This is a genomic window from Rhodovulum sp. FJ3, assembly GCF_032918305.1.
Lineage (GTDB): Bacteria > Pseudomonadota > Alphaproteobacteria > Rhodobacterales > Rhodobacteraceae > SAT37.
Window position 1 is genome coordinate 529,668 of the sequence record NZ_JAWJUU010000003.1, and the last position, 56,847, is coordinate 586,514.

Sequence of the window (56,847 nt, forward strand, 5' to 3'; positions counted from 1 at the left end):
GATTAGTCGACGACTTTGGATACGACGCCGGAGCCTACGGTGCGGCCACCTTCGCGGATCGCGAAGCGCAGACCTTCTTCCATGGCGATCGGTGCGATCAGCTCAACAACGAACTTCAGGTTGTCGCCGGGCATAACCATCTCGGTGCCAGCAGGCAGTTCAACGGTGCCGGTCACGTCAGTCGTACGGAAGTAGAACTGCGGACGGTAGTTCGCGAAGAACGGCGTGTGACGGCCACCTTCTTCTTTGGTCAGGATGTAGACCTCAGCTTCGAACTTGGTGTGCGGCGTAACCGAACCCGGCTTACACAGAACCTGACCACGCTCAACAGCTTCACGGTCGATACCACGCAGCAGAGCACCGATGTTGTCGCCAGCTTCACCACGGTCCAGCAGCTTGCGGAACATTTCAACGCCGGTACAGGTCGTCTTCTGGGTGTCTTTGATGCCGATGATTTCCAGTTCGTCGCCGACGTTGATCACGCCACGCTCAACACGACCGGTCACAACGGTACCACGACCCGAGATCGAGAACACGTCTTCGATCGGCATCAGGAACGGCATGTCGATCGCACGCTCGGGCTCGGGGATGTACGAATCCACAGCAGCCATCAGCTCTTTGATCTTCTCTTCGCCGATTTCCGGGTTGTTGCCTTCCATAGCGGCCAGAGCCGAACCAGCGATGATCGGAATATCGTCGCCCGGGAAGTCGTATTCGCTCAGCAGTTCGCGAACTTCCATCTCAACCAGTTCCAGCAGCTCTTCGTCGTCAACCTGGTCAACTTTGTTCAGGAAAACAACCAGAGCCGGAACGCCAACCTGACGGGCCAGCAGGATGTGCTCACGCGTCTGCGGCATGGGGCCGTCAGCAGCGTTCACAACCAGGATACCGCCGTCCATCTGCGCAGCACCGGTGATCATGTTCTTAACATAGTCAGCGTGGCCGGGGCAGTCGACGTGCGCATAGTGACGACCTTCGGTCTCGTACTCAACGTGAGCGGTCGAGATCGTGATGCCACGTGCTTTCTCTTCCGGCGCGCCGTCGATCTGGTCGTACGCTTTGAAGTCACCAAAGTATTTGGTGATCGCGGCCGTCAGAGTCGTCTTGCCGTGGTCAACGTGACCAATCGTGCCGATGTTTACGTGCGGTTTGCTACGCTCAAACTTTTCCTTTGCCATAATCCAGGCGCCTCGTCGTGTTCAGGGGCCACCATGGCCCAGTTCAACATCGCGGGCTAATTATTGGTTGAGCGCGAGAAAATCAAGCATGTCTTGCGCAAATGCGCATTCCGATTTCACCCCTGTGTCATCAGGTCCCATCGGCGGGGGCTGAAACCGGTTCACCTTCGGTAATCTCAGGACCTTCGCCCGGGCTCAACAGGCCGCTGATATCCTTGAGCGGCGGCAGGCCTTCGGGGGTGAACGGCCCCTCGGTGAACCATGTGTCGGCGTTGGATTTCAGGTAATCTTCCAAGGCCTTAGCCGCATTGAACACCAGATTGTCCAACTGTTCTTCGCGGGTCTGGGTATAGCCGGTTCCGATGACGCTTTCACCCGACAGGGTCTCGACCACGGTCAGACGCTTGGGTTCGGGAGTCAGTTTGATGTTTTTGCTGTCGTCCCAGACGTTCACCGACAAAACCACCGCCGATTTCGGCGCCAGCACCACGGGCACCCCCGGCACGGCCAAGGCAAAGCCATCGACGCTGACCCCAATGTGGTAATATTTGCCACCCTGATACCGGCCCAGACGTTCGTCGATTTCGGCGGTCAGCAGGGCCTCCCATTCCTCGGGCGTCGCATCGCGCGAGGGTGGGATTTTCTGGGCGTTGTCCGCGATCACCACGTTATAGCCGAGGTGAAAGTCACCCAGTTCAACGGGGGCTTCGATGAACTGCTCGGGCGCGGCACACCCCGCCACCACCAGCACACCCGCAATGGCAAGCGCATAGAGTTTTGTCATCGGTCAGCCCTCATTCGATCCGGCGATCAGTTGAATTTATTGTCCCGCGGAAAGCCGCGCGGCGCCATACGTCCGGTTCCTGCCCGCTTGCCCGTCCATTCGGCAAGCTCGGTCTCGGTCCGCGTTCGACCCGCCGGATCTTTCCAGCTGAGCCCGTCGGCGAGGTTGAACGTCGTCGCATCGGACAGGCCCCCGTCCTTGTATTTCTGCAGGCGGACACCCTTGCCACGGCCCATTTCGGGCAGTTCTTCAATCGGGAACACCAGAACCTTGCGGTTCTCGCCGACACAGGCCACGTGATCGCCCGCAACCGGTTTGCACACCTGCAGAACCACGTCGCCCTTGACGTTCAAAACCTGTTTGCCGGTCCGCGTCTGCGCCATCACGTCATCGGAGGCGACGATGAACCCGTCACCGGCGGACGAGGCCACCAGCAATTTCACGTCGGGACGGAAGATTTGCAGGTCCACGATGTCGGCCTCGTTCGGCAGGTCGACCATCAGACGCACGGGTTCGCCCATCCCACGACCGCCCGGCAATTGCGAGGACATCAGCGTGTAGAATCGCCCGTTGGTTCCGATCAAAACCAGACGGTCCGTGGTTTCCGCATGGAACACGAACCGGCCCTCATCGCCGTCCTTGAACTTCATCGCGCTATCAAGGGCGACATGCCCCTTCATCGCGCGAATCCAGCCCATTTTCGAACAGACAACCGTGATCGGTTCGCGTTCGATCATCGCCTCCAACGGGACCTCTTCGATCTCGGTCGCCTCGGCAAATTGGGTGCGGCGCTCGCCCCCGACGGATTTCTTGCCGAACTTGGCGCGGGTATCGCGAAGCTGTTCGGAAATTTTGGTCCACTGGATGTCTTCATCGCCCAACAGCGCAGTCAATTCTGCGCGCTCAGCCATCAGCGCATCGCGCTCTTGAACCAGTTCGATTTCCTCAAGACGGCGCAAGCTGCGCAGACGCATGTTCAGGATCGCTTCGGCCTGAACCTCGGTCAACTCACCCGCACCGGCGGGCGGCGAGACATAATCGTCCTCATCCCGCGCACGCGGTGTTTTGCGCGACCAATCCTCGCGCATCAACGCGGCCTTGGGGTCGTCGTCATAGCGGATGATGTCGATCACGCGATCAAGGTTCAAAAACGCGATGATCAGACCGCCCAGAACCTCTAGCCGGTGGTCGATCTTGTCGACGCGGTGTTGGGTCCGGCGCAACAGGACGTCACGGGCGTGGTCCAGAAACGCGCGCAGCACCTCTTTGAGGCTACAGACCTTGGGCACGCGCCCGTCGATCAACACGTTCAGGTTCAGACTGAACCGGATTTCCAGATCGGACTGACGGAACAGCGTCCCCATCAGAACCTCGGGGTCCACGTTTTTGGACTTGGGCTCGATGATCAGACGTACGTCATCCGCCGATTCGTCACGCACATCGCCAAGGATCGGGATTTTCTTGGTCTGGATCAGGTCGGCGATCTTTTCGATCAGACGCGATTTCTGCACCTGATAGGGGATTTCGGTGACGACGATCTGCCACTGACCACGGCCCAGATCCTCAACCTCATATTTCGCGCGCAAGCGGAACGCGCCGCGCCCCGTGCGATAGGCCTCGGCGATGTTCTCGCGCGGCTCGACAATCGTGCCACCGGTCGGGAAATCCGGACCGGGGATATAGTTCAACAACGTCTCGTCGCGCGCATCGGGCGTCTTGATCAGATGCAGGCAGGCACCGATCAGTTCGTCGATGTTGTGGGGCGGGATGTTGGTCGCCATGCCCACCGCGATCCCGCTGGACCCGTTGGCCAAAAGATGCGGAAACGCCGCCGGTAGAACCACAGGCTCCTCAAGCGTCGCGTCATAGTTCGGGCGGAAATCGACCGCGTTTTCGGTCAACCCCTCCATCAGGGATTCGGCAATCGCGGTCAGGCGCGCCTCGGTATATCGGCTGGCGGCGGGGTTATCGCCGTCGATGTTGCCAAAGTTCCCCTGCCCGTCCACCAACGGATAGCGGACGTTGAAATCCTGTGCCAGACGCGCCATCGCGTCGTAAATCGCGGCCTCGCCATGGGGGTGAAAGTTACCCATGACGTCGCCACTGATCTTGGCGGATTTACGGAAACCACTGGTCGCCGACAGACGCAATTCGCGCATCGCGTACAGGATTCGGCGGTGCACAGGTTTCAGCCCGTCCCGCGCATCCGGCAGCGCACGGTCGATAATCGTCGACAAAGCATAGGTCAGATACCGTTCGCCAATCGCACGGCGCAGCGGTTCAGACAGATCAGGGTCGCCCATTTGGGGGTCGTCGGTCACATCGTTCATAGGGGTTGTGATAGCCGCGCGTCACAGACACGACAAGCATTCTGGTTCCATTCCCCGTTTTTTTCCCCGCGAGGGGGAACCGATCGCTCGCTAAAGGGTTGTCTTAACAACTAAGCGACCAAATTCTGCCACTTGGGGAAGTGATATGTTCCGTTACGTGTTCGGCCTGTGTGCCGGCCTCTATATAGTCATGGCTGCGGCCGAGTCTCCGGATGCGACGGCTGCCACCGCCCGCGCCGAATTTTCGCCCGCTACTGCTCCGCTGACCGGTGCTGCTGCTGGGGATGAAATCGACAACGATTGGTTCGCATTCTCGTGGTCCGATCTGTTCCCCGAGGGTCCGAAACCCGTGGCGTTTTTCCCTGAAACCACCAAGGCACCGACCGCACCCGCCACCGTGCCCGTGCGCATCGTCAGCTTTGGCGATGACGCGCCAACCCTGATGACGGTCAAAAAGCCCGATGCGCCCAAGGGATATGCGCTGGCCGTCGCGCCGAAACCCGCCGACACACCCGTCGTGTCCACCAAATCCGCCGAACCCACCGTCGGCACGGCCATGGTTGTCACCGCCAGCGCCGTGAACATGCGCAGCGGTCCGGGCACGTCCTATCAGGTGCTCGACACCCTGATCGGCGGCACAAATGTCCAGGCCGTGGGTGAGGTCGACAATGGCTGGGTCGAACTGATCGTGACTGACTCGGGCACGCGCGGGTTCATGTCGGGCCGCTATTTGCGCCCCGCGTCCTAAGCTTCACAAAAACTGCATTTGCTCCGGATTTCTCTGGCCCGTAAAGTGCCGGAAAAATTCGGGGCAGTTTGTTTTGGTACAGAAATCCATTTTGATCACCGGATGCTCGTCGGGCATCGGATATGACGCGGCACACGGCCTAAAGGCCAAGGGATGGCGTGTCTTTGCCACCTGCCGCAAGGAACGCGATGTTCAGCGCCTGATCGACGAGGGGTTGGAGAGCTTTGTGCTCGACTATGCCGATGAGGCCTCGATCGAGGCCGCGCTGGCCGAATGCCTGCGCCGGACCGGGGGCACACTGGATGCGCTGTTCAACAATGGGGCATTTGCCTGTCCCGGCGCGGTTGAGGACCTGCCGCGCGGCGCGTTGCGGTCTATTTTCGAGACGAACGTTTTTGGATGGCACGACCTGACCGCGCGGGTGATCCCCGTGATGCGCGCCCAAGGGCACGGGCGGATCGTCAACAATTCCTCGGTTCTGGGTCTGGTGCCGCTGAAATGGCGCGGGGCCTATGTGTCGACCAAATTCGCGTTGGAAGGTCTGACCGATACCCTGCGGCTTGAGATGCGGGACACGGACATCAAGGTGATCCTGATCGAGCCCGGCCCCGTCACATCCCGTATCCGTGTGAACGCGATCCCGCATTTCACCAAATGGATCGACTGGCGCAATTCGGCGCGCAAGGATCAATACGAAACCCAATTGCTGAAACGTCTGTATGAAGACGGCGGGCCGGACCGGTTTGAATTGCCTGCCTCGGCGGTGACGGAAAAGCTGTTGCACGCCGTGGCCTCCCCCCGCCCCAAACCGCGCTATTATGTGACGACGCCAACCTATCTGATGGGGTTTGCCCGCCGCATTCTACCGACCCGCCTGCTGGACTGGCTGATCGCCAAAGGGTGACGCGACAATTTTTTCGTTCGCTTTTTGAATGCGGCCCGCTATGTCCCCAGAGACTGTGAAAGGACAAGCGATGTTGTTAGATGACCCCCTGTTTCTCGTGGTCGCGGTGGCCTGTTTGGCTGTCGTGTTTATTTTGCTGTTGGGGATCGGCGGCTTTGCCAAGGGCGGTGACTTCAACCGCAAGCACGGCAACCGCCTGATGCGCTATCGGATTTACGGGCAGGCGGTCGCGATTGCCCTGATCCTGATCTTTGTCCTGCTGCGCCGCTAATTCGACGAGGGTTCTATGGTCGTCCTGAACAAGATTTACACACGGACCGGCGACGCCGGTGAAACCGCACTGGGCAACGGGTCGCGCGTTGCGAAATACGCCCCGCGGGTTGAGGCATACGGCACCGTGGACGAAACCAACGCCACCTTGGGCATGGCCCGCCTACATGCCGAGGGCGACATGGACGCCGCCCTGTCGCGCATCCAGAACGACCTGTTCGACCTTGGCGCGGACCTCTGCCGCCCCGACCGCGATCAGGACGATCAGGCGGGATACCCCGTCCTTCGCATGGTTGAGGCGCAGGTGAAACGGCTTGAGGCCGAAATCGACGCGATGAACGCGAATTTGGAGCCCTTGCGTAGTTTTATCCTGCCCGGCGGCACCGCCCTGTCCGCGCATCTGCATCTGTGCCGCACCGTCAGCCGCCGCGCCGAGCGTCTGTCGGTGGAACTGGCCGCCGTTGATGACGTGAACCCGCACGCAGTGAAATACCTGAATCGCCTGTCGGACTGGTTTTTCGTCGCGGCCCGCGTGGCCAATAACAACGGCGCGGACGATGTTTTGTGGGTGCCGGGCGCAAACCGCGACTGATCCACACCGAAAAATTGCCGCACCCGCAAAGTGATTCCCTGCCGCGCCTGACAATTTGCCTTACGCTGCGGAAGTTATTTGGAAATTTCCGCACCGCCCCTCACGCCGCGTTAGCGCAATCACGCCAGATAAACTATCAGAACGCGGCGTCCAAAGGTTGTAGGATGTCGATTTTGGCCTGTTTTCCATTTTGCGGACACGGTACTAACCAACCCAATGCTGTTGAATGACCAAGGGAGTTACGCGCCGATGAAGGTACTTGTGCCTGTGAAGCGGGTGATCGATTACAACGTCAAGGTTCGTGTTAAGGCGGACGNCCGTTTTCATTTTGGAAACGGGCGCCGGTCAGGTCGCGCGCTTGAACGATGTGCCTGCCTCGGTGGCAATGTAATCGCTGATGTCGAACAGGTTCGCCTCAGGACCTAGTGTATTGGACGCGGCCTGCAACATCCCGCGCGCCAGTTGACCAAACTGCAACGGCACACCGGTTTCGGTGCCCAGAGCGGCGGCAAGATTGAGATCCTTCAGCATCAGCTGCAACAGGAAAAAGCTATCCGGCACGCCCTCGACGATCGCGGGCAACATGTTCTCGCTGGCCTTACTGCGTGCCCCGCCTGCGTTCAGGACATCACACATCACCGACAGGTCCAGACCGTTGCGTTGCCCCATAGTGACGCCTTCCAGCATCGCCAGACGGTTACAGGTGCTGACCATATTGTTAATCAGTTTCATCACCTGTCCCGCACCGATATCCCCGCATTCAAAGATGTTCGGGCTGGTCTGTTCAAAGATCGGACGCAGTTCGGCGACGGTGTCTTTGGCACCACCGACCATGATTGCGATGGTGCCGGCCTTTGCCCCTGCGGCCCCGCCGGACACGGGCGCATCGACCATGCGAATGTCCATCGCGGCCAGTTCGGCGGCCATTTTGCGGGTCTCGTTCGGATCACCCGAGGTCTGATCGACGATGATCGTGCCAGGCCGCAGGCCGCCCGCCAATCCGTTGTCTCCGAAAATCACCGCCCGCACATCGCGCGACCGTGGCAGGCACAAAAAGATCACGTCACAGTCCTGCGCCAGCCCCGCCGCCGAGGGGGCAGTGGTTGCGCCCGCTTGTGTCAGACGCTGGACCGCGGCCTCATTCAGGTCGAACACCTTGACGGGTCGTGACACCAACAAACGCTCTGCAAGGGCGCCGCCCATGACCCCCAACCCGATATACCCAACCTGCATTTTGACCCTCTCTTGGTTTTTTGATATTACTCGTCGTCTTTCATCGACGACGGCATCCCATCGGAAAAACCCTCGGCCTTAGCGGCGGCGGCGTAATCCGGTTTGCGTTTCTCGACCAGCGCGGCAAGACCCTCGCCGAACTCGGGACCCGATTGCGCCATCACCTGCGCGTAATCCTCATAGTCCATGATCTCGGCGATGCTGCTCTCAAAGGATTTCAGCATGATCGTCTTGGCCAGCCCCATCACCTCGGCGGGGCCAGAGGCGTATTTATGCGCAAGTGCGATGCCTTCGGCGTCGACGTCATCGTCGGCAACGACCTTGGACACGACCCCGTTGGCAAGCGCCTCTTGGGCGCCCCACGTGGTGTTCGAATAAAAGAAATCGCGCGCCTTGGCCAAACCGACCAAACGCGGCAGCGTGAACAGGGTCAGGCAATCCGGCACCACCCCAAGACGGAAAAAGCCCGCCATGAACTTGGCGCTGTCACCGGCGACAATCGTGTCCGCCATCAAGGCAAGACCCATCCCGCCCCCGATCGCAACACCGCGCACACCACAGACCACCGGACGATCCAGCGCCATCAGTTGCGGCATGAACGTGGCCGCGTGACGGAAACGGCGGTGCTTTTCAAAGACCGTTTTCTGTTCGGTCAACATCCGCAAATCACCGCCCGCGCAAAAGGTCGGACCCTTACCGGTCAGGTAAATCGCGCGGATCGAATAATCGTCCTGCACCTCGCGCGTGATGTCGCGCAGGGAATAGCGCATCTCACGGGTCAGGGAATTGCGCGCGGCCTCATTGTCCAGACGGATGATCAGGACATTGTCCTGACGTTCGGTTTCGACGTGGGGATAGCTCTTGATCATCTGGGACCTCATTTCGCAGGGGTGTTGACGATGGGACTTGCGCGGCCACGGTTGCGGCCCCCGTCCACCACCAGATCGGCACCGGCCACATAGGCACCGGCGTCCGAACACAGGAACACAGCCGCATTCGCGATATCAACGGTTTTCCCGAATTCACCCAGCGGGATCGACGACAGTTCGTTCGCCTTGCGGCCTGCGTCCTCGTAGATCCGCTTGACGCCTTCGGTGTCGCCAATCGCGCCCGGCGCGATCGTGTTGCACCGAATGCCGTCCTTGCCCCATTCGCCGGTCAATGTCCGGATCAGGGACATGATGCCCGCCTTGGCCGCACCCGCATGGGCACACCCCGGCCAACCCTCAAGCGCGCGGGTCGTCGAAATCGCAATAAAACGACCGCCGAATTTGCTGTCCTTCAGGGCGCCATGGGCGGCGCGCGCGCAATAAAACGTGCCGTTCAGGTCGATGTCGATCACCGTTTTCCACGCGTTGGGCGACATTTCCGCCGATGGAACAACAAAGTTCCCCGCCGCGTTCGCGATCATCACATCCAGCGCACCATAGGTGTCCAGTGTGGTTTTCACGATGCCTTCGACGTCGTCGTAGTTGCGCACGTCGGCCTGTACCGTGGTGACATCCCCGCCCATCGCGCGTAACTCGCTCGCGGCTGTATCAAGGCGCTCTTGGTTGCGGCTGGCGATCACCACTTTGGCGCCTGCGGCGACAAATGCCTTGGCGATACCAAAGCCGATACCGCCACCGCCGCCCGTAATGACGGCGACGCGACCGGCAAGTGCATCTGAGCTGAATGTCATGTGTCGTTTCCTTATTCCAAACGTCTGGCCCTAGGGCGATCCTGTGTCGGGAAAACAGGTTCGCAACTGGCGTGCCAAAGACGGGAATGCGGACGGATCAGCGGGGTTTGCGAAAGGCGCTATAGATGTTCACATAGCCATGCTCGACCCGTTTGGCGGCGTGGCTTTTGGCGACCTCGGGGTCCAACGGATTGAACCCGTGCCCCGCAACCAGACGGTGCATGAACGCCGCGCGCCCCGTAATTGCAATGGCGTCATGCAGGGCCTGTTCATCCCAACCGGCCGCAAACACCGCATCGACATCGGCCTGCGTGACCGCATTCGGATCAACGGCCAGCTTGCGCACGTAATGCAGCAGCGGTTTGAGCTTGTCGTCAATCGGCGCGCTGTCGATGTCCTCCAACAGCCGGTCCAGCGTGCCGCGCTCTACGCCCCATGCATAGGCGGCCTCACTATGCCCTGTCAGGACAAAGCCGCATCCCATCGCACCGGCAGCAAAGGCCAGAATGACCTCCCGCTCGCCGTTGCTGAGCGGGGAAGGGCCATTCATCAGGGCCTGACTCATCTCGGAATAGGGGCCGTAGATATCGGGGTATTGCTTGAATACGGCGGGCGGGCCGGCGTTTTCGGGCAGGCTTTTGATAAAGGGCATCGGGTGATCCTTGGCGGTTGTCGGGCACAGCTTAGGGCGGGCGCGGCACCGAAACCAGTGGCCCCGCGCCCTATAATCGCCCTAGGCCTCTGCCGCGATGCGCAGGCCCATCGACGCACGATAGCGCGGATCACCCGTCAGGTCGTGGATCGCATCCAGCGTAGACAGAACGCGGTTCAGACCCAGTTCCCGCGCCCATGCAATGGGGCCCTTGGGGTAGTTGACGCCAAACCGCATGGCCGCATCGACGCCTGCCTCATCGGCGACGCCCTGCATCACGGCCTCAAACGCCTCATTGGCCAACATTGCAACGGTGCGCATCACGATCAGGCCGGGCCAGTCGGGCAAATGCGTCATCGCAATGCCCCGCGCGGACAGCGTCGCGACCAGCCGGTCCACCACGGCGGCGGGCACATCGGGCGAGGTTGCGATGCCCAGATGCGTGCCCGTGTCCGCGATATGGTCATAGACCACGGTCGGGGTGCCCGTGGCGCGGGCAATCGCGGCGGCACGGCGGCCATCGGTCGGCTGGACCGTCACCCCGTCCACGGTGATCGAGGTCCCAAACGCGAAATCGTCAATGACATCGGTGTCTGTACTTGCGCGGACAGTCGCGGCCGTCGGCACCTCCGCCCCATCGGCATAGTCAAAGAACCCCCGCCCCGTTTTGCGGCCCAGACGACCGGCGTTGACCATCTCAAGCTGAACAATCGAAGGGCGGAAACGCGGTTCTTGATAATAGGCATCGAACACGGATTTACAGACCGTGTAATTCACGTCGTTCCCGATCAGATCCATCAGGGCAAACGCGCCCATGCGAAACCCGCCCCCCGCCGTCAGACAGGTGTCGATTGTGGCCGCATCGGCGACCTGTTCTTCCACCAGACGCAGGGCCTCGGCGTAATAGGGGCGCGCGACGCGGTTCACGATGAAACCGGGTGTCGATTTGGCATGGACCGCGATCTTGCCCCAGCTTTCGGCGGTTTCAAACACCGTCTTAGCCACCTCTGGCGATGTGGCCACGCCAGAAATCACCTCAACCAGTTTCATCACCGGCGCGGGGTTAAAGAAATGCATGCCGACAACCCGTTCGGGGTGGCGCAAGTCCCGCGCAATCGAGGTAATCGAAATGGACGAGGTATTCGTGCCCAGAATGGCGTCGGGGGCCAGAATGCCCTCAAGCGCGGCGAATAACTCGCGTTTCACGTCAAGGTTTTCAACGATGGCCTCAACCACCATGGCCGCATCGGCCATATCGTCCAGCGCAACGACAACCGTGATCCGTCCCATCAGGTTCGCCACATCCTCGGCGGTCATTTTGCCGCGCGTGACAAGCTTCTCCAGCCCCTTGGCGATGCGGGCCTTGCCGGTCTCTGCAGCGCCCTCAAATGCATCATAAAGCATCACGGGATGTCCCGCCGCCGCGGCCAGTTGCGCAATGCCCCCGCCCATGGTTCCCGCCCCCACAACGCCGATGGCGCGGTCCTTTGCGATTGCACTCATGTCTGCTCTCCCATTGTCAGGATGATCTTGCCGCTGGCCGTTCCCGTCGCCAGCGCCCGCAGCGCGACCGCAAAGTCGTCCAGCGGATAGGTTGCCGTGATTTTCGGGGCCAACGCCCCGTCCCGCCACAGATCGAACATATGGGCCTGTGCATCGCGCACGCGCTCAATCTGGCGGGCGCGATAGTCGGTCCACTGAATGCCAGAGACGGAAATGTTTTTGACCAACAGATAGTTGGCCGCGATTTTGGGAATTGATCCGGCGGCAAAGCCAACGACGACCAAACGTCCCGACCACGCCATCGCGCGCAGGGCCGCACCGGTCAGATCACCGCCCACGGGGTCGATGACCACATCCGCGCCGTGCCCATCCGTGGCGTCCATCACCGCGTCGCGCAAACCGTCGCGCAGGTTGTCCATTGCCGCATCCACGACCACATCCGCGCCCATTTCGCGCGCCAACGCGCCGCCGGTGGCCCCGCGGGTTGCGGCAATCACTGTGCCCGCACCTAGGGCCTTGGCCAGTTGGATCGCCGCCATGCCAATCCCCCCTGTCGCGCCAAGGACCAGTACACGATCCCCGCGCGTGATCTGGCCGCGCGCCGTCAGGGCGAAATAGGCGGTCTGATAGACCAACCCGAACGCCGCCGCCGTCGCGAAATCCATGTCATCGGGGATCGCAAAGCACCAGTTCGCAGGCGCCACGACCCGTTCCGCATGTGCCCCGTAAGAGGGCAACGTCAAAACGCGCGCCCCGATCATGGACGGATCAACGCCCTCTCCGAGCGCCATGATGATCCCTGCACCGGCCAGACCGGGGGAAAAGGGAAAGGGCGGCTTTTTCTGATACTTGCCCTCGATATACAGAATGTCGGGAAAATTCGTTTCCGAGGCGCGGATGTCCACAACGACCTCGCCCGGCCCCGGTGTGGGGTCGGGCAGATCGCCGACGACGGCCTGATCGAAATCCGTGAACGCGTTGACGATCAGGGCCTTCACGACGCACCTTGGCGGGCTTTGGCGACCACGGCGCGGCGGGCGGGATTGAACCCTGCCAGACCGGTCATGTCCTGAATGGCCTTGGACACGTCATAATGACGGGCCAGACCGCCCCGCGTCACCCGCGCAATCGGGCCATCGGGATAGCCCAGCCCCATGCAACAGGTTTTGTCCATATCGGCCGCCGTCGCCAGACCCTCGTCCAGAAAACGCAGGGCGTCATTGTATTTCGGGCGCACCAGACGATCGACGATGCGACCAGCAAGGTCCTTGCATACGACGGTGTCAAAACCGGCGACCTCGAACACGGCGCGGGCGGCGTTGATTGCGTCCTCGGTCGTGTTGGGCTGACGCACCAGTTCGATCAGGTTCGAGGGCGCATCATCCCCGTTGCGATAGCGGGCAAAACCGACGGCGTTGCTGCCCTCATCGCCCATGTCCTCACCGGTGTGCACCCCAAGGCATTCGGTGTCCAGCTCGACCAAAACGGCGGTTTTCGACGCATCGGCCACATAGCCACCACCCAGATGGATCGTCACGTCACCACCGGCAACCGCACCGTCAAACCCGTCGGGGAACGAGCGGCTATTGCCAGCCGAAACGATGCTGAACGACGGGGCCTCGGTCGCCTTTTCGCGGGTCAGACCGGTCAACAGACCCTGACCGGACTTATTGCCCAGCTTGCCCGCCGCAACCATCCGCCGACACAGCGGCGGCACCGCCGCGCGCGGGTCCAGAGTGATCGGGAAAAACGCCTCACCCAGCAGAACCTGCGTATCCAGACCGATCAGATCCAACAGGGTACAGGGCCCCATTTTGTAGCCCAGACCGGATTTGATCGCGGTGTCGATGTCCTCGGGCGTGGCAAGACCCGCCTCAATCGCGCGAATGACGTCGTTGTTAAACGGCACCAACAGCGCGTTCAGGATGAACCCTGGCTTGTCCTGCGTTTCGACGGAAATCTGTCCGGCGGCCTCGGTCCACGCCCATGCGGTGTTGAACGTTTCGTCCGAGGTATTGATGCCACGCGACATCTCGATCAGCTTCATCACCTGCGCGGGCAGACAGAAATGCATGCCGACCACGCGGTCCTCGCGGCCACAGCCGCCCGCAATCTGGGTGATCGACAGGGTCGAGGTGTTCGAGGCGAAAATCGTCTCGTCCTTGCAGATACCGTTCAGCTTGGCGAAGAGGTCCTTTTTGACGTCGAGGTTTTCGAAAATCGCCTCAATCACCATGTCGCAATCGGCCAGATCGTTCAGGTCCGTGGTGTCCACCAGATTGGCTATGGCGGCGTCGCGGGCCTCGGGTGTCATGCGGCCTTTTTCGACAGAGCGGTCAAAGAATTTTTGCGCCGCCTTACGCTGACGGGCCAAGGCATCCGCCGACAGATCAAAGCACAGGGTCTGATACCCGCCCCGCGCCGCGACCAGCGCAATCCCCGCACCCATGGTTCCGCCTGCGCCGCATACGGCGACCTTTTTGATTTGCGTGCTCACGTTGAAATCTCCTGTCTTGTCGGTACCTTAGGCGCCCGACGTCAAATCGTCATTGTCTTGACCCAAGCGCGGGGCACTGTCCGTCCCCGAAGGGTCGGCGGCCATCACGCGGGAAATCGGGGTCGGCAGGGCGGTGATTGTGTCGCCCTCGGCGTTGCTCAGTTGGCGATCAAACACGCCACGCACACTGAAATGGGGGTCCTGCATGGCCTCCTGCACGGTGCGCACGATCGAGCAACAGCAATCAGCGACCTCAAACACCTGATGCCAATGGGCCGATGGCTGTGTCTTGATGATCGCGGCGATGGCATCGCGCGTGGCCGCAGGATCGGCCGTGTCGTCGCGCAACCCGTCCTCCAAACCGATCGCGTCACAGAACATCGCCCAGAACTTGTCCTCAATCGGGGCGGCGGCCAGAACACGGTTATCGGCAGTCGCATAGAGCTGATATCGGGGTGAGCCGCCCGTGACCAAGGCATCGCCATTGCCGGGCCATGCGTTGGTGGCCTGACCTTCACCCATGGCCCAATAGAGGAACGGGAACAGGTTTTCGGCCATGGAGATATCCAGATGCGCGCCGCCCTTGCCTGCGTCGCGCGCCCGCAGCGCCAACAGGATATTCAACAGCGCGGGATAGGTCCCACCGGCAATGTCGGCAATCAACGCGGGCGGCAGAACCGCGCGCTCAGGATCGCCATGGGACAGGGCCAGCATCCCCGCATCCCCGATATAGTTCAGATCATGACCCGCGCGCAGGGCCTTGGGACCCGTCTGTCCGTACCCCGAGATCGAGCAATAGATCACATCGGGATTGATCGCGCGCACCTCGTCATAGCCCAGCCCCAGCCGCGCCATCACGCCCGGGCGGAACTGTTCGATCACCACATCCGCCTCCCGCAAGAGCGGGTCGAGAACCGTCCGTGCGTCAGGGTCCTTGAGGTTCAGGGCAAGGCTCTGCTTGCCACGGTTCAACATATGGAAATTCACGCTGTCGCTGCCCCATTTGGGGACATAGGCGCGCATGTCCTCGCCCGTCACGGGGCGTTCGACCTTGATCACCTGCGCCCCCGCATCGGCCAGAAACAGACTGGCCATGGGACCGGGCAAAAGGGTCGAGAAATCCAGAACCTTTAGGTCATCCAATGCGCCGGTCATGGTCAGCCCCGCTTTTTGTTGCGAAAGCTGCGCCCGATCAGTTGGCGGTGAATCTGGTTGGTGCCTTCCCAGATCTGACCGATCTTGGCGTCACGCATCAGGCGCTCGGCGCGGTATTCCTGAATGTAGCCATAGCCGCCATGGAACTGGACATTTTCTAGTGCCATCTTCATCGCCAGATCGGTGGCGCGCATTTTCGCGATCGAGGCTTCCATGCCAAAATCGGTACTGCCGCCATCGACCATATCGGCCACATAGTCGATCCAGCGCTCAACCATCAGCAGCTCAGACGCCAGATCGGCCAAGGTGAACTGGTTCCCCTGAAAGTCCAAGATCGCCTTGCCCGATTGCACGCGGTCATTGCCATAGGCGACCATGTCGCGGAAGGCAGCACGAGCGATCCCACGGGCGTGAGCGGCCACCGAGGGTCGCGATTTGTTCAGCGACGCCAGCAGGATGCGCAGACCATCGCCGGGGTTCCCCATCAGGTTCGCGCGCGGCATCCGCACGTTGTTAAAGCTAAGCGCACAGGTGGCCGAGCCGTTGTGGCCCATCTTTTTCTCGACCTTATCGACAACGAACCCGTCCGCCCCTTTTTCAAGGATGATGGCCGAGATCGACGCCTTGGGATCGTCGATGCCTTTCCATTTACCGAACAGCATATACAGGTCGGCCACGTTGCCGTTCGAGATGAACACCTTGGACCCGTTGATGATCACGTCATCGCCGTCCTCGGTGAACGTCGTGCGCATACCCGTCGCATCCGAACCCGCGTTCGGTTCCGTGATGGCCAGCGCGCCCAGACCGCCCTCGGCGATGCGGGGCAACAGGCGCGCGCGCTGTTCATCCGTGCCGAAATCGATCAACGGCTTCATCCCGTGATAGTTCGTGGCATAGATGATGCCCGTCGAGGCGCAGGCCTCGGAGATGATCGACACGATCTCGAGATACAGCTTGTAGGACATCGGCAGACCGCCGAATTCCTCGGGCACGAAAATCGCATTCAGGCCCAGTTCGTTGATCGCCTTGACGTTTTCCCACGGGAATTCATGCGTTTCGTCGATCTTGGCCGCGTTGGGCGCGATGACGTCATCGGTCATGCGCTGCACTTGATCCAGGATCATGCGTTCTTCGTCGTTCCAGTTGCGTGCGGCAATGACTTTGTCGAGCATATTCATCAGTGGTTCATCCCCTGTGCGCCATCGATGTAGATGGTTTCGCCGGTAAGAAAGTTGATGTTTTCATCCATGATCGATGAGACCAGCTTGGCCACGTCCGCCGAGGTGCCGGGCTGACCGACGGGAATGCGGCTGGCCATCCATGCCTTGACCTTTTCACGGGCAAGGAAATCACGGTTCAGGTCGGTTTCGATGTACCCGGGGGCGACGTTCATCACGCGGATGCCTTCGCGGGCCCATTCGACCGCCATGCACCGCGTCATCGCCGCAACCGCGGCCTTGGACGCGCAATAGGCAAGGTTGTCCGGCACGCCCAGCTTGTCGAAAAAGCTGCCGATGTTGACGATGATGCCGCCATTTTCGCGCAGATGCGGATAGACCTCGCGCGCTGCGATCATCACCGCAGTGGTGTTCAGGGCAAAGGTCTTGTTGAAATCCTCGGTCGAGAGCGTCGCGATGGACCCGAGGATGTGAACACCCGCGTTGTTGACCAGTCCGGCCACAGGGCCACGCGCCCCGATGTCGGCCATGGCCGCGCGCACCGCGTCCTCATCCGTCATGTCGCAGGCAATCGCGTGTCCCACGTCCGACGTGCCGCTGCGCGACAGGCACACAACGTCGTGCCCGCGTCGATCCAGTTCCGCCGCGATAGAAGCGCCGATCCCTTTGGATGCGCCGGTTACGATGATTTGTCCCTTAGCCATCCTTGAACTGTGCCTCGCGTTTTTCCTCAAAGGCGGCCATGCCCTCTTCGGCGTCATTGGTGCGGTAGGCGAGCGTCGACAGGTCCGCCTCCATCTCTAGGCCCTCATGCAGGGGCATGTCGGACGCGCGTTGAACCGCGCGCCGCGCCAGTTCCAGAACAGGCAGGCTGTATCGGGTGAACTTGGCGGCGAATGCGGTGCCGGCCTCCATCAGGTCGCCCTCGACCACGGCGTTGACCAGACCGATTTGTGCGGCCTCTTCGGCGCGGACGTTGCGGCCGGTCATGATGATCTCAAGCGCGCGGCCCTCTCCCACCAGCCGTGGCAGACGCTGGGTGCCGCCGTAACCGGGGATCAGGCCCAGTTTGATCTCGGGCAGGCCGAAAATCGCGTTGGGCGTGGCCAAACGGAACGTACAGGCCAGCGCCAGTTCCGATCCGCCGCCAAAGGCATAACCGTTCACCAGCGCGATGGACGCAACCGGCAGCCGGTCCAGTTTTGCGAACACCGCCTGTCCCAGTTCCGCGCCGCGTTTCTGATCGACCAAAGACCGGTTGCGCAGTTCCTTGATGTCGGCCCCGGCACAAAACGCCTTGTCACCGGCACCGGTAATCAACAGGGCGCGCACATCCATATCGGCCACACGATCAATTGCCTCGCCGATCTCTTTCAGGATGGCAAAGGACAGCGCATTTAGCGCCTTGGGACGGTTCAGGGTCAGGACCGCAAGGTCCCCCTGTTGTGTCAGTTCTACGGTCATCTCAGACTGCTTTCTTTTCGACATAGCGCACGCTCTCAGGGGCGAGATCGCCGCGCTTGACCATCTCGGTCAGTTCTCGTTTCAGGATTTTTCCGCTGGCCGTCAGGGGCAACTCGGCCAGCGCCGCGTACCATTCGGGCATGTCGAATTTCGACAGCCCCTCGGCCGCCAGATGCGCCAACATCTCGTCCGCAGGCAGATCGCCGATGATCGCCAGACAGACCCGTTCGCCCAGACGATCATCGGGCACACCAAAGGCCGCGACCTTTTCCACGGCGGGGTGGGTCAGGGCGAGGGATTCAATGCGGCTGGGGTAAATGTTATGGCCACCGCGAATGATCAGATCCTTGATCCGGCCCTCAATCCGCAGGTTCCCGTCCGCGTCCAGCGACCCCAGATCGCCCGACAACAGGTATCCGTGCCGGTTCATCGTCTTTTCGGTGGCCTCTTGGTTTGCGAAATAGCCCAGCATCATCGCCGCGCCGCGCCCGCCGATATTACCGGATTGGCCGCGCGGAACCTCTTGGTCGGGATTTTCGGGATCCCAGATTTTGACCTCATAGGCCGGACCACCGCGCCCGCAGGTTTCGATCCAGACCCGTTTGGGGTCCGACGGATGCGTGTATTGGTGCGACGAACATTCGGTCATGCCATAGATATTCTGGGGCGCGATCCCCTGATCGACAAAGGCCTCGGCGACCACCTCGGGGATGGGCGAGCCAGCCATGTAAAACGTTTCGACCTGTCCCAGACGTTCCAGACCCGCCTTTTTCTGTTCGGCCAGAATGTCCATCGCATGGGTCGGAACCCCCAGAACATAGGTAGCGCCGGTTTCCACGATCCATTGCATCGGCGTCACGCCCGCAGGCGGATCATTGGTGATGAACAGACCGCCCGACACCAGCCATTGCGCCACCGCCACCCACGCGATGTGATGGCTAAGCGGGCTGAGGGACAGGATTTTCGAACATTCCGTCAGCCCCCAATCGCGCACCAGATCACGCGCATTGGCCAGCAGGCTATTGGAGGAATGCATGACGCATTTCGGCTTGCCCGTGGTGCCCGAGGTAAAGGCCAGATAGACGATGCTATCGGGGTTGGTGTGGATCGTCTGCCCGTCGCCCATGATGTGCATGGGAAAGTTGTCCGGCGTGTAGAGGCGTTTCACAAAGGGCAGTTCATCCACCATCGCGCCGAAATCATGCGCCTTACGGTCCGCACCCCAGCCGTCTTCGGTCACGATGGCGCGGGCGTTCAACTCGGTCAGCAGGTCAACGATTTCGCCGCAGGTATAGCTGCGGTGCAGGGACGGGTTGCAGGCAATCCCCTGACGCGAACACGCCAGAAAAGTCACCACCGCCTCGGCACGGTTCGACATCCAGATCGAAATCCGGTCGCCCGCGTGAATACCCGCAGATTGCAGCGAGTCCGCCATCGCATCGACCCGCGCCTTTAACCCGCGCCAATCCAGAATGACCCGCCCGTCCCTAAGCGCCTTGGCGTCGGGACGTTCGGCGGCGTGACGCGCCATCAGGGTGTAGAACGTGTCGTCCTGCCAGAGGCCCTGATCGTAATAGGAACGGGCTGTGGCGGGATCGTGCAGGGTCAAAAACGGTTTCATGGGGGCCTCTTACTGACCGAATTTGGACGGATCGGGCGAACGGCGTTCGTTAAAGGCGGCGTTCACCTCTTTCTGTTCCTCTGTGCCCAGATATTGGGTCAGCAACAGGTCATGGGTAACGCGCGACAGACCGCCCACACCGCCATGACGGGCGTTGAAGGCGCCCTTGATCGCAGCAAGCGCGAACGGGCCACGATCCGCGATTTCCAAGGCGAATTCGCGGGTCTTTTCGGCCAGTTCCTCATCAGGGACGACGCGGTTGATCAGGCCGATTTCCTTGGCGTAATCGGCGGACATCTTGATGTTGGCGTACCAGATTTCCTTGGCCAGCTTTTTGCCCACCAGATCCTCAAGGTACCACGTGCCGTAACCCGCATCGAAGGAGCCCATCATCGGGCCAACCTGACGGAAGACCGCGCTTTGTTTGGCGATGGTGACGTCACAGACCATCTGCAGCACGTTACCGCCGCCGACGGCATAGCCGTTGACGCTTGCGATGACGGGTTTTTGCAGCTTGTCGATCGCCTCATACATCTCCAGCGTCGGCAAGGTCCCGGCATAGAGCTTGGTTTTTTCCATCCCGTCCTTTTCGCCACCGATGCAGAAAAACTTGTCACCCGCGCCGGTCAGGACAACCACACGGGTGCGGGTTTCGCGGCGGATCGCCTCGATGCAATCGCGGATTTCGTGGCACATGGTTTCGGTGAACATGTTGCCATTATCGGGACGGTTCAGGGTGATGGTCCCGACGGGGCCGTCTTCGGAATAGGTGATCTGGGTAAAGGTCATTTCGGTCATCTTTTCAAAGTTGGTCTTTGGTGCTGGGCAGGCCGGACAGAACCTCGGCCGTGTGTGCGCCCAGTAGCGGGGGGGCGGATCGGGCTGTGGCAACCTGATCGTTGATGCGGATGCCAAGACCGATCTGGGGCACCATCCGGTCGTCTTCGGCATAGGTGTAGAACAGGCCGCGATCCTGCAGGGGTTTATCACCTGCGACCTCATCAACGCGGTTGATCGGACCAGCGGGCACGCGGGCCTTGGCCATCAGGGACAGCCATTCGTCCCGCGTACGGGTCAGCAGGATCTCCTGAATGCGGGCCACGATTTCGGGGCGGCATTTGCGACGGTCGGCATTGGTCGCGAATTCGGGTCGCGCGGCATAGTCCGGATCGCCCACCGCATCCCAGAACCGCGCCCAGATGCCGTCGTTCCCAAGGCCAAGGTTCATGGGCAGATCGGCGGTGTCAAAGGGTTGATAGATCGCGATCACACTGTCGGTGCCACCAGTGCGCGCAGGCACCTCGCCCGCGCCCAGATAGGGCGAGATCCGGCAGGCAAGGAAACGCGTCATGCTTTCCACCAGACTGACGTCAATCAGGTGGCCCTTGCCGGTCTTATGACGTTCAAACAAGGCGGCCATAGCGGCCATCGCCGCGTCCTGACCGGCCAGCATATCGGCAGCGGGCGTACCGATTTTTTGCGGGCCACTGTCGGCTGCGCCGGTGATGTCCATGACGCCCGAATACCCTTCGGCAATGAGGTCATAACAGGTCAGATCGGCGCGCGCTCCCTCAAGGCCGAACCCCGTGATCGAGACAAAGACGATGTCCTCACGCAGGGCCTTGATCGAGGCGTAGTCCATCCCCAGTTTGCGCTGCACCGACGGGGGTTGGTTGGTGACAAAGACATCGGCACTGGCGATCAGGTCCAGCATCGCCGCCTTGCCCTCGGGCGTGCGGGCATCGATCACGACGCTTTTCTTATTGCGATTGACGGCGGTGAACCACAGCGCCTGTTGGTCCAGCCACGGCGGCCCCCACGCACGGGCGTCATCGCCATGCGGGCGCTCGACCTTGATCACCTCGGCCCCGAAATCCGACAAAAGCATCGTCGCATAAGGCCCCGCGACCGAGGTGGTCACATCCACCACCCGCAACCCGTCCAGCATGCCGAAGGTCTGACCGCCACGCACGACAGGCAGGTCATGATACGGGAGCGCGTCGTCCCTGATGTCCGTGTCGGCGGTCTGTCCAGTCATTGCGCGTTTCCTCTTATTTCTGGTGAAATCAGAGGACGCACTTCCTATGCCAAAAGCGAGAGCCAGAGCGGGCAGAGAAAACCGCAGCAGTGAGGCAGAAAATGTCGGGATTTCGGACAGGGCGCACTTACATCTGTCTGCGCCGCGGTCAGATGTGGAACCTAATGGAAAAGGGCGCCCATGGGCGCCCTTTGCTGTCTTAGTGGATTTGGCGCCTTATCCCGCCGCGCGACCCATTTGCCGCAGGCCGGTTTTACCGTGGTGGCGGTCGGCAACCTTATAGCCCAGCGCGTCTTCGGCGATCAGGACCTTTTGCACGTTTGCCGTGCCTTCGCCCGTGAACATCAGATCCGCATAACGGCGGTATTTCGCGATGCGGTATTCGCTGCTTAGGCCATAGCCGCCGAAAATCTGTTGCGCCTGATCGGTACAGAATTTCGCGGTGGTCGAGGCGTGGAATTTCGCAATGGACGCGATACGGTTGGTCGGCAGATCCATGTCCATCGCGCGGGCCGCTTGATAGACCAGAGCGCGGCTTGCCTCAATCGCGACAGCCATTTCGGCGATCTGGCTCTGGATCATCTGGTATTTGCCGATCGGCTGCCCCTTGATGATACGTTCGTTCGCGTATTGCACAGCGTCCTCATAGGCGCCAATCGCGATGCCAAGGGCCTTGGCCCCGATCACCGCGCGGCCACCTTGCAGGGCGCGCATGATGATTTTGAACCCCTCACCCTCTTTGCCCAGCATGTTTTCCGCAGGCACGGTGAAATCATCCAGATAGACCGCCGACACACGGAAGGAATTGGACAGACCGACGTCGATCGGCTGAGCCGTGTAGCCGGGGTATTTCTTGGGCTCGACAATAAAGGCCGACACGCCGCGCGCACCCGCATCCGGATCCGTTTTGGCAAGGACAATGCCCACATCGCATTCATCGCCCAAGGTCGCCCACATCTTGGAGCCGTTCAGTTTGTAAACGTCCCCCTCACGGCGCGCGGTCGTTTTCATCGCGCCAGCCGCATCCGAGCCGCCACCGGATTCCGTCAGGGCCATCATGCCGACCGTCTTACCGGCCAGCAGATCGGGCACGAACTTTTTAATCTGCTCTTCGGTGCCGCCCAGATAGATACAGGCGGGACAGTTGCCTCCATTCTGGTTGAACCCGCCATAGCGCACATCCATGCGCGCGATTTCTTCGATCAGGACAGCGGCGGCCAGATAGCCCATGTCACTGCCGCCGACCTCTTCGGGGAAGGTCGCGCCATAGTATCCGGCCTCGCCCGCCTTGCGGATCAGATCACGAGGCAGTTCGCCGCGCGCTTCATAGTCGTCCATTACGGGAATGACCTCGGTCTCCATGAAACGACGGATCGAGTCACGGATCGCGGGGATTTCTTCGGGCAACATTTCGTCCATACTGGGCAATCTCCGGTGCAATTGGTTGATCACGATAGCCCGACACGTGGCGTGAACCGACGATACGGGATTGGCGGCCAGAGAAGCAACGCCCGTGCCAAAACCGGCCCCTCGAAATTTTCGCCGCACCACACGGCCTTTGGCATACATTGTGCGGCCCACCCGCCCAACGCATGTGACCAGAGGGACAGGTTTATGACTCTACGAAATCGCGCGGTCATCGTTGGTGTCGGCGAGAGCGAAATCGGCAAGGTGCCGCATATGACGGGCCTTGGGCTGAACGCGCAGGCCGCGCGCCGCGCCATTGCGGACGCAGGGATCAAACACACCGATATCGACGGCCTGTTGACCGCCTATTCCTTTACCGAACCCTATTTCATGCTGGGTTCGGTTCTGGCGGAATACCTTGGGATTGCGCCGCGCTATTCGGCATCTGTGATCGCGGGGGGCGCGTCGCCGACGGTGATGTTGAACCACGCCGCACAGGCCGTGAACACGGGTCAGGCCGAGGTGGTTCTGGTCTGTGCCGGTGAAAACCGCGCCACGGGCATGTCGCGGGACGAAGCGGTGGGCGCCCTGACCGCCGTGGGCCACCCCTATTTCGAGGCCCCTTATGGCGTTGGTATTCCCTCGCTCTATGCGCTGGTGGCCAATGCCTATATGGAAAAATACGGCACCACGCGCGAACAGATGGCCTCGGTCTGTGTAAGTACGCGCGCGAACGCCCTGAAACATCCCAACGCCCATATGAAAAAGCCACTCAGCATCGATGACGTGCTGAACGCGAAACCGATTTCGGACCCGTTCAACCTGTTTGATTGTGCCCTGATTTCGGATGCGGGCGGGGCGTTCATTGTGACGACACCTGAACGCGCGGCGGACATGTCGGGCACGCCTGTCTATCTGGCGGGCATCGGCGAGGCACATACCCATGAGCACCTGATCGCCGCGCCCAGCCTGACCGATTTCGGCGCCGAACACTCGGGTCAGCGCGCCTATAGCATGGCGGGTCTGGGGCCGGACGATATTGACGTGGCGATGCTCTATGACTGTTTCTCGATCGTGCCGATCATCGAGATGGAGGAACTGGGCCTTGCACCGCGTGGTGAGGGCGGCGCGGTCTTTGCGGCAGGCGACACACAGATTGGCGGGCGCCGGCCGGTGAACACGCATGGCGGGATGCTGTCGCATGCGCATGCGGGCGCGGTCGGTGGCCTGATGGGCGTGATCGAGGCCGTGCGCCAGTTGCGCGGCGACGCGGGCGAGCGTCAGACGCCGAACGCGACCACCGCCCTTGTCCATGGCGAAGGCGGCATCCTGTCGTCGCATTGTACAGCGGTTCTGACATCCGAACCGCGCTGAATTACCTGACGGAGATTGATTATGACGACCGAACCCCGTGGCATGTATTTCGAGGATTTCGAGATCGGCCAAGTCATCGAGACCCCGCGCCGCACTGTCACGTCGACGGACATTGTGAATTTCGCCTGCCTGTCGGGGGATTTCAACGAGGTGCACACCAACTTCGAATATTGCAAGGACACGCCCTTTGGCGAACCGATCGCGCACGGGCCTTTGGTCTATGCGATCATGGGCGGTCTGCAATACGCATCCGGCGTGAATGACGGCACGCTGCTGGCGCTGTTGGGGATCGACGAATGGCGCATGCATTTGCCGGTGAAACACGGTGACACCTTGCACATGCGCGCGATTGTCGAGACCAAGAAAGAAACGTCCAAGCCCGATCGCGGTGTGGTCACGTTCAAGCGGGAATTCGTCAACCAGCGCGATGAGGTAATCCAGAGCATGAAGGCGACGATCATGTACAAACGCCGCGCGGAGGGCTGATCCATGTCAGATGAACTGCTGTTTGAGGTCGAAAACGGGGTGGCGACGATCACGCTGAACCGACCGGACAAGCGCAATTCCTTTCACGACGACATGGTGCGTCAGTGGGTGGCGTGGCTGGAAGAGTGCAAGACCCGCGACGACGTCAAGGTGATCGTCTTTACCGGCACCGAGAAATCCTTTTCCGCAGGCGGCGACACGTCCAAGTTCAAGGACAAGGCCGAACAGACCCCGTTGCAGGCCAAGGCGGGCATGATGGCCAACACCCAATCCTTGGCGCGCAAGGTGGCCGAGATCGACAAACCGATCATCGCCGCGATCAACGGCATGGCTGTTGGCGGGGGACTGGACGTTGCGTTGATGTGCGATGTGCGTCTGATGGCCGATGATGCGCGGGTGGCCGAGACATACGCGAAAATGGGTCTGATCCCCGGCGTTGGCGGGGCGTGGTTCCTGCCGCGGATTATTGGCAAGTCGGCGGCGCTGGACCTGTTCTGGACCTCGCGCTGGGTGGATGCGGATGAGGCGCTGTCGCTGGGCCTTGTGAACCGTGTCTTTCCCGCGGACACGTTCCGCGATGAGGTGCGCGCCTATGCCCAACAGATCGCCGATGCCGCCCCCCTGTCGGTGCGGTTTATCAAACGTCTGGTTCTGGGCGCAGAGGACACCGACCTGCACAGCCACCTTGATACGCTCAGTTCCCACATCGCCCTTGTGCGGACCAGCGACGACCACAAAGAGGCCGTCGCCGCATTTAAGGAAAAGCGCAAACCGAATTTCAAAGGGGCCTGAGGCACATCGTCCGCCCCGAGCCGAAAGAGATAACGATGAAAGAATACAATCAGTTTTACATCGATGGCGCATGGGTTGATCCCCTGTCCTCTACCCCGTTCGAATTGGTGAACCCCGCCACCGAAGAGGTGTTCGGCACGGTCGCCTTGGGCAGTGTTGCCGACGTCGAGGCCGCCGTCGCCGCCGCCAAGCGCGCCCTGCCCGCCTTTGCCGCCCAGACCAAGGACGACCGCATCGCCCTGCTGGAACGCATTATCGACGCTTACGTCGCCCGTCAGGACGATCTGATGGCGGCGTTGACACTGGAAATGGGGGCGCCTGCGCGTTTAACCCAACAAACCGGTGCCGGTCTGGCCGCGCTGAAACAGGCGGTCGAAACCCTGCGCGATTATGACTTCGAAGAGGACATGGGCACCTATATCCTGCAACGTGAGGCGATCGGCATTGCCGGTCTGATCACGCCGTGGAACTGGCCGGTGCAACTGATCTGTAACAAGCTGGCCTCGGCCTTTGCCGCCGGTTGTCCCGTGGTTCTAAAACCATCGGAGTTCACGCCGGTCAGCGCGCTGGTCTTTGCCGAGATCATCGATGCCGCCGATGTACCCAAGGGCGCGTTCAACCTTGTGAACGGGGACGGCCCCACGGTCGGAAACGCGATTTCGTCGCATCATGACATCGGGGTCGTGTCGTTCACCGGTTCGACCCGTGCGGGCATTCTGGTGGCCGAGGCCGCCGCGCCGTCGGTGAAACGCGTCACACAAGAACTGGGCGGGAAATCCGCGAACCTGATCCTGCCCGACGGGGATGTTGCAGCTGCGGCCAACTATAACGTCACGCGCGGCTATTCAAACTCGGGGCAATCGTGCCATTCGCCGACCCGCATTCTGGTGCCCGAGGACAAGCTTGAGGAACTGGTCACCCACCTGCAATCCAGCGTCGCCGCGCATATCCGCGTGGGCGATCCGACCGATCCCGAAACGACCCACGGCCCCGTGGTGAACCGCGCCCAGTTCGACCGCATTCAGGCCTATATCCAATCCGCCATTGATGAGGGCGCGCGCCTGATCACTGGCGGCCCCGGTCGCCCTGATGGCCTAAACCGCGGGTTCTTTATTCAGCCGACGATCTTTGTGGTGACGCCGGATATGACTATCGCCCGCGAAGAAATCTTCGGCATGGTGACCTCGGTCATGACCTACAAAACCGTGGAAGAGGCAATCGCGCTGGCCAATGACACCGAATACGGGCTGGGCGCCTATGTGTTCGGCGAAGACCGCGAAACGGCCCTGAACGTCTGCCGCCAGATGCAGGCAGGTCGCGTGTTCTACAACGGCTGCGCGGCCAGCACTGTCGCCCCGATGGGCGGCTACAAGAAATCCGGCAACGGGCGCGAAATGGGCGTCTATGGCATGGAAGAATATTTGGAAACCAAGGCGATCCTTGGTTTCTAGATTACCGCATCACGGGTTGTCGGAGAGCGCCTTGCGCAGGAACTCCGGCAACTCGGTCGCGCGGCGCGTGGTCATATCCACCGCCACAAGTCCCTGATCCGAAACCGCAACAGGTGTGCCGTCGGCGGCGAAAAACCGGTGGCGCAGCGTGATGTTTTTGCGACCGGTTTCGGCGACCTGCACCGTGCTGCACAAGCGCGTGCCCACGGGAACGGGTGCAAAAACGGTCATCTTGGTTTCGACCCCCATCCGCGAAATCGCGTGTTCGCGCACGTATTCAGGGGTAAAGCCCAGCCGCCCCATGTGATCCGAAGACGCCGCCGCAATTCGCCCCATCAACCAGTCAAGCGACAGCCCGCCCAAATGGTCCAATTCCTTGGGCTGGACATAGCCGTGCTGCACCATGTCGTTCGTGTCGACAGTAGAGGCCAGCGGTCTATGCGGCGCGCCGTCAATGCCGCGCGGCAAGGCCAGCTTGACCACGTCGGACGCGACAACCGGCAGATCGCCCAAGCCCGTCACATGGTCCAATGCCGTCGCCGATAGGCGTCCATCCGAGGTCAGCACATGCACGCAGACACCGGCAAACGGCCCGTCTCCGATCACGGCGCTGCGGATTTCGACCGGCGCGGCCTCAAGCAGTTCACGGTGAAAGCGCGTATGCTGGGCCAGCACGCCGGTTGGCGCCACCCCGCACATATCGCGCGCGACAAACCCTGCCTGTTGAAAACAGCGCAAATACTGACGCACGTTCCAGTGGCGATTGTGGTCACATTCCCATGTCTCGACCCGCGTCATAAATGTCGGGGTGCCGATGGTGCATATGTCCATGTGGGGTCAGGTCCTTTGAAACACAGGTAAGGTATCGCCGTCCTTACCCTGTTCAAAGGTGACGGCGACGGTGTCCCCGATCTGTACATCCAACGCGTCCTCGCCAACAAGGGTCGTAATCATGCGCGGACCCTCGGCGACGTTAATGGCGGCGATGACATAGGGCACCTTGTCCGCATAGGCCGGCAGCGGCGCACGACGCACGATGGTGAACGTCTCGACCTTGCCTTTGCCGGTGCTATCGATCCACGCCAGATCCGCCTCCCAACAGGTGGTGCAATGGTGGCGCGGAGGAAATTGCACGGCGTCACAGCGGTTGCATTTCTGAAAGGTTAGCCGCCCCTCTTTAGCCGCCGCAAAGTATTCCTGCGAGTCACCGTTCGCCAGCGTCATCTGATTGCTCCATGGTTTTGGGTGGGCCACGCGGGCCCGTTCTCAGGGGACTAGCAACTGACGTGCCGGAATGGCCTAGGCGACACAGGCCTCGGCCTCAATGCGGGCGGCACTGTGCTGGCGGCGGCGAATGGAAGACGGGGGAATATTCATCATTTCCCGATACTTGGCCACGGTGCGGCGGGCGATATTGACGCCCTCGCCCTTTAGGGTCGCCGTAATCGCATCGTCTGACAGAACTTTTTTGCCCTGCTCGCCCTCGATCAGTTTGCGGATGCGTGCACGAATGGATTCCGCCGATACGTCCTCGGCGCTGCCTTCGCCGGACAGGGCGTTCGAGAAAAAGTATTTAAGCTCAAACAGACCACGGTTCGTCATCAGATATTTGCCCGAAATCGCACGGCACACGGTCGACCGGTGCATCCCGATCGCGTCGGCCACATCGGCCTGGCACAGGGGTTTGATATGCTCGACCCCCTTGAGCAAAAAGTCCTGCTGGCGTTTGACGATCTCGGTCGCGACCTTCAGCATCGTGTTGGCGCGTTGATCCAGGTTCCGCGCCAGCCAGTTCGCATCGCGCATACAATCGGTCACGAACCGCACATCGTTCTCGCCGGACGCAACCGCGCGCATTTCCGAATAATATTCACGGTTCACCAGAACCTTGGGCAACAGGGCCGAGTTCAGCTCGACATGCGTGGTTCCGTCGGGGCGCAGTTCGACGTTCACATCGGGCATCGCGGGCAAAACAGCGTCGGTATCGAACTGACGTCCGGGGCGCGGGTCCAGCATGCGGATCTGACGCGCCATTTCCGCGATCTCGACGCGGTCCACGCCGCACAGACGCGCCAGCGCGGCCAGATCGAATTTGGCCAGCATATCGAGATTGTCCAACAAGATGTCCATTTCGTCGGTCAACTCGCCCGCCTCATCCAGTTGCAGGCGCAGACATTCCCCCAGATCACGTGCGCCAACCCCGGTGGGCTCTAACCCCTGAATCAGGTGCAGCGCATGTTCGACGCGGGTCTCGACGATCCCCAACACGTCGGCAATTTCGTCAAGATCGCGGCGCAGGTATCCATCAGGGTCCAGCGATTCAACGATTTCCCGCGCCAACAGGCGATCGACCGCATTGTGGATGGTCAGATCGACCTGTTCCAACAGATGTTCACGCAGGGTTTGACGGCGGGCAAAGGTTTCCTCGATGCTGCGCAGATCACCGGCGGCAGCACCCCCGCTACGAGCCACGGACAGCGAGGTTCCGCCCTTGGGTGGCTCGGATTTCGCGGCGGGCGCGGTCGGTTGGGATTGTGGTGCGGCGGTGGACACGGGACGCGTTTCGGGCAGGACCACGTCGATCAGCGGGTTACGCTCTTCCTGCTCTTTGAGATAGCTGCACAGTTCGTCGTGATTACACTTTAGCAGCTTGATCGACTGGATCACACGCGGTGTAATCGCAATAGTCTTCTTGGTCTGTACAGACAGACGACGCCCTAATTCCATTGTGTCCTCCCTCGGTCCTGCGCCGGCACAGGACTCCTCCTGAAGAGAGGTTATCGCGTTCTACCTTTGGCTAGTATCATGCCAAACCTGTGGCCGCGATAGGTACAGAATATAGCAAGAGTGCATTCTGTGCGGACACATTGGAACCGCACCCCCCACAGTGTATCCGTTTTGGACAGGCGAACGCGGTTTTTTGCAGCTTTGCACAGCTCCGCGCAGAGGGAGGTTTGTTTTGTCTATTTCCGAACAAAAGGGTCCGGGGGTCAAGGGGGTCGTGCTTTTGGACGATGCCGGCAAGTGCGCGGCCGCATACGGGGCCGGTGCGGACATGCGGATTCGCAGCATGGTCACCAATGCCGAGTGGCTAAAAGAGGCGACTGACCGGCGGCTGACCCCGATCCTGTTGAACGATGCGCAATATTCCGCGCTTGTAACCAAGGTGCCCGAGGGGACGCTGATCCTGTTGTCGGAACCGCCGTCGGACGCGGTCCTGAATTTCATCCTCAGCGTCGATTTCGCCTATGACATCCTGAACCATATCCTGATGGACCCCTATGATGCGATGGCGGTCGTGGGGGGCGACGAAAAGCTGGCCTATATCTCGCCCGTGCATGAAAAATTCTTTGGCCTGCAAGCGGGTGAGGCTGTCGGCAAGAGCGTCCGCGATGTGATCGAGAACTCGCGCCTGCACCATGTTGTGCGCACGGGGATCGCTGAGGTGGGTCAGATCCACCGGATGCGCGGCAAGGATCGCGTGGTGTCGCGCCATCCGATCCTGAACGACGGCAAGATCGTGGGTGCCATCGGGCGCATCATGTTCAAAGGCCCCCAACAGGTCGAAGCCATGTCGCGCCGCATCAACGCGCTGGAAGAGGAAATCGCGACCTATAAGGCCAAGGCGTCATCCGAAAACACCGACAACGCCTATCTGGACGCCATCGTCGGCCAGAGCTTTGCCATCCGTGCGGTCAAGGATCAGATCCGCAAGGTTGCGCCGCTGGACATCCCCGTTCTGGTGCAAGGCGAAAGCGGCACCGGCAAGGAACTGGTCGCGCAGGCCCTGCATATGCTGAGCCCCCGCCATGAGGGCCGTTTGGTCACCGTAAACGCCGCCGCCCTGCCCGAGTCCTTGGTCGAGAGCGAACTGTTCGGCTATGAGGCCGGATCGTTCACCGGTGCCGACCGCAAGGGCCGCGCAGGCAAGTTCGAACAGGCCGACAAAGGCACGATCTTCCTTGATGAGATCGGGGACATGCCGCTTGAGGTGCAATCAAAGCTGCTCCGCGTTCTTCAGGACCGGATGGTCGAACGCGTCGGCGGGGCCAAGCCCAAGCGCGTCGATTTCCGTCTGTTCTCGGCCACCAACCGCGACCTAGAGGCGTTCATCGAACAGGACCGGTTCCGTCTGGACCTGTTCTACCGGATCAGCCCCGTTGTGATCGCGATGCCGACGCTGGAAGAGCGCCTTGAGGACATCCCCCTGTTGCTGAACCACTTCGTCACCGATCTGGCCACGCAATACAACCGCCCCCAACCCGAGATCGATCTGAACGTCCATGACTACCTAATGGAACAGAAATGGCCCGGAAACGTGCGCCAACTGCGCCACATGGTGGAACGCGCGATGGTCTTTGCCGAGGACGGGCGCCTGCGGATTGAGGATTTCCAACGCGGCACGGCATTCGGAGCGAAAAAGGTGCCCTCCCCTGCCACCCCAAGCATGGCCGTCAAATCCGGCGCGACCCTGAAGGAAACCGTCGAGGCCCTCGAAAACAAGCTGATCAACGACGCGATCATCCGGTTCAAGGGCAACAAGAAAAAGGCGGCGGAACACTTGGGCGTGTCACGCTCGTATCTCTATAAAAAGCTTGAGGAAATCGCGGAACAGGCCGAGGCCTAGAACCGCTCGTACCCCGGTTGTTTGTAAATCGTATCCTGACGTCCCGCGATGTCAGGATCATAGACCTGTGTGTTCCAATCGTCGGGCAACACGTCCTCAATGGCGACAGAAATCGCCTCTTGGGATGTGCCAAGGGTGTTCATCACGGCAAGGGCGACGCGTTCGGCAAGACGTTTCTTGTCTTGTTCGCTGCGGCCTGCTGCCATTTTCACGATGACATGGGGCATGGGGTGACCTCCGGTTGATGCGGGCCGTTCAGGACCGCCCGCGTGTTATGGACGGGGGAACGGCGCACTTCGGATGCCATTCCCCGCGACCGGAGGTGTCAGATTTCAGACCACAGGCGCGGGCGCGGGATGCCCATAGGCGGTGGCAAAATCACTTAAACGTTTGCTGACGCCCTCTGAACCTAACCGCTTCAGCATCTCACCTGGCGTCAGACCCAGACGGAACGCCATGCGCGCACCGGTATCAATCGCGTCCAAGGTCGCCGTACCTTCGGCAAGCTCTTCAACCACGGGCAACAGGATCGCGTTTTCCAGCCGCTCGCCAATCTGATCGGCGGTTTGGGGATCCAGCGGCGCGGGTTCCTCGTCGATCTGCCACGGGGTGTTGTCCGTGCCATGTGCAATCAACCCCGCCGCCGCCTCATAGAACGGCCCTAGCGCACCAAGGTTACGCACGGCGTTCAAGTTGGTCGCCGTACCGATGATGTTCATCACCGCAAACGGCCCAAGCGCAAGCCCCAACCGATCCCGTGCAATCGCGTCAATCTGGGCCGTGGTGGCAAGACCTTGGTCCAGAACATGGACCGCCTCATTGGTGTAGGGACAAAAAAACCGGTTCAGGGCAAACCCGTTCTGATCCTTGCAGGCGATCACGGTTTTGCCGGTGCGCGTCAGAAACGCATCCGCCGCACGCAGGCAATCGTCGCGCGTTGCCGGACCTTGGATCAACTCGACCACGGGGTTGATTTCGGCGGGGCTAAAATAGTGCATCCCGCAAAACCGGCCCGCATCGGCCAGATCGGCGACAATGTCGGACAGGCGCAGGCAACTGGTGTTGCTGGCAAGGATCGTATCGGCGCGCACGACCTGCTCCAGATCGGCAAAGATCGCCTTTTTCAGGGGCAGGTTTTCAAAAACGGCTTCAATCACCAGATCACAATCGGCCAGCGCGGACATATCCGTCGCCGTCGTCACCCGCGCGCCCGCCGCAGCGGCCACATCCGTGGTGATCCGGTCCTTGGCGACCTGCCGATCAAGATAGCGCGACAGTTTCCCTCGCGCCCGATCCAACGTGTCCGCGTCACGGTCAAGCAGCACCACGTCCAACCCAGACATGGCGGCGTTGATCATGATCCCTGCCCCCATGGTGCCCGCGCCCACAATGCCCAAACGGTTGATGTCGATGCTCATGCGGTAAGGTTCTCAACGATCAGGGCGATGCCTTGGCCACCGCCGATGCACATGGTCGCCGCGCCATAGCGCCCGCCGGTGCGTTTCAGTTCATAGAGCAGCTTGGTCGTGATGACCGCGCCACTGGCCCCGATAGGATGGCCAAGCGCAACCGCGCCGCCGTTCGGGTTCACCTTGGCGGCGTTCAGGTTCAATTCCGCACTGACCGCGCAGGCCTGTGCGGCAAAGGCCTCATTTGACTCGATGACGTCCAGATCATCGACGCCCAAACCCGCCTTTTCCAAGGCGACCTGCATCGCAGGCACAGGCCCGATGCCCATAAAGGCCGGATCGACGCCCGCATGCCCATAGGCCACCACACAGGCCATCGGCGCAACGCCACGCGCCGCCGCCGCATCCCCCGTCATCAGAACAACCGAGGCCGCGCCATCGTTGATGCCGCTGGCGTTGCCCGCCGTGACCTTGCCATCCTTTTTGAACACGGCGCGCAGTTTGACCATGTTCTCGACACTGGCGTCGGCACGGACATGTTCGTCTGTCTTGAACACCACGTCGCCCTTGCGGGTCTTCAGGGTGATCGGAACGATCTGTTCGTCAAAATAGCCCGCCTCAATCGCCGCAGCCGCGCGGCGGTGACTTTCGACGGCAAAGGCATCTTGGGTCTCGCGCGAGATGCCGTATTTCTCGGCGACGTTTTCGGCAGTGACGCCCATGTGCCCGTGTCCGAACGGATCGGTCAGAACGGCGGTCATCATGTCGATTGCGGTGCTGTCGCCCATTTTCTGGCCCCAGCGCGCGGACGGGATCAGATATCCCGCACGGCTCATGCTTTCGGTGCCGCCCGCGATGGCGGTATCCGTGTCCCCCATGGCAAGGGCCTGAACCGCGGACACAATCGCCTGCAACCCCGAGCCGCACAGCCGGTTCACAGTCAGGGCGGGTGTGTTATGCGCCATGCCCGTTTCAATCGCGATTGTGCGCGACACATACATATCGCGCGGTTCGGTATGGATGACGTTGCCGTAAAACGCCTGCCCTATGTCCGCGGGTGTCAGGCCCGCGCGGGCGATCGCCTCTTTCGCGGTGGCGACGCCCAGTTCCGTCGGGGTCAGGCCCGCCAATGCGCCGCCAAAGTCACCCACTGCGGTGCGGGCGGCGGATACCAATACGATGTCTTTCATGATCTGTCCTATATGTCGTGGTGGCCGTTCACCACCTCCATGCCGCGAATGGCCAGCTTGCGCGCCAAATCGCCGTGGGTTGTTGCGTCGGCCCCTGCGGCGGTGCCTGCGCGCACGCGGTCAGCAATCCCGACCCAAATCACGGAAAACCGGAACAGGGCAAAGGCCTTGTGAAACGTGGTCAGGGGACCGGCGGCGGGATTTTTTACCATATACCGGTCCACGAATGCGGCCTCATCCGGAAGGTTCAGCGCGGTTAGATCACGCCCTAGAACCCCACCGTATTCATCGGGCGCGGTGTGCCATGCCAGTGCACAAAACCCCAGATCGGCCAAAGGATGGCCCAGCGTCGACAGTTCCCAGTCAAGGATCGCAACCACGCGCGGCTCGGTCGGGTGAAAGATGACGTTGCCCATCCGGAAATCGCCATGCGCCAGACTGACCGCGCCATCATCGGCGGGCTGATTGTCGCGCAGCCACGCCGCCAAGGCATCCAGTTCGGGGATCGGGTCACTGGGGCTTTCGTCCCATTGGCGGGACCAGCGGGCGATCTGACGTTCGAAATAATTGCCAGGCCGACCGAAATCGCCCAAGCCCACCCCATCTGGGCGCACCGCATGCATGGCGGCCATCGCATCGGCCAGACCCATCCACAGCGCAGGGCGTTCCGACGGATCGGCATCGGGCAAGGCACAGTCGGAAAAGACGCGACCATCCACCCGCTCCATCAGGTAAAACGGCGTCCCCAACAAATCCGCGTCCTCATGAAACAGGATCGGACGGGGCACCGGTACGCCGGTGGGGTGCAAGGCCGTCAACACGCGGTATTCGCGGTCCACCGCATGCGCCCCGCGCAGGATCGGGCCGTTGGGCTGTTTGCGCAGCACCATACGGTGATCGCCAAAGGTCACGAAATAGGTCGGGTTCGACTGACCACCGGCGATGCGCTCGATGTCCATCGGGGCCCGCGCGCCGAAATGACCCGCCAGAAACCCGTCCAGAGCGTCCGCGCTGAAATCCAGATCGCTCATGCGCCGACATCCCACTTCCAGAAATCGCAGCCCTCTTTTTCGACATTGCGGTGCAGCACCATCTTGTGGACCTCATCCGCGCCGTCGACCAGACGCGCCTGACGGGCATAGCGGTAAATCCATTCCAGAGGCGTGTCCTTGGAATAGCCGCGCGCACCGTTGATCTGGATCGCGGTATCGGCGGCCTTGTGCAGGACATTGGCCACATGAACCTTGGCCATCGACACCTCTTTGCGGGCAAACCCGCCACGGTCCAGTTCCCACGCGGCCTTCATCACCAGCATCCGACCGATTTCGATCTGCATCGCCAGATCGCCCAGCATCATCTGAACGCTCTCGCGTTTGGACAGACGTTCGCCAAAGGCAAACCGGTTGTGGGCGTATTCGCTTGCGATCTCGACACAGCGTTTGGATAGGCCCAGCCAGCGCATGCAATGGGTCAAACGCGCCGGACCCAACCGGATCTGGGTCAGCTTCAGGCCATCGCCCTCATTCATCAACAGGTTCTCGGCGGGGATGACCATGTCCTCATAGACGACCTCGCAATGGCCGCCGTGCTCTTCTGGTCCCATGATCGGGATGCGGCGTTCGATCCGGAACCCGGGCGTGTCGCGCTTGTGCAGGAATGCCGACAACCCCTTGCGCGGATCATCCGAGGTGCGCGCGATCAGGATGAAATGGTCACTCTCCTCGGCGCCGGTGATGAACCATTTTCGGCCCCGCACCACATATGTGTCCCCGACCCGTTTCGCCGTGGTCAGCATCATGCCCCCCGGATCGGATCCCGACCCCGGCGCCGGTTCGGTCATGACAAAGGCCGATTGCACATCGCCGCGCACGATCGGTTGCAGCCATTCCTCTTTTTGCTTGGCGGTCCCGATCTTTTCCAGAACCTGCATATTGCCGTCATCCGGCGCGGCCGCGTTGAACACCACGGGCCCAAAAATGGAACGGTTCATCTCCTCATAGCAAACCGCCATGCCTTGGATGCCAAGCTCTTGCCCGCCGGTTTCCTGTTTCAACTGAAGGCACCACAGACCCTCGGCCTTGGCCCGCGCGCGCAGGTCCTGCAGCACGTCCTTGCGGATGTTTTCATGCGGATCGTAATTCGCACGATCCTCTTCCAGCGGCATGATCTCGTCTTCAACAAACCGCGCGATACGGGCGCGAAAATCCTCAACGCGGGGGGAAATAGTAAAGTCCATCAGATCATCCTACAGCGAAGAAACAAGGTGACCGCCATCCACGACGATCTCGGAGCCGGTCATGAACGCGCTGTCATCACTGGCCAGCAACATCAGCGGCCCGTCCAGATCGGACATCTGGCCAAGGCGGCGCTGGGGCACGCGTTTGATCAGCGCCTGACCGGCGTCAGACGCGAAAAAGTCACGGTTCAGGTCGGTTTCGATATAGCCTGGGCACAGGGCATTCACGCGAATGCCATAGCGCGCCCATTCAAGGGCAAGGCTTTTGGTCATCTGCACCACGCCCGCCTTGGCCGTGGCATAGGCCGACAGGTTGCCCGCCACCCGCAGACCAAGGATCGAGGCGATGTTGACGATGCTGCCCCCCTTACCCGCCGCGACGAGGGCCTGCCCCGCCGCCTGCGCCACGCGGAATACGCCGGTCAAATCGGTATCGATGACCCAGTTCCAATCGTCCATTTCCGTCTTCAACGCGGGCCCGTCATAGGTCACACCGGCGTTGTTGATGACAATGTCATAGGCGCGGTCGAACCCCGCGCGGACACTTTCGCCATCGGTGACATCCATCGCCACAGCCCGCGCATCGCCACCGATCTCGGCCACTAGCGTCTCAAGCCGGTCGACACGGCGCGCGGCCACGGTGACCTCTGCCCCTTGGGCCGCCAGAACCCGCGCGAAATGCGCCCCAAGGCCCGAAGACGCCCCCGTCACAAGGGCGGTTTTTCCGTCCAGTTTCATCGCCTTCCCTCCCTAGTACGACTTCGGCAGTTCCAGAACGCGTTCGGCGATGAACGACATGATCAGTTCGCGGGTCACGGGTGCGATACGCGGCAACATGATCTCACGGAAATACCGTTCGACATGGTATTCCTTAGCATAGCCAAATCCGCCGTGGGTACGCACAGCGCGGTCACAGGCATCGAACGCTGCGTCAGCTGCAAGGAATTTGGCCGAATTCGCCTCGGCGCCGCAGGATTTGCCCTCATCATACAAACGCGCGGCGTGCCAAACCATCAAATCCGCGGCCTCTAGCGCCATCCAGCTTTGGGCAAGCGGGTGCTGAATCGACTGGTTCTGGCCAATCTTGCGACCGAACACGACGCGCTCATTCGCGTAATCGGCGGCCTTTTCCAACGCGCGACGCCCCACGCCAATGGCCTCGGCGGCGACTAGAACGCGTTCGGGGTTGAGACTGTCGAGCAACAGCTTAAAGCCCGCCCCCTCTTCGCCGATGCGATCCTCTTCGGGGATTTCCAGATTGTCGATAAAGATCGAGTTCGAGTTCACTGCCGCGCGGCCCATCTTTTCGATGGGGGTCACAGAAATGCGCGACCGGTCAAAGTCGGTGTAGAACAGGGTCATCCCGTCGATAGGACGCTTGCATTCCTCAATCGGGGTGGTGCGCGTCAAAAGCAGGATTTTGTGCGCCTGTTGCGCGGTCGAGGTCCAGACCTTTTGCCCGTTCACGATATACCGGTCGCCCTTTTTCACCGCGCGCGTGGTGATGTGCGTGGTGTCGAGACCGGCATCGGGTTCGGTCACGCCGAAACAGGCGATATGCTTGCCCTCGACCAGTGGCGGGATCATCCGGTCCTTTTGTTCCTTGGTGCCGTGTTTGACCATCGCATGGGGGCCAAACAGGTTGATGTGGATGCTGGAACAGGCGGCCATGACACCGGCAGAATTGCCGATGATCTGCATCAACAACGACGCGTCCGTCACGCCCAGATTGGCCCCGCCATATTCCTCGGGCATGGTGATGCCCAGCCAACCGGCCTCGGCCATGGCTTGGTGGAATTCGTGGGGGAACTCGGCGGCGCGCTCTTTCTCCAGCCACCATTCGTCATCGAACCGGTCACAGATGCGGCGCACCGAATCTGCGATCTGCAGGCGTTCGTCAGTGGCAAGGATGCCGGCGGGCAAATCGGGTTTTTTCATCGGGGTTCTCCGCGTGTCAGATACGGGTGAAAATCACGGTTTCGGGGTGAACAGGCCCGCATGGGCAAGCTTGCTGCTCAGGGGGTGGGCCACAATCGTTTCGGCCAATTCGGCGGCCTTGATCAGGGCGGGGATGTCGATGCCGGTTTCTATGCCCAGACGGTCGCACAACAGGGCCAGTTCCTCGGTCGCGATATTGCCTGCGGCGGACCGGTTTCCGGCAAAGGGACAGCCGCCAAGACCACCCACCGAGGCATCAAACCGTGCAACGCCCAGTTCCAGCCCCGCCATCGCATTCGCAATCCCAAGGCCGCGCGTATCATGCAGATGCAACGCGACAGGATAGTCGGGCCAGCGCGTGCGCACCGCCGCGACCAAGGCGCGCACACCGGCGGGATCGGCGGCCCCGACCGTGTCACACAGCGTGATACAGGTCGGTGGCGTTCCCGCGTCTTCGCAGACCGCGACCAGATCGGCGGCGCGCAGCATCGCCTGTTCGACCGACACTGCGCCCTCATAGTTGCAGCCAAAGGCGGTAAACAAATAGATCGGCCCACTGCCCAGCCCCGCGTCGCTATAGGCCTGACGCAGGGCGATCTGGCCCGCAATCTGGGCATCGGGCGTGCGGTTGTTGTTGCGCATCAGAAAGGTGTCAGAGGCGCTGGTGCTGGTCAGGGCGGGGGTATAGAGGCCGCTGCTGAGGGCCTGATGAAACCCCTTTTCGTTCAGCCACATACAGCCATAGGTCACGCCCGCATGGCGGGTGATGCCGTCCGCAATCTGGAACACATCCGCCATCTGCGGGACGACCTTGGGGTTCACAAAGGACGCGCATTCGATCTCCGGCACGCCGGTTTGTGACAGGGCGTCGATCAGGCGGATTTTATCAGCGGTGGCAATGTGGGGCGGTTCGAATTGAAACCCCTCACGCGGGCCGACCTCGGTGATGTGGACGTAGGTGGGAAGGTCGCTCATCTCACCGGCCCGTCCATTGTGGTGCGCGTTTTTCGGCGAAGGCTGCAAGGCCCTCTTGGGCGTCTTCGGTCAGGGGCATCAGGCCGACCTGCGCTTCCATATAGGCGATCCCCTGCTCAAACGTCATGCCATGCATCGCGGTCAGGGCATGCTTGCCCCGCTTGATCGCGGCGGGCGAATTCTTGGCGATTTTGGCGGCCAGATCATCGATCGTGCTATCCAGATCGTCCATCCCGACCACATAGTTCACCAGACCACAGTCCAGCGCGGCGGCCGCATCCAGCATCTCACCAGTGTAACACATCTCGGCGAATTTGCGGGGCGGCAGCATGGTTTGCATCAACGCGGCGACCTGCATCGGGAACAGGCCGACCTTGACCTCGGGCAGGCCGAACTTGGCGTTGTCGGACGCAACGGCCAGATCGGAAATCGCCAGCAGGCCCATCCCACCGGCCAAACAGAACCCGTTTACCCGTGCGATCACCGGCACAGGCGTTTTGCGCGCAGTCCGCAGCAGGTTGGCATAGGTCGTCGTCGGTTCGGCATAGTCAAATCCGAACGTCCCCGCGTTCGGGTTCAGATCGGCACCGGCGCAAAACGCCTTGTCGCCGACCGCGCCAAGGACGATCACCCGTACGTCTGGGTCATGACCGGCGGCGGCAAAGGCCTGATCCAGCTGTACAATCAGATCATCGTTCAGCGCATTGCGACGCTCAGGCCGGTTGATCGTCAGGCGCAGGATGCCATCCGTTTTATCCGTGATCAGAACGGGTTCAGAAGTTGACATCATCGCCCCCTTTCAGTTCGAGGATCTCACGCGCCTCGTCGGGCGTTGCGACCTCAAGCCCCAGATCGTTGATCATCTTGACGGCGAAACGGACCTGCGCGGCGTTGCTTTCGGCCAATTGCCCACGACCCAGCCAAAGCGAGTCCTCTAGCCCCACGCGCACGTTGCCGCCCATCATCGCGGCCTGCGCGGCGATCTGCATTTGCTTGGCCCCCGCGCCCAGAACTGACCATTGGTAGTCGTCCCCGAACAGACGGTCGGCGGTGCGTTTCATATGCATGATGTCCTCGGGGTGCTGACCGATCCCGCCGAGGATGCCGAACACCGACTGAATAAACAGCGGCGCCTTGATCAAACCGCGATCCACGAAATGCTTGCAGGTATAAAGATGGCCGATGTCATAGCATTCGACCTCGAACCGCGTGCCATTGTCGGCGCATTTGGTCAGGATCGTCTCGATGTCCTTGAAGGTATTCTTGAAAATCCGGTCATCGCTGCCCCGCAAATAGTCCTCTTCCCAGTCATGCTTGAACTCGGAAAAGCGGTTCAGCATGGGATAGAGGCCAAAATTCATCGACCCCATATTCAGGCTGGCCACCTCGGGTTTGTAGTGCAGCGCGGGGCCAAGCCGTTCCTCGGTGCTCATCAAAGTGGACCCACCGGTGGTAATGTTCAAAACCGCATTGGTGCGCTGCTTGATGACGGGCAGGATGTTTTTATAGGCCTCGACCGACTGATCCGGCACACCGGTTTTCGGGTCGCGCGCGTGCAGGTGGATAATCGCCGCGCCTGCCTCGGCGGCCCCGATCGCCGCGTCCGAGATTTCCTCGGGCGTGACGGGCAGATGGGGGGACATCGACGGGGTGTGGATCGAACCAGTGATGGCGCAGGTGATGATGACCTTGCGTGGTTTTTTCGGGGTGACGGTCATGGTCTGTCCTCGCTTAGTGCAGGGTCGCGGCATGCGCGCGCAGGGCGTCGCGATCATCGGGGTGGGCAATCTCGGCAAGGGCCAGAGCGCGCTCATGCACGGTCTTGCCCCGCAGATCGGCCACGCCGAATTCGGTGACAACAGTTTCGACAAAGGTCCGCGACAGAGACACGATATCCCCGTCAAGACGGGTCACGATGCGCGGGCGGCCCTTGTTGGTTTGCGAGCGCAGGCCCAGAATGAACTGTCCGCCCTCGACCTGACCGCCGACAGCAAAATCAATCAGACCGCCCATCGAACCGGTCTGCTTGCCCCCGATGGTTTCCGCGTTGACCTGCCCCATCAGATCGATCTCAAGCGCCGAATTCACCGACACCACGTTCTTGCGGGCGACGAAATCTTCGGGGCGGTGGGTGGTCAGGGCGCTTGCCAAGGCGATGGCGTCATTGTCGGCAACCCAGTCATACAGGTCCTTGGACCCGAAAATATCGCCCGTATGCGCCTTGGGGTTTTCCGCCGTGGCACAGCCCGCCTTGATCAAGGCCATGGTCGGGTCGGTAAAGGTGTTGATGAACCGCAGATCGCGCGCGCCCCGATCCATGAGGGCCTGCGCGGCGGCCAATGGAATGCCCCCGACCCCAAGGCTAAGCGCGGCACCATCGGGGATCAGGTCCCCGATCTGGCGACCAATCGTGGCGTCGACGTCGTCAAGTGGACGGTTGGGGTATTCGGCCAACGGCTCCTCCGCCTCGACAAGCGCGTCGATCTGGGACGCGTGGATGCGGCTGTCGCCCAAGGTGCGCGGCATGTTCGGATTCACCTGCGCGATCAGATAGGTCGAGCTGTTGGCGATCCCCTTGGCCGCGGTACAACAGACCCCAAAGCTGTGATAGCCATCCGCGTCTGCGGGCGAGACATGGATCAGACCCACGTCAAAGGTGCTGTCGTCCAGATAGCGGGCGGTCTGTGCCCATGTCATCGGCAGGTATTCGGCCTGCACATCGGGCGCGGTTTTGCGCAGCAACGTGCCCGGCAAGAACCATGTCTTGAACCGGATGTTCTTGGCACAAGGACGCGACAGGAACCCATAGCCCGACAGCAACATGCCGCTAATCACCGTCAGATCGCTAAGCGTATCCGCGCGGTCCCAAAGGGCGTTGGTCAGGGCGGTGGGCTCGGCGCTCAGGTGGGGAAAGGCGACGGTCATTCCGGATTGAACATGGTTCAACGCCTCGGCGGCCGTCATGGTTTTCGGGGTCTTGGTCATCACTTGGCCTCTGCTGCCTGAACCAGAACGCCATCGGCGATCAGGCGATCAATCTGTTCGTCTGACAACACACGCGCGGCGATTTCACGGGTGTTCTGGCCCAGTTCCGGCGCGCCGTCGGGTTTGCTCCCGCGCACCTCGTCAAAGCGCCACGGCATCCGGACAAGGCGCAGCCCGTCCTCGCGGGGGGCCTCATACATGTCCAGCCATTGCATCTGGGGAAAGTCCGGCAATTCCTGACCGGTGACGATAGGCGCGTGGGGCACATCGGCGTCGCGCAGACGCTGTTCCCACGTCGCACGGTCGTGTTTGGCGAACTCGGCCTCCACAATCGGGCGCAGGTCGAAATAGTGCTCTTTGCGATCCGCATAGGTCGCAAAGCGCGGATCCGATTGTAGGTCGGGACGCGCCATCGCGGCGGTAAAATTCTGCCAGAACTTTTCCGAACCGGACATATGCACGGCAATCGCGCCACCATCGGAACACTTCAGGGCAAAGCTCTGCGCGGCGGGATGTCGGGATTCACGATGCGGGCTCTGGCCGGTCTCAAAGCTCTGGGTCATGGCGTCGATGGTGATCGTCGTCATCGCCTCAAGCAGCGAGGTTTTTACATGCGTGCCCGTGGCCGTGCGCTCCCGCCCAAAGAGGGCCGATACGATGCCAATCACCGCCACCAAGGCCGTCGCCAGATCGCCGATACAGGTGCCCGCCAAGCGCGGCGTTTCCTGATCCGACATGATCGACAAAAAGCCGCTCATCGCCAAACCAATCGTGTCGAACGCCGCCCGATCTTTCCATGGCCCTCCATCGCCAAACCCCGAGGAGGATGAGTAGACGATGGAGGGATGGATCGCGCGCACCGTGTCATAGTCCAGACCCAGACGTTCCATCACACCCGGACGGCCGTTTTCGATCAGAACATCGAACTCGGGCAGCAACGCCTTGACCAGAGCAACCCCATCAGGGGATTTCAAATCGATTGAAATGCTCTTTTTGCCAGCGTTCATCTGGGTAAAGAACGGATCTTTGGTTCCGATGCCGCGACGGAACGGATCACCCCCGCGCGGTGGCTCGACCTTGACCACCTCAGCCCCGAGGGAGGCCAGGATTGTTGCCGCATAAGGGCCGGCAACAAAGGCACCCAGATCCAGAATGCGGATGCCGCTAAGGGGTTTGGTCGTGTCCATATGGGGGTCCGTTTCGTTCATTGATCCTGATCCGTCGCACCGGCGGGCAGGAAATAGGGCAGCGACAGTTGGTCATCGATTTTGACGACCTTGCATTCGAGGGGCATGCCGATTTCCAGATCGACCTCCATGCCGTGGGGAATGCCACTGACGAGGCGCACGCCCTCTTCGAGATCGACGAGGGTGATCGTGTAGGGCACCTGATCCGCCAACAGGGGATGCACCGCGTGGCGCGCCACCGCATAGGTGTTCAGCGTGGCCTTGCCGGATGCCGGTTTCCAACCGATGTTGAACGACCGGCAATGCGGACAGATTGGGGACGGCGGGTGATGCGCCTTGTTGCAGTCCTCGCAGGTGGACAGGTGCAGCGTGCCGTTCGCCAGATGCGTCCAGAACGGTTGCGCCAGATACTCGTCGCCGGGTCTGATTACAGTCATGCGCGCCCCAAGATCATCGAACTTGCCCCCCTGAGCGTGATGAACGCGGTTTCGGCGTCCACCTGATTTGGGCTCTCGCCCCGCAACTGCCGAACCATCTCGGCAATGGTGTTGAGACCGTGGAAATACCCCTCGGACAGCAGGCCGCCGTGGGTATTCACCGGCAAGGCACCGTTCGGGCCATTGCCGCCGCTGGTCAGGAACTGATGCGCCTCACCGCGCCCGATGAACCCGAAATCCTCAAGCGCGAGGGGCACCATCATCGAGGTCGCGTCGTAAATCCCCGCAACGTCGATATCGGAGGGCTTCAGACCCGCCTTGCCGAACAGATCCTCCCCCGCTTCGGGCGGGGCAAGCGTGTGCGTGACCGGCGCATACAGGAACATCGGCACCGAACCCGGATAGATGTATTGACCCGCCGACAGGACATCGACCGCCTTGACGCCCATGGACCGCGCCCGTTCGCGCGACACGATCACCATGGCCATCGCCCCGTCCGTTTCCAGACAGTAATCATAGATGCGCAACGGCTCGGTAATCACACGGCCCGCGCGGTAGTCATCCATGCTCAGGGGTTTGTCCCGCAACAGGGCGTTGGGGTTGTTGTTGGCATAGGCGCGTTGGGTCACCGCGACACTGCCCAGCATATCGGTGAACTGATCGTCGCTCAGGCCATAGTGGCCCTTATAGCTCTGGGCGTAGAGGGCGTGGTGCTGACCGGGAACCAGCAATCCGAACGGCGCGGAATAGATGTCACCGGGCGGTTCGGGTTGACGGTTGATCAGGCGACCATCTTCTTCGGACAGAATGCGTTCGCCCCGCCCATAGCGCACACCGGAGCGCGCGTTCAGGGTCCGGTAAAACACGATGCAGGACGCCAGACCCGCCTCAATCGCGGCCGAGGCCTGTGCCACCGCGCCGCAACAATTGACCCCGCCAAATTCGGTTTCGCCATAGTATTTCAGCGACGGCAGACCCAGCGCGTTCACAATCGCGGCCTCAGTCGTGTTGTCCCATGTATAGCGGACCAACCCGTCGATATCGTTGACCTCAAGCCCCGCATCCGCCATCGCGGCGAGGATTGCTTCGGTCGCCAGCCTCAGTTCACTGCGGCCTGAATTCTTGGAAAACTCGGTCTGGCCCAGACCGACAATACTGGTCTTCATGACGCGCGTCTCGTCGTGCGGCTCATCTCAGTCCCCTCCCTAAAAGGCCTGCTGTTGCTTCAGGGATAACTGAGCGTCTGTTCAGCGGTCAACGCTGAGCGACCGTTCAGTGAGAGCCGCCGAGAGGGGCCACAGGTGCCGCCTATACCGCGTCCAGTTCACCCCGCTCTGACGTAAGGTTTCCAAAACAAACTTGCCAAGTTGCGGTAGCCCTGAGTAAATCCCTGCCGGCTTTGACCTGCGCGGATGTGTCAGGTTTTGAAGACAGGATGCGGCAATGAATATTCTGAATGAACGTGTGTCCCAGATCCGGTCGTCCATTTCGGACGGGCGCGCGGATCTGGTGCGCGACAGTCGCCGCAAGATCGTCAATGCGGCGGCGCGCCTGTTCCGTCAAAAGGGGTTCCACAAGACCGCGATCCGCGACATTTCCGTCGAGATGGGCGTGTCCCAAGGCCACATCTACCAATACATCTCGCGCAAGGAAGATATCCTGTTGTTGATGTTGGAAATGGCAGTGGATGATTACCACGAAAAGCTGTTTTGTCTGTTGGATCAGGACCTTGATGACGAGACCCGCCTGATCCGCGCGATTGAGGTCTATTACGGCATCATCAACCGCCACCGCGACAAGACCAGCGTCCTCTATTTCCACACCAGCAGCCTTGAGCCCGAAGACCGCAAGCTGTTCGATCTGGCCGAACGCGATGTGACCATGTTCTTTCAGAGCGTGATTGAACGCGGCGTGACCTCGGGTGCGTTCAAAACCGACAACCCGTTTCTAGTGGCGTTCGATGTGGTGTCACTGGGCCATATGTGGGCGCTGAAACATCACCGGTTCAAGGGTGTGATGACCTTGGGCGACTATGTCACCGCCCAGACCGAATACGTTTTGCGGATGGTCCGCACCTAGCCGCGATAGGGCGCGCTTGTGCGGCCACTCAGGACGATCAGCCCCGCCAGAAACGCCGCCACCGCCGCAAGGTAGAACACCGCGCCCGTGCCGCGATGCTCGGCCAGAATCCCCATGAACGGCCCCCCAATCCCAAGAACCAGATTGACCGCCGCCGAGAACAGCGCCATCGCCGCGCCGCGGTTGCGTGGGGGCACACGGTTCAACGCCTGACTGGCCACGGACGGATAGACCAACGCAAACCCCAACCCCGCCAGCATCGCCCCCACATAGGCCCCCGCGACCGAATGGCTGTGTGCCATCAGGGCAAACCCCGCGAACTGCACCACCAGAGACCAGACCGCCGTGCGCCCTGCCCCGAACCGGTCCGGCACCGACCCCGCAAAGATACGGATCGCGACCAAGGCCACGGAAAACAAGGTCAACCCCATCCACGGCGGCGCCCATCCGCGTTCCTCAAACAGCAGGACGCTAAAGGACACGATGGTGCCATAGCTGACCCCCACCAGACCGATGGTCACGCAATGGATCGCGATGCGGCGGATCACATCCATGAACACCAACGACTGGCCCACCTCTACGGATGCACCGGGCACCCGCATCAGCCACGCGATGATCGGTACAGGGATCAGGATCATGACGATCGCGACACCCTCAAACCCGTAGGCCGCATAGAGGATGCCACCGACCGGTGCGCCGATGGCGGTGGTCACAAAGCTTGCCGATCCGACCCAACCCAGCGCCATCGCCGAGCGCGTCGGCCCAGCCACGGCCAAGGCCCATGTCTGCGCGGCGACGACCACGATGGCCTCGGCACTGCCCAACAACACGCGCGACAGGATCAGGGACCAGATCGCAACGCGGGTGCTGTCCTGATAGATGTCGGCCGCCCATGCAAACAGACCCGACAAAACCGCCAGCCAGACCCCGAGGATCAGCGCGGGTTTGGGCCCCTTGCGGTCGGCGAACCCGCCCGCCCACAGACGCGTGGCAATCGCCACCAGAAACGATAGCCCCGTCAGTGTTCCGACCACCGTCGCCCCCTGCCCCAACTCGCGCGACACGAACAACGGGATCGTCGCAAAGGACGCTCCCGACACCAGATAGGTAAAAGCAACCGCCATAAGTTGCGGGAACAGATCGGGCAAAAGACCCCGTTGTGGCGGGGCGGACAAAGTAGCGTGGGACATTTTAAAAACCGGCGGGAAAAGAGGCGTGGGCGAAGTCGGGTTAGTCGCCCTCGGCCGGCGGGTGCGCCTTAAAGATATCCAGCCCCGCCTTGGCCGAATTCACCCCAACGGGCCAACCGGCATAGACGGCCAGTTGCACAACCAGCCCGCGCAGTTCATCGGGCGTCACACCGTTTTCGATGGCCTTGTGCATATGCGCCTCAAGCTCGGCATTTTTGCCCAGCGCCCCAAGGATGGCACAGGTTACAAGGCTGCGGTCGCGGGGGGTGAGTTCGGGTTGCTGCCAGACATCCCCGTACAGGATGTCGAGACGCATACGGTTGAATTGGGGAATGGTTGTATAGTGCTCAAAATCGTCCAAAGGGACCTCCTGAAATAAGCGGGTCAGGGGCCGGCGTGGCCCCTGAGATTAGTGATAGATGCGGTCGGGCAACCACGTCGCGATCCCCGGGAACGCGATCAGCAGGAACACCAGCAACAGCATCGGCAGCAGGAACGGCAGGGCCCCGATGGCCACGTCGCCAAACCGCCCTCCGCGGGAACGGATGCCATGCGCCACATAGAGGTTCATACCGATGGGGGGCGTGATCAGGCCCGCCTCCATCAAGATGGTGATCAGAATACCGAACCACACACCGGTAAAGCCCGCCTCCCCCAATTGCGCGACAATCGGAAACACGATGGGCATCGTCGTCAGCATCATCGACAGCGTCTCCATGAACATGCCGAGGATCAGGTAGAACAGCACGATGATCAGCATCGTTTCCACAGGCGACAGGCCCAGCGTGGCGATAAAGGTCAGCATCGCCTTGGTCACGCCCATGAACGCAAAGATAAAGTTCAGGAACAGCGCGGCCAGAATGATGAACATGATCATGCCGGTGGTGCGCATCGTGCCTGCGGCGGCCTCGCACACCATGGAAAAGGTCAGCGTCCCGTTCAACGCCGCCAGACCCAACGCAACCACAACACCAACGGCGGCGGCCTCGGTCGGGGTGGCGATACCAGCGTAGATCGAGCCGACCACCGCGAGGAACAGGACAATCGGACCTGCCAGATCAGGCAGACACGCAATGCGGCTGCGCCAGCTGGTTTCGACCTTATCCCCGCCCCAATCGCGACGGAACAGACAGGCCACGAGGATCACCGCCATAAACGCGCCCGCCAAAATCAGACCGGGAATAATGCCCGCCATATAAAGTTCGGGGATCGAGGTTTCGGTGATCACCCCATACAGGATCAGGTTCACCGACGGCGGGATCAAAATGCCCAGAGTGCCCCCCGCCGCGATTGAGCCCATGAACAGGCGCTCGTTATACTTATGACGCTCAATCTCGGGATAGGCGGCGACGCCGATGGTCGCACAGGTCGCCACAGACGACCCCGAGGTGGCCGCAAACAAGGCACAGGTCCCGATATTGGCGTGCATCAACCCGCCCGGCAAAAACGTCAGCCACTGTGCCACGGCGTTGTACATTTTGCGCGCGATACCGGCGCGCAGCATGATTTCGCCCAGCATGATAAACAACGGGGCCGAGAGCAGCAGAAAGTCGATGCTCTTTTCCCAATAGATATTGCCGATCGCGCGGGCCAGACGACCATTCATATAGACGTCGTCGATACCAAAGCCCAACAGCCCAAGCACCGCCCCCACCGGAAAGGCCGCGATCAGAAAACCAACAATGGCCAGTACAATCCAGAATGCAGCCATCCCTAGTTGTCCTCTTTATTTGCGGAAACCGCCGCATCCACATCCGCATGGGGGACGTCGATATGGGTTTCTTCTTCGATTGTGTGCTCAATGCTGGGAACGCCCGCGACTGTGTTCACAACCGCCCAGTCCCGCCGGATCAATCCGATCACCGAATAGACCGTCAAAAACAGCGCCGTCAGCGTCAGCAGGATAAATCCCGCCACCCACAGGGATTGCGGCACCCACAGGGGGGTGTTGATCACACCGACGCTGCGGCTGCCGCCGGTCCAAGATTTCTGAAGCAGGTCAAAGGTCGATTGTGTCAGGCGCGTGGTGAAATACAGCACCAACACCATCGCCACCAAATCCAGCCATGCCCGTGCCCGCCCCGACAGGCGCGAATAAAGAACGTCAATCCGGATGTTTGCGCGCTCCAGCAAAACAAACGGATAGGCAATCGCCGTAGCGACGCCAAAGACCATGCCCGCAATTTCCGTCGCCCCACCCAAGGTGGTGCTAAAGAATTTGCGCAGGAACACGTCGATCGTCACCATGAACGAGATGAAAATGATCCCGAAACCGCCCAGAACCGCCCCCATCCGGGCCACGCTGTGCAATCGGGAATGTAATGACTTTAAGCTCATGCCTGTGCCCCCAAAATTCAGAACCGCCGCGGGGACACCGCGACGGTCCAACAGGTGATGTGCGGTTACTGGGCCGCGATCGACATGTTCAGGATCGCACCTGCCGAGGCGTTCCACTCCTCGGCGCTGGCGGCACCTGCACGCTCGGCCCAGCGGGGCAGAACGGTGGCCTCGACCCGCGACTTCAACTCGGCGCTATCGGCGTCGTTCAGGGTCAGCAGGGCCATGTTCGCAGGCTCGCCCACGCTACAGGGACCGTCGGCCAGACAGGCGGCCATCAGGTCCTGTACCTCGGGCGTGTAATCGCGCAGGGCTTGGTTCAGGGTGCCGAACTGCTCAATCAGGAAGGCTTGGGTCTCTTCGTTGAGGCCATTCCACGTGTCATTGTTCATCGCGTAGAAGTGGGTCGAATAGCCGACATTCAGGTCGACAACCGCATTCGCCACCTGCCCGATACCATAGCCATAAGCCGCCGACGGCGAGGTCAGAGCACAGTCGATCACGCCGCGTTCCATCGCAGGGATCACATCGGCAAACGGCATCGTCACCGGCACAGCGCCCAGAGCTTCGGCAAAGTCGGCAAACGAGGTCGAGTGCACGCGCACGTTCTTGCCCGCCATCGTCGCAAGGCTAAAGTCCGCGATGTCGCCATCATCCAGCTTACAGTACCCTTGCAGGGCGGGCTGCTGTGACCACGAGATCAGTTTCGCGTTGAAGTGCTTGTTCAGTTCGCGGTCGAAAATGTCGTGATAGGCGTCTTGGACGTTGAACATGACGGCGTAATCGCCGGTCATCCCCGGCAGTTCCAGACCCTCGACAACGGGGCTATCACCGGCAACATAGCCGGGCACACCCCAGCTGATGTCGTTGGTGCCGAGCTTCAGCAGGTTCATCAGTTCAAAGCCGCTGAGGCCAAGCTCGGTATAGGGCACGGTGCGCGCGGTGATCTTGCCACCGGATACCTCGGGCAGGGTCTCGTTAAAGAACGGCAGAACGTGGTTCACCGTATACACATCGGTGTGGTTGCCGACGATCACCTCAAGGTTCAGCGTATCCAGTTCGGCGTTGGCGGCGGTGGCTCCAAGGCCAAGCGCGAGGGCACTGGCGGTCATCATTGCGGTGCGATGGAACATGAAAATCCTCCCTAGTCATGTCACTCGTTTGGTGGCCTCCGAACAGGGATTCTCTGTCTCTGATCCGTCGGCCGACCTTGATAGCATACGTGGGAAACGTCACCGCGCGACGGGCTTGGGCGTGCACATAGGGGCGCACTACCTCTTGCATCGCCTCGACCGATAAAGCGCGATTTGGAGCTAAAATTCGAAAACCAGCTACAATATTGACAGAGACTGCCGTACGCCGCGACATACTGTGAAAAAGACACAAACGCGATCACGTTGTACAAATCGCGGAAAATACGTGATAATTCCCACGCTTTCCGCCCTTTGCCTTGCGAATTTGTGGCGAATATCCACCCGCCATCTCGGCGCATCCGCAAAGGGCGCCTATCTACGCAAATTCGATGCCAATCCCGCCATAATTGTGCGGTTGCCGCAAATTTCACGCAGGATTTATCGCTGCAGTCAGACGCCCCCCCTATCCGTGCCAAAGGCAGACCCAGATGGCAGGGAACATTCCTTTGATGAGCCCCCGTTCAGTGTCTAGCGTTTCGGGACAGAGGCGCCGTTCCCACACGGGACAGGCGCCGCTGGGCGGGGCGATAACAACCACGAACCGCCCTGAAATTCTTGGGAGGACTACAATGAAAAAACTGACTTCGATGCTGATGGCGGGCGGGTTTACCGCCGCTCTGGCCACCACAGCAATGGCCGAAGGCTATCGCCTGACGACCTATGCGCCGCCGAACGAGGCCGCGTCGATCCACCAGACGTGGCTGGCCGATACGCTGCGCGAAAAGACCGACGGTGCGATTGATTTCGAAATCTTCTACGCAAGCACCCTTGTGCCCGCAAAAGAACAGATGAAGGCCATCGGCAACGGCGTTGCACACGCGGGTTTTCAGGCCATGGGCTATATCCCGTCGGATGCGCCTCTGAACAACGCGCTGACCGCATATGGCTTTATCGAAACCAACCCGACCGCCATCGCGATGGCATTTGCCGATTGGTCGATGCATGACGCCGGCGCCCTGTCGCAATATGATAAGGCCGGTGTGGTTCCCTTTGGCGGTTTCTCGACCCCGACCTATCCGTTCATCTGTAACACCGACGAGCCGATCACTTCGCTCGATCAATTCCAGGGCCTCAAGGTGCGCTTCCCCGGTGGTGCGAACGCCAAACTGACCCAAGACCTTGGCGGTGTTCCGGTCAACATCCCCGGTACCGAAATCTATCAGGCCCTGCAAACGGGCGCGATTGATTGTGCGGGTATTCTGGCGGCATGGCTGAACATCGACAACAGCCTCGAAGAAGTCTCCAAGAGCGTCACGTTGGCCAACTGGACCGGCAGCTATAACTCGCCCTTCCATCTGGCGAACAAGTCGTTCTGGCAGGGTCTGACCGACGAACAGCGCGCCCTGTATATGGAAACGACCGCGCGCGGCACGGCAAAGATGCAGATCTTCTTTAACGAGAACGACATCAAAGCCATCGAAATGGCCAAGGCCAACGGCCACGCAATCGTAGAACCCGATGCCGAATTCAAAGCCGCCGTTCAGGCGTGGGTCGATAACGGTGTGGGTGACATGGCGGGCGTTGCACGCGACACCTATGGCATCGATGACCCCGAGGCGTTCTTTGCCACCTTTGATCCCTATGTCGAAAAATGGGGCAAGCTGGTGCGCGCCATGGACAACGTCAATGATGAGGACGCTCTGACCCAGTTGATCCTAGACAACATGATGAACGATCTGGATCCGGCCGTTTACGGCATGAACTGATCGGACCCCCATCCGAATACGAAAGAAGCGGGCCCTGCCCGCTTCTTTTTTGTCTGCGATTTGGGGCGGCTTACATCCGTCCCGCTGCCCGTTCCGCGTCCAGCCAGACCACCAGACGCCGCATGCCTTCGCGGATGTCGACCTCGGGTGCCCAGCCAAGTTCGGCCTTGGCCTTGGCAACGGACACATTCAGGCGGTTCACGGTAGGATTGGCGACCTTGGCGGCGTCGACCTGAAACTCGGGGGTCAAATCCGACCCACAGGCCGCCAGCAGGGCATCGATCAGTTCATTGAAACTGGTGTCCTGACCGCTGACGATGTTGTAGGCGCCGTTCGCGTTTGCCTCCATCGCCATGAGGTTCGCGCGCGCCACATCGCCGATATAGATGAAATCGGTGACATTCGTGCCGTCGCCCTCAATCACCGGCGGCTGGCCGTCGCGGATCCGTTTCCACGCGTTCACCACGCGGGTGCCGTCAATCGCGCGAGTATGCTGGTTTTCACCATAGAGGTTCGAATAGCGCAGGGCCGCGTATCCCAAACCGTGCTCTTGATGATAGAGCTGACACAGGCCCTCACCCACGATTTTCGACCCCGAATACAACGCAAGCACGGGCCCCACCCCGTTCCAGTCGAACGGCGCATCCTCGGTGCAGGGGTGATCGGTGATCTTGCCGTAAACCCCCATGGAAGAGCTGAAAATCACCTTTTCCACGCCTTGGACGCGGGCGGCCTCAAGCACGTTCTGAATGCCGCGGATGTTCACATCCAACCCCATCCACGGATTGGCCAACATCGGCCCACCAAGAAAGCCCGCCACGTTAAACACACCTGCCGCACCGTCAAACGGATCGAACAACTCATTCATCCGAAGCATATCCCCACGCAGGAATGAACACCGTTCATCTGCGATCAGATCATCCACGGCAGAGGCACTGCCCAAGGACAGGTTATCCAAAAGAACCACCTCACCCGCGCCCGCATCCAACAGGTGCCGCCCAATGTTAGAGCCAAGCAAACTGGCCCCGCCGACGATGACAAACTTATTTCCTTTGATTGCGGGCATGGTGATCCTCTTGGTGAAATGGTGCGGACAGCGCAGGGCCTGTCCGGTCGTCCTCAGCCTAAGCCATCCCCGCCCTGCCGGAACAGCCACCCCCGGATCACAGGTGTGTTTCCTATTGCTGCGATAGGTGTGCATGGGGGCCAGTTGCGGGATGCACGGAATGCGGGTTCAATTTGGCCATGCACACCGCCGCCGCCCCCCGCGCGCGGCCCGACAACAATGAGGCCCCCATGAACGAGATCACGCCACCCAAGGGATTGAACGAGGCCGGTTTGATCGGTTCGCGCCCCGTGCGCCCCGATGGCGTACCCAAGGTGACGGGGGCCGCGCGCTATGGTGCGGATTACGCGCCACCCGGTATGATCTGGGGTCAGGTTCTACGCTCACCCCATGCGCATGCGCGGATCAAGCGGATCGACACCACGCGGGCCGCGGCCCTGCGCGGGGTGCATGCGGTTGTGACGGGGGCCGATTTTCCAGACCTGCCCGACGAATTCATCGGCATTGAGCGGCTTCAGAAAAACCTGTCCCACGACGTGCAAAACGTCATGGCCAAGGACAAGGTGTTCTATCACGGCCATGCCGTTGCCGCCGTTGCCGCCACTGATCCCGCGACGGCCAAGGCCGCTCTCAACCTCATCGAGGTGGAATACGACGTCCTGCCCCACGTCATCACCATTGATCAGGCCATCGCGCCGGATGCGCCCTTGGTCCATGACGGGATGGTGACGCGAAACGTAGAGCCGCCGACGCCCTCCAATATCACCCACCGCTGGACCGCCTCCATGGGCGACATCGCCGCCGGTTTCGCCCAAGCAGATGCGGTGGTCGAACTGAACTTTGACAGCGTGCCGGTCCATCAGGGCTATATCGAACCGCACGCCTGTGTTGCCGAATACGCCCCCGACGGGATGGCGCATTTGTGGGTGTCCAGTCAGGGCCATTTCCAGATGCGCGACCTGACCTCTGTCTTTACCGGCATCGCCAAGGGCGACATCAAGGCGTCACCCGCCGAGATCGGTGGCGGGTTTGGCGGCAAGACCAAGGTGTATCTGGAACCGGTCGCGATGATCCTGTCAAAAAAGGCGGGCCTACCGGTCAAGATGACCATGTCCCGCGAAGAGGTGTTTCGCGCCTCGGGTCCTGCATCGGACAGCAAAATCCGCGTCAAGATTGGCGCAAAAACCGACGGCACCCTGACGGCAGCCGAGATTGAACTCTATTACAACTCGGGTGCGTTTCCCGGTGCGCCGTTCATCAACGGGGTGCTCTGCGCCTTTGGCCATTACGCCATCGCGAACCAATATGGCGTTGCCAACGACGTGGTATCGAACCGCGCTATGACGGCCGCCTATCGCGCCCCCGGCTCGACCCAAGCCTGTTTCGCCGTCGAAAGCGTTCTGGACGTGCTGGCCAAAAAGATCCGGATGGACCCGATTGACCTGCGCCTGAAGAACGCGATTGAAATCGGCGATGCCCAGATCGGGGATCGCACCATGTCGCACACAGGGTTCAAACAAATCCTGACCGCGCTCAAGAGCCACCCCGATTACACACGTCCCCTTGGTCCGAACCAAGGGCGCGGGATCGCCGCCGGATATTGGCACAACATGTCCGGCCATTCCGGCGCGACCTGCCTTGTGAACTCGGACGGGATGATCAGCATCGCGAACTCCAGTCCCGATATCGGTGGCAGCCGCGCGTCAATGGCGATGATGGCGGCCGAAACCTTCGGCGTGCCCTATGACCAGATCCGGTCCGAAATCCATGACACGGCCTCGGTGCCCTACGGCGATGTGACGGGCGGCAGTCGCGTGACATTCGCCACCGGCAAGGCGGTTGTCGGTGCCTGTAATGAGGTGATTGATCAACTCAAGGAACGTGCCGCCGCGATCTGGGGCGTTGATGTCGAGGCCGTTGAATGGCGCGACGGGGCGGCGCATCCGTCCTCATCCAACGCAGGCACGTTCGAGCCGCTGACCCTGACGGCGCTGGCCGCTGATGCACAGGCGACCGGCGGGCATTTCGGGTCCTCTTTCGGCAAGACCATGTCGGGTCACGCGCCTGGTCTGTCCGCGATGTTCTGTGATGTCGAGGTCGATCCGGACACCGGCGCGGTTCAGGTGCTTAACTTCGTCAGCTGTCAGGATGCGGGCCGCGCCATCCACCCCTCCTATGTCGAAGGCCAAATGCAAGGCGCGATGGTACAAGGGATCGGCTGGGCCCTGAATGAGGGGTACGTCTATGGCTCTGATGGGGTGCTGCAAAACGCCGGTTGGCTGGACTATCGGATGCCGGTCGCCTCGGACCTGCCGATGTTGCAGACGGTGATTGTAGAGGTCCCGAACCCCGAGCACCCGTTCGGCGTCAAAGGTGTCGCCGAGGCCAGCATGGTCAGCGCCCTTGGCTGTGTCGCGAACGCCGTGTCGAACGCGACGAAACGTCGGATGACCCGCCTGCCGATGAACCCAGAAACGGTTCTGGACGCCTTGGACACGCGCGGCGACGAACTCTGATCACAAACGGGCAGGCGCACGACCTGTTGGCAGGGAAAGTGCGTCTTGTTGCCCGAACCATTTCTGACTGAACAAAGGATAGCCCCATGCGTGGTGTCGTTTTCACCGGTGACCGCAACCTTGAGATCATGAATTTTGACGACCCCACCCCCGGTCCGGGTGAGGTGGTGTTGCGGATGAAGGCGTCGGGCATGTGCGGCAGCGACCTGCACTATTACCGTGCGCCCGACCCGAATGCTCTGGTCGCGGAAATGGGCATGATGTCGTTCGAGGAACGCGGCATGGATCCCAAAACGCCGGTGATCGCGGGGCACGAGCCCTGTGGCATCATCGAAGCCATCGGCCCCGGCGTGAACAAGGATCAGTTCCGCGTCGGCGACCGTGTCATCGTGTTCCACTATGAAGGCTGCGGCACCTGCGACGACTGCCGGACCGGTT

The 56,847-nt window shown here is 61.0% G+C and carries 54 protein-coding genes (1 of these 54 cut by a window edge); 13 read left to right on the forward strand and 41 right to left on the reverse strand.

The window, feature by feature from the left end; translation table 11 throughout:
* Positions 1–2 precede the first annotated feature (2 nt).
* The 3 genes from tuf to R1W00_RS11420 form a co-directional block, all read right to left on the reverse strand.
* Positions 3–1,178: an elongation factor Tu gene (gene tuf, locus R1W00_RS11410; RefSeq protein WP_317262858.1), complete on the reverse strand. Its 1,176-nt coding sequence runs from the start codon at positions 1,176–1,178 to the stop codon at positions 3–5.
* 130 nt (positions 1,179–1,308) lie between these two features.
* Positions 1,309–1,962 carry a hypothetical protein gene (locus tag R1W00_RS11415; protein ID WP_317262859.1) on the reverse strand — a complete coding sequence of 218 codons (654 nt, stop codon included), beginning with the start codon at positions 1,960–1,962 and terminating at the stop codon, positions 1,309–1,311.
* 26 nt (positions 1,963–1,988) lie between these two features.
* A complete protein-coding gene (locus R1W00_RS11420) occupies positions 1,989–4,292 on the reverse strand; it encodes a DNA topoisomerase IV subunit A (RefSeq protein WP_317262860.1) in 2,304 nt (767 codons plus the stop codon).
* A gap of 145 nt (positions 4,293–4,437) precedes the next feature.
* On the opposite strand from R1W00_RS11420, the gene R1W00_RS11425 reads away from it, so the two are divergent.
* The 4 genes from R1W00_RS11425 (at position 4,438) to R1W00_RS11440 (ending at position 6,806) form a co-directional block, all read left to right on the forward strand.
* The gene (locus tag R1W00_RS11425; protein ID WP_317262861.1) at positions 4,438–5,040 is read left to right on the forward strand and encodes an SH3 domain-containing protein; all 603 of its coding nucleotides are present in this window, start codon (positions 4,438–4,440) and stop codon (positions 5,038–5,040) included.
* Positions 5,041–5,113: 73 nt separating this feature from the next.
* Positions 5,114–5,944, forward strand: a complete 831-nt coding sequence (locus R1W00_RS11430; protein ID WP_317262862.1) for an SDR family oxidoreductase — start codon at positions 5,114–5,116, stop codon at positions 5,942–5,944.
* 73 nt (positions 5,945–6,017) lie between these two features.
* On the forward strand, positions 6,018–6,215 hold the full coding sequence (locus R1W00_RS11435) for a twin transmembrane helix small protein (RefSeq protein WP_317262930.1): 198 nt from the start codon (positions 6,018–6,020) through the stop codon (positions 6,213–6,215).
* Positions 6,216–6,230: 15 nt separating this feature from the next.
* Entirely contained in the window at positions 6,231–6,806 is a 576-nt protein-coding gene (locus R1W00_RS11440) for a cob(I)yrinic acid a,c-diamide adenosyltransferase (protein ID WP_317262863.1), read from the forward strand.
* 345 nt (positions 6,807–7,151) lie between these two features.
* Here R1W00_RS11440 and R1W00_RS11445 read toward each other — a convergent pair whose 3' ends face one another.
* From R1W00_RS11445 to R1W00_RS11515, 15 genes are all read right to left on the reverse strand, one after another.
* On the reverse strand, positions 7,152–8,039 hold the full coding sequence (locus R1W00_RS11445; RefSeq protein WP_317262864.1) for an NAD(P)-dependent oxidoreductase: 888 nt from the start codon (positions 8,037–8,039) through the stop codon (positions 7,152–7,154).
* A 26-nt stretch (positions 8,040–8,065) separates the two neighbouring features.
* Complete coding sequence (locus tag R1W00_RS11450; protein WP_317262865.1) at positions 8,066–8,908, reverse strand: enoyl-CoA hydratase/isomerase family protein; 843 nt, start codon at positions 8,906–8,908, stop codon at positions 8,066–8,068.
* 8 nt (positions 8,909–8,916) lie between these two features.
* The gene (locus R1W00_RS11455; protein WP_317262866.1) at positions 8,917–9,720 is read right to left on the reverse strand and encodes an SDR family oxidoreductase; all 804 of its coding nucleotides are present in this window, start codon (positions 9,718–9,720) and stop codon (positions 8,917–8,919) included.
* Between the two features lie 97 nt (positions 9,721–9,817).
* Positions 9,818–10,372: a peroxidase gene (locus R1W00_RS11460; RefSeq protein ID WP_317262867.1), complete on the reverse strand. Its 555-nt coding sequence runs from the start codon at positions 10,370–10,372 to the stop codon at positions 9,818–9,820.
* An 81-nt stretch (positions 10,373–10,453) separates the two neighbouring features.
* Positions 10,454–11,875, reverse strand: coding sequence for a 3-hydroxyacyl-CoA dehydrogenase NAD-binding domain-containing protein (locus R1W00_RS11465; protein ID WP_317262868.1), 1,422 nt, complete (start codon positions 11,873–11,875; stop codon positions 10,454–10,456).
* Positions 11,872–12,873 (reverse strand): NADPH:quinone oxidoreductase family protein, encoded by a 1,002-nt coding sequence (locus R1W00_RS11470; RefSeq protein ID WP_317262869.1) that lies wholly within the window; start codon positions 12,871–12,873, stop codon positions 11,872–11,874. Before R1W00_RS11470 ends, R1W00_RS11465 begins: the two co-directional genes overlap by 4 nt.
* Positions 12,870–14,372 (reverse strand): 3-hydroxyacyl-CoA dehydrogenase NAD-binding domain-containing protein, encoded by a 1,503-nt coding sequence (locus tag R1W00_RS11475; RefSeq protein ID WP_317262870.1) that lies wholly within the window; start codon positions 14,370–14,372, stop codon positions 12,870–12,872. The genes R1W00_RS11470 and R1W00_RS11475 overlap by 4 nt, the downstream gene beginning before the upstream one ends.
* A gap of 27 nt (positions 14,373–14,399) precedes the next feature.
* Positions 14,400–15,527: a CaiB/BaiF CoA-transferase family protein gene (locus R1W00_RS11480; protein ID WP_317262871.1), complete on the reverse strand. Its 1,128-nt coding sequence runs from the start codon at positions 15,525–15,527 to the stop codon at positions 14,400–14,402.
* 2 nt (positions 15,528–15,529) lie between these two features.
* Positions 15,530–16,705: an acyl-CoA dehydrogenase family protein gene (locus R1W00_RS11485; RefSeq protein WP_317262872.1), complete on the reverse strand. Its 1,176-nt coding sequence runs from the start codon at positions 16,703–16,705 to the stop codon at positions 15,530–15,532.
* Complete coding sequence (locus R1W00_RS11490) at positions 16,705–17,409, reverse strand: SDR family oxidoreductase (RefSeq protein WP_317262873.1); 705 nt, start codon at positions 17,407–17,409, stop codon at positions 16,705–16,707. The genes R1W00_RS11485 and R1W00_RS11490 overlap by 1 nt, the downstream gene beginning before the upstream one ends.
* Positions 17,402–18,169 carry an enoyl-CoA hydratase/isomerase family protein gene (locus tag R1W00_RS11495; RefSeq protein WP_317262874.1) on the reverse strand — a complete coding sequence of 256 codons (768 nt, stop codon included), beginning with the start codon at positions 18,167–18,169 and terminating at the stop codon, positions 17,402–17,404. Before R1W00_RS11495 ends, R1W00_RS11490 begins: the two co-directional genes overlap by 8 nt.
* 1 nt (position 18,170) lies before the next feature.
* On the reverse strand, positions 18,171–19,790 hold the full coding sequence (locus R1W00_RS11500; RefSeq protein WP_317262875.1) for a class I adenylate-forming enzyme family protein: 1,620 nt from the start codon (positions 19,788–19,790) through the stop codon (positions 18,171–18,173).
* A 9-nt stretch (positions 19,791–19,799) separates the two neighbouring features.
* Positions 19,800–20,579 carry an enoyl-CoA hydratase-related protein gene (locus tag R1W00_RS11505; protein WP_317262876.1) on the reverse strand — a complete coding sequence of 260 codons (780 nt, stop codon included), beginning with the start codon at positions 20,577–20,579 and terminating at the stop codon, positions 19,800–19,802.
* Positions 20,580–20,592: 13 nt separating this feature from the next.
* Entirely contained in the window at positions 20,593–21,828 is a 1,236-nt protein-coding gene (locus R1W00_RS11510; protein ID WP_317262877.1) for a CoA transferase, read from the reverse strand.
* A 216-nt stretch (positions 21,829–22,044) separates the two neighbouring features.
* A complete protein-coding gene (locus tag R1W00_RS11515) occupies positions 22,045–23,247 on the reverse strand; it encodes an acyl-CoA dehydrogenase family protein (RefSeq protein ID WP_317262878.1) in 1,203 nt (400 codons plus the stop codon).
* 195 nt (positions 23,248–23,442) lie between these two features.
* On the opposite strand from R1W00_RS11515, the gene R1W00_RS11520 reads away from it, so the two are divergent.
* Genes R1W00_RS11520 through R1W00_RS11535 form a run of 4 tightly spaced genes read left to right on the forward strand, consistent with a single transcriptional unit; the run spans position 23,443 to position 27,338 of the window.
* On the forward strand, positions 23,443–24,609 hold the full coding sequence (locus R1W00_RS11520) for a thiolase family protein (protein ID WP_317262879.1): 1,167 nt from the start codon (positions 23,443–23,445) through the stop codon (positions 24,607–24,609).
* A 21-nt stretch (positions 24,610–24,630) separates the two neighbouring features.
* Positions 24,631–25,095, forward strand: coding sequence for a MaoC/PaaZ C-terminal domain-containing protein (locus R1W00_RS11525; RefSeq protein ID WP_317262880.1), 465 nt, complete (start codon positions 24,631–24,633; stop codon positions 25,093–25,095).
* A gap of 3 nt (positions 25,096–25,098) precedes the next feature.
* The gene (locus R1W00_RS11530; RefSeq protein ID WP_317262881.1) at positions 25,099–25,887 is read left to right on the forward strand and encodes an enoyl-CoA hydratase/isomerase family protein; all 789 of its coding nucleotides are present in this window, start codon (positions 25,099–25,101) and stop codon (positions 25,885–25,887) included.
* 35 nt (positions 25,888–25,922) lie between these two features.
* Positions 25,923–27,338 carry an aldehyde dehydrogenase family protein gene (locus R1W00_RS11535; protein WP_317262882.1) on the forward strand — a complete coding sequence of 472 codons (1,416 nt, stop codon included), beginning with the start codon at positions 25,923–25,925 and terminating at the stop codon, positions 27,336–27,338.
* A 9-nt stretch (positions 27,339–27,347) separates the two neighbouring features.
* On the opposite strand, the gene R1W00_RS11540 is transcribed toward R1W00_RS11535, so the two are convergent.
* The 3 genes from R1W00_RS11540 to rpoN form a co-directional block, all read right to left on the reverse strand.
* Entirely contained in the window at positions 27,348–28,169 is an 822-nt protein-coding gene (locus R1W00_RS11540; protein ID WP_317262883.1) for a thioesterase family protein, read from the reverse strand.
* A 6-nt stretch (positions 28,170–28,175) separates the two neighbouring features.
* A complete protein-coding gene (locus R1W00_RS11545; protein ID WP_317262884.1) occupies positions 28,176–28,562 on the reverse strand; it encodes a Zn-ribbon domain-containing OB-fold protein in 387 nt (128 codons plus the stop codon).
* Positions 28,563–28,637: 75 nt separating this feature from the next.
* Complete coding sequence (rpoN, locus tag R1W00_RS11550) at positions 28,638–30,065, reverse strand: RNA polymerase factor sigma-54 (protein ID WP_317262885.1); 1,428 nt, start codon at positions 30,063–30,065, stop codon at positions 28,638–28,640.
* Positions 30,066–30,297: 232 nt separating this feature from the next.
* Between rpoN and R1W00_RS11555 the strand changes: the two genes are divergently transcribed.
* On the forward strand, positions 30,298–31,965 hold the full coding sequence (locus tag R1W00_RS11555; protein ID WP_317262886.1) for a sigma-54 interaction domain-containing protein: 1,668 nt from the start codon (positions 30,298–30,300) through the stop codon (positions 31,963–31,965).
* On the opposite strand, the gene R1W00_RS11560 is transcribed toward R1W00_RS11555, so the two are convergent.
* The 14 genes from R1W00_RS11560 to R1W00_RS11625 all read right to left on the reverse strand — a co-directional run bounded on the left by R1W00_RS11560 (position 31,962) and on the right by R1W00_RS11625 (position 45,488).
* Positions 31,962–32,192, reverse strand: coding sequence for a tautomerase family protein (locus tag R1W00_RS11560; protein ID WP_317262887.1), 231 nt, complete (start codon positions 32,190–32,192; stop codon positions 31,962–31,964). The genes R1W00_RS11555 and R1W00_RS11560 overlap by 4 nt on opposite strands.
* A gap of 105 nt (positions 32,193–32,297) precedes the next feature.
* Positions 32,298–33,383 (reverse strand): 3-hydroxyacyl-CoA dehydrogenase family protein, encoded by a 1,086-nt coding sequence (locus tag R1W00_RS11565; protein ID WP_317262888.1) that lies wholly within the window; start codon positions 33,381–33,383, stop codon positions 32,298–32,300.
* Positions 33,380–34,564: an acetyl-CoA C-acyltransferase family protein gene (locus R1W00_RS11570; protein ID WP_317262889.1), complete on the reverse strand. Its 1,185-nt coding sequence runs from the start codon at positions 34,562–34,564 to the stop codon at positions 33,380–33,382. Before R1W00_RS11570 ends, R1W00_RS11565 begins: the two co-directional genes overlap by 4 nt.
* Before the next feature lie 8 nt (positions 34,565–34,572).
* On the reverse strand, positions 34,573–35,595 hold the full coding sequence (locus tag R1W00_RS11575) for a phosphotransferase family protein (RefSeq protein WP_317262890.1): 1,023 nt from the start codon (positions 35,593–35,595) through the stop codon (positions 34,573–34,575).
* Complete coding sequence (locus R1W00_RS11580) at positions 35,592–36,800, reverse strand: acyl-CoA dehydrogenase family protein (RefSeq protein WP_317262891.1); 1,209 nt, start codon at positions 36,798–36,800, stop codon at positions 35,592–35,594. Before R1W00_RS11580 ends, R1W00_RS11575 begins: the two co-directional genes overlap by 4 nt.
* A gap of 9 nt (positions 36,801–36,809) precedes the next feature.
* On the reverse strand, positions 36,810–37,538 hold the full coding sequence (locus R1W00_RS11585) for an SDR family NAD(P)-dependent oxidoreductase (protein WP_317262892.1): 729 nt from the start codon (positions 37,536–37,538) through the stop codon (positions 36,810–36,812).
* A 12-nt stretch (positions 37,539–37,550) separates the two neighbouring features.
* A complete protein-coding gene (locus R1W00_RS11590) occupies positions 37,551–38,738 on the reverse strand; it encodes an acyl-CoA dehydrogenase family protein (protein WP_317262893.1) in 1,188 nt (395 codons plus the stop codon).
* 33 nt (positions 38,739–38,771) lie between these two features.
* A complete protein-coding gene (locus R1W00_RS11595; protein ID WP_317262894.1) occupies positions 38,772–39,713 on the reverse strand; it encodes a hydroxymethylglutaryl-CoA lyase in 942 nt (313 codons plus the stop codon).
* Position 39,714: 1 nt separating this feature from the next.
* Positions 39,715–40,500 (reverse strand): enoyl-CoA hydratase-related protein, encoded by a 786-nt coding sequence (locus tag R1W00_RS11600; RefSeq protein ID WP_317262895.1) that lies wholly within the window; start codon positions 40,498–40,500, stop codon positions 39,715–39,717.
* A complete protein-coding gene (locus R1W00_RS11605; RefSeq protein ID WP_317262896.1) occupies positions 40,487–41,431 on the reverse strand; it encodes a 3-keto-5-aminohexanoate cleavage protein in 945 nt (314 codons plus the stop codon). Before R1W00_RS11605 ends, R1W00_RS11600 begins: the two co-directional genes overlap by 14 nt.
* A 13-nt stretch (positions 41,432–41,444) precedes the next feature.
* Positions 41,445–42,698 (reverse strand): acetyl-CoA hydrolase/transferase family protein, encoded by a 1,254-nt coding sequence (locus R1W00_RS11610; RefSeq protein ID WP_317262897.1) that lies wholly within the window; start codon positions 42,696–42,698, stop codon positions 41,445–41,447.
* On the reverse strand, positions 42,698–43,906 hold the full coding sequence (locus R1W00_RS11615; RefSeq protein ID WP_317262898.1) for a CaiB/BaiF CoA-transferase family protein: 1,209 nt from the start codon (positions 43,904–43,906) through the stop codon (positions 42,698–42,700). Before R1W00_RS11615 ends, R1W00_RS11610 begins: the two co-directional genes overlap by 1 nt.
* Positions 43,903–44,322 carry a Zn-ribbon domain-containing OB-fold protein gene (locus R1W00_RS11620; RefSeq protein WP_317262899.1) on the reverse strand — a complete coding sequence of 140 codons (420 nt, stop codon included), beginning with the start codon at positions 44,320–44,322 and terminating at the stop codon, positions 43,903–43,905. Before R1W00_RS11620 ends, R1W00_RS11615 begins: the two co-directional genes overlap by 4 nt.
* The gene (locus R1W00_RS11625; protein ID WP_317262900.1) at positions 44,319–45,488 is read right to left on the reverse strand and encodes a thiolase C-terminal domain-containing protein; all 1,170 of its coding nucleotides are present in this window, start codon (positions 45,486–45,488) and stop codon (positions 44,319–44,321) included. Before R1W00_RS11625 ends, R1W00_RS11620 begins: the two co-directional genes overlap by 4 nt.
* Before the next feature lie 277 nt (positions 45,489–45,765).
* Between R1W00_RS11625 and R1W00_RS11630 the strand changes: the two genes are divergently transcribed.
* The gene (locus tag R1W00_RS11630) at positions 45,766–46,401 is read left to right on the forward strand and encodes a TetR/AcrR family transcriptional regulator (RefSeq protein ID WP_317262901.1); all 636 of its coding nucleotides are present in this window, start codon (positions 45,766–45,768) and stop codon (positions 46,399–46,401) included.
* Here the strand turns inward: R1W00_RS11630 and R1W00_RS11635 are convergent.
* The 5 genes from R1W00_RS11635 to dctP (R1W00_RS11655) form a co-directional block, all read right to left on the reverse strand.
* Positions 46,398–47,549, reverse strand: coding sequence for an MFS transporter (locus R1W00_RS11635; protein WP_317262902.1), 1,152 nt, complete (start codon positions 47,547–47,549; stop codon positions 46,398–46,400). The two genes, R1W00_RS11630 and R1W00_RS11635, sit on opposite strands and share 4 nt — an antisense overlap.
* Positions 47,550–47,631: 82 nt before the next feature.
* The gene (locus R1W00_RS11640) at positions 47,632–47,952 is read right to left on the reverse strand and encodes a carboxymuconolactone decarboxylase family protein (protein WP_317262903.1); all 321 of its coding nucleotides are present in this window, start codon (positions 47,950–47,952) and stop codon (positions 47,632–47,634) included.
* 48 nt (positions 47,953–48,000) lie between these two features.
* A complete protein-coding gene (locus tag R1W00_RS11645) occupies positions 48,001–49,302 on the reverse strand; it encodes a TRAP transporter large permease (protein WP_317262904.1) in 1,302 nt (433 codons plus the stop codon).
* Between the two features lie 2 nt (positions 49,303–49,304).
* A complete protein-coding gene (locus R1W00_RS11650; protein ID WP_317262905.1) occupies positions 49,305–49,928 on the reverse strand; it encodes a TRAP transporter small permease in 624 nt (207 codons plus the stop codon).
* 65 nt (positions 49,929–49,993) lie between these two features.
* A complete protein-coding gene (dctP, locus tag R1W00_RS11655) occupies positions 49,994–51,061 on the reverse strand; it encodes a TRAP transporter substrate-binding protein DctP (RefSeq protein WP_317262906.1) in 1,068 nt (355 codons plus the stop codon).
* A gap of 629 nt (positions 51,062–51,690) precedes the next feature.
* On the opposite strand from dctP (R1W00_RS11655), the gene dctP (R1W00_RS11660) reads away from it, so the two are divergent.
* Complete coding sequence (dctP, locus tag R1W00_RS11660) at positions 51,691–52,827, forward strand: TRAP transporter substrate-binding protein DctP (protein WP_317262907.1); 1,137 nt, start codon at positions 51,691–51,693, stop codon at positions 52,825–52,827.
* Between the two features lie 70 nt (positions 52,828–52,897).
* On the opposite strand, the gene R1W00_RS11665 is transcribed toward dctP (R1W00_RS11660), so the two are convergent.
* A complete protein-coding gene (locus R1W00_RS11665; RefSeq protein ID WP_317262908.1) occupies positions 52,898–53,893 on the reverse strand; it encodes an NAD-dependent epimerase/dehydratase family protein in 996 nt (331 codons plus the stop codon).
* Positions 53,894–54,123: 230 nt separating this feature from the next.
* On the opposite strand from R1W00_RS11665, the gene R1W00_RS11670 reads away from it, so the two are divergent.
* Entirely contained in the window at positions 54,124–56,409 is a 2,286-nt protein-coding gene (locus R1W00_RS11670; protein WP_317262909.1) for a xanthine dehydrogenase family protein molybdopterin-binding subunit, read from the forward strand.
* 86 nt (positions 56,410–56,495) lie between these two features.
* Positions 56,496–56,847: the 5' end (the start) of a zinc-binding dehydrogenase gene (locus R1W00_RS11675; protein WP_317262910.1), read on the forward strand. It continues 728 nt past the right edge of the window; the window shows 352 of its 1,080 coding nt (coding positions 1–352); the start codon lies at positions 56,496–56,498; its stop codon lies off the right edge, out of view.

What these genes read in the sequence shown, in the direction of transcription:
- tuf (WP_317262858.1), bottom strand. Translation starts at nt 1,178, where the DNA reads ATGGCAAAGGAAAAGTTTGAGCGTAGCAAACCGCACGTAAACATCGGC.
- R1W00_RS11415 (WP_317262859.1), bottom strand. Translation starts at nt 1,962, where the DNA reads ATGACAAAACTCTATGCGCTTGCCATTGCGGGTGTGCTGGTGGTGGCG.
- R1W00_RS11420 (WP_317262860.1), bottom strand. Translation starts at nt 4,292, where the DNA reads ATGAACGATGTGACCGACGACCCCCAAATGGGCGACCCTGATCTGTCT.
- R1W00_RS11425 (WP_317262861.1), top strand. Translation starts at nt 4,438, where the DNA reads ATGTTCCGTTACGTGTTCGGCCTGTGTGCCGGCCTCTATATAGTCATG.
- R1W00_RS11440 (WP_317262863.1), top strand. Translation starts at nt 6,231, where the DNA reads ATGGTCGTCCTGAACAAGATTTACACACGGACCGGCGACGCCGGTGAA.
- R1W00_RS11445 (WP_317262864.1), bottom strand. Translation starts at nt 8,039, where the DNA reads ATGCAGGTTGGGTATATCGGGTTGGGGGTCATGGGCGGCGCCCTTGCA.
- R1W00_RS11450 (WP_317262865.1), bottom strand. Translation starts at nt 8,908, where the DNA reads ATGATCAAGAGCTATCCCCACGTCGAAACCGAACGTCAGGACAATGTC.
- R1W00_RS11455 (WP_317262866.1), bottom strand. Translation starts at nt 9,720, where the DNA reads ATGACATTCAGCTCAGATGCACTTGCCGGTCGCGTCGCCGTCATTACG.
- R1W00_RS11460 (WP_317262867.1), bottom strand. Translation starts at nt 10,372, where the DNA reads ATGCCCTTTATCAAAAGCCTGCCCGAAAACGCCGGCCCGCCCGCCGTA.
- R1W00_RS11465 (WP_317262868.1), bottom strand. Translation starts at nt 11,875, where the DNA reads ATGAGTGCAATCGCAAAGGACCGCGCCATCGGCGTTGTGGGGGCGGGA.
- R1W00_RS11480 (WP_317262871.1), bottom strand. Translation starts at nt 15,527, where the DNA reads ATGACCGGCGCATTGGATGACCTAAAGGTTCTGGATTTCTCGACCCTT.
- R1W00_RS11485 (WP_317262872.1), bottom strand. Translation starts at nt 16,705, where the DNA reads ATGAATATGCTCGACAAAGTCATTGCCGCACGCAACTGGAACGACGAA.
- R1W00_RS11490 (WP_317262873.1), bottom strand. Translation starts at nt 17,409, where the DNA reads ATGGCTAAGGGACAAATCATCGTAACCGGCGCATCCAAAGGGATCGGC.
- R1W00_RS11495 (WP_317262874.1), bottom strand. Translation starts at nt 18,169, where the DNA reads ATGACCGTAGAACTGACACAACAGGGGGACCTTGCGGTCCTGACCCTG.
- R1W00_RS11500 (WP_317262875.1), bottom strand. Translation starts at nt 19,790, where the DNA reads ATGAAACCGTTTTTGACCCTGCACGATCCCGCCACAGCCCGTTCCTAT.
- R1W00_RS11505 (WP_317262876.1), bottom strand. Translation starts at nt 20,579, where the DNA reads ATGACCTTTACCCAGATCACCTATTCCGAAGACGGCCCCGTCGGGACC.
- R1W00_RS11510 (WP_317262877.1), bottom strand. Translation starts at nt 21,828, where the DNA reads ATGACTGGACAGACCGCCGACACGGACATCAGGGACGACGCGCTCCCG.
- R1W00_RS11515 (WP_317262878.1), bottom strand. Translation starts at nt 23,247, where the DNA reads ATGGACGAAATGTTGCCCGAAGAAATCCCCGCGATCCGTGACTCGATC.
- R1W00_RS11520 (WP_317262879.1), top strand. Translation starts at nt 23,443, where the DNA reads ATGACTCTACGAAATCGCGCGGTCATCGTTGGTGTCGGCGAGAGCGAA.
- R1W00_RS11525 (WP_317262880.1), top strand. Translation starts at nt 24,631, where the DNA reads ATGACGACCGAACCCCGTGGCATGTATTTCGAGGATTTCGAGATCGGC.
- R1W00_RS11530 (WP_317262881.1), top strand. Translation starts at nt 25,099, where the DNA reads ATGTCAGATGAACTGCTGTTTGAGGTCGAAAACGGGGTGGCGACGATC.
- R1W00_RS11535 (WP_317262882.1), top strand. Translation starts at nt 25,923, where the DNA reads ATGAAAGAATACAATCAGTTTTACATCGATGGCGCATGGGTTGATCCC.
- R1W00_RS11540 (WP_317262883.1), bottom strand. Translation starts at nt 28,169, where the DNA reads ATGGACATATGCACCATCGGCACCCCGACATTTATGACGCGGGTCGAG.
- R1W00_RS11545 (WP_317262884.1), bottom strand. Translation starts at nt 28,562, where the DNA reads ATGACGCTGGCGAACGGTGACTCGCAGGAATACTTTGCGGCGGCTAAA.
- rpoN (WP_317262885.1), bottom strand. Translation starts at nt 30,065, where the DNA reads ATGGAATTAGGGCGTCGTCTGTCTGTACAGACCAAGAAGACTATTGCG.
- R1W00_RS11560 (WP_317262887.1), bottom strand. Translation starts at nt 32,192, where the DNA reads ATGCCCCATGTCATCGTGAAAATGGCAGCAGGCCGCAGCGAACAAGAC.
- R1W00_RS11565 (WP_317262888.1), bottom strand. Translation starts at nt 33,383, where the DNA reads ATGAGCATCGACATCAACCGTTTGGGCATTGTGGGCGCGGGCACCATG.
- R1W00_RS11570 (WP_317262889.1), bottom strand. Translation starts at nt 34,564, where the DNA reads ATGAAAGACATCGTATTGGTATCCGCCGCCCGCACCGCAGTGGGTGAC.
- R1W00_RS11575 (WP_317262890.1), bottom strand. Translation starts at nt 35,595, where the DNA reads ATGAGCGATCTGGATTTCAGCGCGGACGCTCTGGACGGGTTTCTGGCG.
- R1W00_RS11580 (WP_317262891.1), bottom strand. Translation starts at nt 36,800, where the DNA reads ATGGACTTTACTATTTCCCCCCGCGTTGAGGATTTTCGCGCCCGTATC.
- R1W00_RS11585 (WP_317262892.1), bottom strand. Translation starts at nt 37,538, where the DNA reads ATGAAACTGGACGGAAAAACCGCCCTTGTGACGGGGGCGTCTTCGGGC.
- R1W00_RS11590 (WP_317262893.1), bottom strand. Translation starts at nt 38,738, where the DNA reads ATGAAAAAACCCGATTTGCCCGCCGGCATCCTTGCCACTGACGAACGC.
- R1W00_RS11595 (WP_317262894.1), bottom strand. Translation starts at nt 39,713, where the DNA reads ATGAGCGACCTTCCCACCTACGTCCACATCACCGAGGTCGGCCCGCGT.
- R1W00_RS11600 (WP_317262895.1), bottom strand. Translation starts at nt 40,500, where the DNA reads ATGTCAACTTCTGAACCCGTTCTGATCACGGATAAAACGGATGGCATC.
- R1W00_RS11605 (WP_317262896.1), bottom strand. Translation starts at nt 41,431, where the DNA reads ATGACCGTCACCCCGAAAAAACCACGCAAGGTCATCATCACCTGCGCC.
- R1W00_RS11610 (WP_317262897.1), bottom strand. Translation starts at nt 42,698, where the DNA reads ATGACCAAGACCCCGAAAACCATGACGGCCGCCGAGGCGTTGAACCAT.
- R1W00_RS11615 (WP_317262898.1), bottom strand. Translation starts at nt 43,906, where the DNA reads ATGAACGAAACGGACCCCCATATGGACACGACCAAACCCCTTAGCGGC.
- R1W00_RS11620 (WP_317262899.1), bottom strand. Translation starts at nt 44,322, where the DNA reads ATGACTGTAATCAGACCCGGCGACGAGTATCTGGCGCAACCGTTCTGG.
- R1W00_RS11625 (WP_317262900.1), bottom strand. Translation starts at nt 45,488, where the DNA reads ATGAAGACCAGTATTGTCGGTCTGGGCCAGACCGAGTTTTCCAAGAAT.
- R1W00_RS11630 (WP_317262901.1), top strand. Translation starts at nt 45,766, where the DNA reads ATGAATATTCTGAATGAACGTGTGTCCCAGATCCGGTCGTCCATTTCG.
- R1W00_RS11645 (WP_317262904.1), bottom strand. Translation starts at nt 49,302, where the DNA reads ATGGCTGCATTCTGGATTGTACTGGCCATTGTTGGTTTTCTGATCGCG.
- R1W00_RS11650 (WP_317262905.1), bottom strand. Translation starts at nt 49,928, where the DNA reads ATGAGCTTAAAGTCATTACATTCCCGATTGCACAGCGTGGCCCGGATG.
- dctP (WP_317262906.1), bottom strand. Translation starts at nt 51,061, where the DNA reads ATGTTCCATCGCACCGCAATGATGACCGCCAGTGCCCTCGCGCTTGGC.
- dctP (WP_317262907.1), top strand. Translation starts at nt 51,691, where the DNA reads ATGAAAAAACTGACTTCGATGCTGATGGCGGGCGGGTTTACCGCCGCT.
- R1W00_RS11665 (WP_317262908.1), bottom strand. Translation starts at nt 53,893, where the DNA reads ATGCCCGCAATCAAAGGAAATAAGTTTGTCATCGTCGGCGGGGCCAGT.
- R1W00_RS11670 (WP_317262909.1), top strand. Translation starts at nt 54,124, where the DNA reads ATGAACGAGATCACGCCACCCAAGGGATTGAACGAGGCCGGTTTGATC.